This is a genomic window from Alcanivorax sp. (genome assembly GCF_002726155.1).
Taxonomy (GTDB): Bacteria; Pseudomonadota; Gammaproteobacteria; order Pseudomonadales; family Alcanivoracaceae; genus Alcanivorax.
This window is the reverse complement of sequence record NZ_PBSH01000001.1, coordinates 1-53,966: the sequence shown is the minus strand read 5'-3', so window position 1 is coordinate 53,966 and position 53,966 is coordinate 1. Positions and strand designations below refer to the sequence as shown.

Below are 53,966 nucleotides of genomic sequence, written 5' to 3'. Positions count from 1 at the left end.
CCGGCGATGCTCGTAGTCTTGGCCAGAATAATGATCCTTGCCACACAGAAACGCCCGGCGGACGCAGCGGCAAATGCAGTGATAGTACGGGGTATCACCTAGGGAGATTTGTTGGTAACGCGCTCGAGTCATGGTCGCCTCCTTGCTTATCCATGACTCCAAAATACTGTCCTTATGAACAGACAAATATCAGTGAAGGCCGATGCACCCCGTAGGAAATCCGCCAAGTGATGGGTGTCCTTTATTATTGCGCTTTACTTCTTCAGCGCAACTTCCACCAAGTAATCATAAAATGATTCATATTTCAGTTTAGGCTCAACTCCTTCGCTTGAATGCCAGTAATACACAGCACCGCTACACATATTCTCCTTAACTAAAAAGCCAAAATAGCCACCTGTTTCATCATCAGAGACAGGAATAAAATTTTCAGGAAAGGAAAACTGCTTCAGTACATCCAGAAAGTACCATTCACTACTAGAACTAACCGAGAACACATTAGTGAAACCGAAATATCCAGCCCCAAAACTTTGAACAAATTCAACGAATTGACTTGGAAATTTGACCCCTAACTTTGATTCAACATCTGAAATTGCTTCATCCGACGCTTTTGGATCCATCTCACCTTCTAACCACAAAGGTTTGGCAGATTTGACCTTATCAAAAACACTGTTAAATTCATCGATGTTCATTGAATGCCCCTAGTCATAAATCCAATCTGGAAACAGCTCATCTGCACCCTGTTCTCGGGCTCGATACCACCAATGCAGTTCTTTATCGGCCTTCCTCATATCAGGCGTTACGCCTTGATTAGGCTGTCCATGCAATGCTGTGTTTCCTCGATGCTCTGAAGGTATTACTTCATGAATCCCAGAACCAGGCATTTGATCAGCATGATGCAAATCCGGCTTCCCGAGCCCTTTCGGTGTTCTTCCATTCAAGGCATTAAAGTAATCTTGACGACTCCATTCGCCTTCGATGCGTACTGGTGGGTTGTTTACACCATACCCCTCACCCGTCAGTGGATTTGGGCCATCTACATGCTCAGCCAGTGTATTAGGTTTGTTTGTAACAGAACCCTTACTGACCCCCACCCCAATCAACGTACCCAACAAATACTTCACCGTCTCCTTGGCACCATGTTGGGTATTTTCTACATAATCCGCTGTCGCCAGCTTATGCTCGGTTTCCTGTGTCCATTCGTCCGTGAGATTGCCTTCTACAGCATAATCCACCAGCTCATCGACCCTTTGCGGGCTGGTGTGATGGGCCATGCCCGTCAGCAAGTTAGCAGTGGCATTTGTAGCGGACTCAATCTGCTCTCCAGCTACACTGTAAAGTAATTGTTCTCCACCCACCTCCATAGCTAGCCGTGCAGGACCAGCAATCAGCACACCCAGAGCCAGTGAGGCGTTGTTCAACCATTCACCGCCGTATTCCTGTTCAATCTTCTTCAGTTCAGTGCTTAAGTCTCCCACAGCATGGAACATCTCGATACCAGCGTTGGTGCCTTCTACCGTAGGCACATCCCCGTCACTCAGGGAAATGGTACTTCTGGATCCCGTAGAACCGGGCAACGCCTCTTCCAAGGCTGTAAAAATCTGCTCTTCGGTCAGCCCCTGCGCCATTAACTTGTCGATTTCTCCGCGCACCGTCGATAGGGTTGCCGCCGCGTCCCTGAAGGATTCGCTTTCCAAAAACGTCTTGTAGGCTTGTGGGTCACCACCTACACGCAGATAGTCATCAAAGGCAACCTCCATGCCCTGACCAAGCTCACGATATTCCTTCGGCAAATTGTGGACTTTGGTTTTAAGTTCTTTCGCCAGCTTATCGTAAGTTTCTTTGGTTATCTCATAAGCCTGTGCGCCCACATCAACGGCTTTTTTTACATCCGAGGCCGCACCGGCTACGGTCACCTTTACGTTGTCCTTCAAATTGACATGCTGCTCGGCGATTTCCTCGCGCCCCTCCTTCGTAAACACCCGATTATCCACCGTCACACTGGCATTCATCCCACCAGTCTGCTGGTCAAGAGTGACCACTTGAGATTCACCGACGTTACGATTAAGACTCGCGAAATCAGCCTGCTCATCCAGACTCTGACCACCCACAGTGACATTGCCGCCACCAATCGTGGCCCGGGTCTCACCCTCCATCCGGTGCCCGGTATCCTGAATACTGATCGTCGTCGTGGCCTTACTCACCTGCAGCCCACCGCCCTGTTGATCACTCTTGCTGTAATCGCGCAGGTCTTCAACGGAAAGCGTTTCTGTACTGAAGTTCAGATTGCCGTGATCCATCAGCACGAATTCACCGGTTTCGGCGTCTTCCTCGTAGCTGGCATTCGCGATCATGCCACCGATCAAGGCGGTGTCTTTGGCTGTGATTTGGCTATTCTCACCATCGGCAATAAGAATGGCACTTTGCTGATTTGTTTTGGCGCCTTCACTGCTACCATTCGCCATATTGAAACCCGCACTACCACCCTGCGGTTTTCCTACACTGTCGGTACCACCGCCAACACCTATATTCGCACCAACACTACTGTTACTACTGCTATGCGTATCTTGCAGGCTTTCAATATGCAGGGTGCCGGTGTCGATATTCGCCGTATTGGCGGTAACAACGCCCCCTTTGACGGTGAGGCTGTCGCTGGTGCTGTTCAGATGGCCCACATTGAGCTGGCTGTTGACGTACTGGGTCGCCTGGCTTTCTGACTCGGCTTCGTTAAAGCCGGCATTGGCATTCCAACTACCCGCGCCGCTGGTGCTAACGCTAAAGCCGCCGTTTTTGCTCTCTTGTTCAAAGCGGCTGCTTTGTTCGTTAGTGCCCGCGCCAATAAGGATATCCGCTGCATTCAAATCCAGAACTCCGGCATTAACCTCACTACCGATGATGCTGGCTGTCTTGTCCGCATTGATACTCATGGCGGCGGCATTCAGACTGCTGCCTTGCCAGGTTTTTTCTGTCGTCGTGCTAGTGGAGGTGGTTTCGCTATGCTGGGCACTGCCGCTGACGTAAAAGCCGGTGCCCCCCGCTGCAGCCCCTGCGGCGGTGGCCGCCAGAGCTTGAGTCGATGCCAGTTCCGCCTGGACCAGGTTGGCAGAGGCTGCGGCCAGCATGATGCGGTAGTCCTCCAGAGCCTCTTTGGCCAGTTCGCCCCGTTCAACGCGCCTTTCCGCGTCTTTCAGGGCATCTTTAGCGTCACCAACGGCGTCGCCAGCTTTCTTCAAGCCTTCAATGGCATACGCGGCATCCACGTAGGCATTACGAATACCCACCGACGTTTCCGTGGTTTTTTCCTTCAGCGTTTCCGTAACCGTCTTTTCATCCTGCACCCCGGTAATGCTGACGCTGTCACCAGCCAAGGACAAAATACCGTCTTCCCCTGTGGCCTCAATATCAGCATTGATCAGGCTTAACGCACTGTCTGCCTCAAGGACAATCTGATTCCCGGAAATACTGCTACCGCTATGCGTTAGCGTCTTGGTGACCGTTGCCTGCTCCAGCTCGGTCAACCGAAGCCCGCCCAGGCTGATTTCGTCCTTTTTCAGTGAGGGATCGATACTGGAGGCGGTCTCGGTTTCATCTTTTTCAGTGGTTGTGGTTTCGGTGACCGCCGTATCCAGCAGGATATTGTCGGCCAGCATTACAACCTTGCCGCTCTCTTCATCGGCTTTCAGGCTGGAGCCCGTCAAGGTCATATCGTTTTGGGCAGAGAGCTGGATATTCTCTGCTTGCAGCGCCGAACCAATCTCGCGACGCTCATGGACTCGGCTTTCCGTACTTTCGGAAAGCGTTACCTCCAAGTCTTTGGCCCCCAGTGCCAGGCCTGGCAAATACATACCGCCGACCCCCATAATGACAGAAGAGGCTTTTGCCAATTCCTTAACAGGGCCACGCAAAGAACGGGTTTTTATATCCCAGTTTTCGTTTTCCAGAGCGACGGTGCCGATGTAAAGGTTATCGATACTGCCCCTCTCAATAATGGGGTTACCGTTTTCATCGAGCGCCATAGCCCCGCTTTCATCGGTTGCCAGTGCTGCATCACCGATTCGAAGATCGCCTGTCGCTGCCAGATCGGCAGCCCCCAATACGACATCGCCCTGGGCATCCAGTGATATATCGCCCCCTGAGGACAGGCCTGCTTGCGCCAGTGTTTGATTCATACTGCCGGTGTCACGGGTTTTGATTCTAGCGGCATTTTTATCGGTAGTTTGTACTCGTGTGTATGCGCTGTTGACACCGGACTCGATGTGCAGATTCCTGCCAGCTTCAACCTCGACACCCTCTTCACCATGGCCGGTAGAAGCGATCAACTCCACATCACCCGCTTCTGCCGCAAGGGAGAGAGTGCCACCTGCCGTTAAGAGGCTGCCAATAGCGTTTTTTGTTTCGTTTTCTATCGTTGCAGTCTTGCTGCGTCCAAAACTGCCATCGTCCTCTTCGTAGCTATAGCTGTAATTCGAGTCCAGCGCAGCTAGAATACTAATATCTCCCTTACCCATCAGCGACAGATCTTCCCCTGCTTCCAGCCGACTGGCAATCGCGGTCAGATCATTCCCGGACTCCATAACCACATCGCCACCAGCGGTAACTGAGGAACCCTGCTGGCGCACGCTGCGCTGGATGTTATGGCTGGTTTCGCCGTCGTGGCGCACTTTGAAGTCGTAGCTGTCGCTGTTGGCTACAGAAGCGACCAGCAGGTCATTCCCCGCGCTCAGTTGTACGCCACCATCACTGGCCAGGTCGGAACCGATGATGCTGAAATCGTTGCTGGCACTGGCCAACAGATTCATTGTGGCGGTGATTTCACTGCCGATATGACGGATACGGGACTCACTGAGCCTGCCGCCGTGGTAGCTGCCTTTTCTCCCCGATTGATCTGTCACAGTATCAACGACGATATCGCCTTAGGCATTGATCGCGACACTGCCCCCCTGGATGCGACTACCTGTGATACGGATATCTTCGCCGGCATCAAGCGCTACAGATTCCAGGCCGTTGATGGTTGCCGCTTTGCCCATCTGGGTGTGCCATTCTCTCCAGCCTGTTCCATCGCTTATCTCGCTCTGGTAGGCAAGCCGCCGGTTAATAATATCCTGGGCACTATTAATCGCCATTTCCCGACCACTAATCGTACCGCTGACATTACGTACAGCACCCTCAGATTGAATATCCACCAACCCTTCGCCGATAATATCGCCGCCCAGATTTTGCAGGCCCTCTTCATTGAGATTGAAATGGGTATCGCCCCCGATGTGTATGGTCCCGCTGTTAACGATGCTGCCGCCGTCATTCACCATATCGCCACCAGAGGCGATCAATGCACCGTTCTCGTCAATCACCGCGCTTTGTGGTGACAAGTAGAGCTGCGGAACCAATACAGTCTCACCGGCGACTTCCTGCTCCACCATCCAGACGATGTCGCTGGTCAGCTTATTCACCTGCTCAGGGTTGAGGGCGACCCCAACGGTTAATTCCAAAGGTTCAGCAGCGAATAGTCCATTATCGAGTAAGGCACGGTACTGGGCGTTGGCATCTACATATTCCTGGTCCAATAGGGCGCGGCCGGTCAGGTCTACCACCTGCTGACGGATCAACTGCTGTTCGTAGAAGCCATCGCCCAGTAACCGCAGGGTGCCATTTGGGTCCCAGCCCAACCGGTTGAGTAGATATTCGGAGCCCAGGAAACCGTCGCGAGTGGCAAAGAAAGGGTTGGTTTCAATCAGGTAGGGATGGTTCGGGTCGGCAATGGAGAACAGGCCGCCGTTGACGCCAGTCAGGTAGTTGTCCACATCATTGCCACCACGGCCTGCACCTTCGCCAACGGCGATCAAATCTTCTTCTGATACATCACCCTTCTCGCGATGCCCGAAATCTCCATTGGTGACCGTCGCATCCCCCATATCCAGATCACCGCCAGCGATAATGTTTGCGCCGAGGATTTCGGTGGAGTCCAGCACCCGTGTCTCCTCACCCACATGCGGAGTGTTCTTTACAACCCAGTTATCTTCACGCTTTAAAAAATTGTCGGGATCGTAGCCTGGGTTATTCCAACCTGGATAAAGGCGCATGTACTCCAAGGCTTTATTCCCACCATCGCCCCAATACTCGGCTCTACCAAAATAATTACGATTGTTGTATCGCTCGATGCCATATCTGACATTAGCCACATGCGCATCATCGGAAAGATATTTCTTATAGTGATTGATCAGGATATATTCACCACTATGTAGTCCAAGATTGTCAATGCGGTCTAGATCAAGGTTCATATTCCCGTAGGCGAGGATGTCGCTGGTCTCATTGATCAGCCCTTCTCCGGCGAGTGACATATCGCCACCCGCCACCAAAAGGCTGCGCCCGGTGGTTGCCTCATCCAGCTCACGCACAAACTCTTCGGTGAAGGTATAGCGCATGGTGAAGTTGGTATGTGCGCATTCTATGCAGAAATACTGCGCCTTGGCGTCCACCAAAACGTCTTCCCAATCGAGAACATCCCGCACATTCAGAATCTGCTCCGCCTGAACCTCAATATCGTCTTCCGCCTCAATTCGCCCGGACCGGTTTTCCAGCTTTTTCGCACTCTCGCCATCACTGCCGTTTATGGTGAGATTCCCGGAGGTATAGATATCCGCCAGCCGGTTGGTCACCTGATCCGCTGACAAGTTGAGATCGTTTTCGGAGAGCAGGGCGCCACCTTGATCATTGAGGATGGAATCTGCCTCGACGGTCAGTGCTTCCCGCCCCGCCAAGGTGCCTGTGTTGGTAACAGTGGTGGCCTGAATATCCGCCATGCCATCAGCAACCACATACCCACTATTGGTGTAATCGGCGGCATTCACACTCAAGTCCGCCTTTGCCAACACGGTACCTGAGGACATGACATCGTTCTGGTTGGCATCAATGGCGATATTGCCAGTTGCAGCCAGATCGGAATGCTGGATATTGCCATTGGCCGACAACACCATATCCCCATTCTGCGCCGCCACCGGCGCATCCAGCTTGACCCCCACGCCCTCTTCATTGGCGATCAACCGAATGCGGTTGGCGTACATGCCGCCCAGTGCACTGGAATCGATGGCAAAGCCCGGCTTGTTGGTACCGGTGGTTTCATTCGAGGAGGCCAGGGTGTCGCGGTCTACCCGTTGTTGGCCGGTGACGATGTTCAGTGAGTCTGCGTGCAGCTCGCCGGCCACCTTGACGGAGCGGGCGATAAGGTCGAAGCGGTCGGTATTCGAACCGTTCAATCCGTTCTCGCCAATACCAATACGGCCACCCTGCACATCAAACCCCTGCAGCTCGCCCCCTTCCATGATGGATTCACCGGTGGTCAGGGTGGCGTGGTTGGTATTGATAAAGCCACAACCGTTACAGCTGATGCCATTGGGGTTGGCCACCACCACATCGGCGCGGGCGCCGCCGACTTCGATGTAGCCGCCCAGGTTGGACGGGTTCTGGCCGATGACTTCATTGAGAATCAGGCTGGCGGAGCCATTGTGCAGGTTCGGATTGCCCTCGATGTAGCCACCCAGCTGGGTTTGCGTTACCTGCTGGCTGTTATTGAGCACAACACCCTTGCTGCCTACGTTGAAATCGTTATAGAAATTCTGCGACACCCCTTTGCTGTTGGGGTTTTGAATATTGACCACGGGCACGCCATTGGCGGCTTTATCCATTGTCGGTCGCCCATTCGTGCCATGGGTGGGCGTGATGGGTTGTGCGGACAGCAACATGGGCTGCCAAATCAGCAACAACGACAGCGTGTACACCAGACCACGAGGGACCGGCTTGGCGGATGTCTCAGAATTCGGCATAAAGTGAGGCATGGAGAGTGTACTCGCTGTCTGTCAGTTCCGTTGAATGCTGATCCATGGGCCAGGAAATTTCGGTGGTCAGTTGCACCGAGCGGTAGCCCAACCGCACTCCGGCGGTGGTTGAATCTATGCGTGAAAAACCAAACTCGTTCTGGTTGCCCGGCACCACTCCGGAGTCATACGCGGCAAAAGGGACCACCGATACAGGCCCAGTGATTGGTGGGTAGCCATCGAACTGCACGCTGCCTGCCACGGCGGAATTGCCATTCAGGGTAATATCCCGGTACCCCCGAACCACTGAGCTGGATGCCACCGAGAGCCGTTCCGAGGGAAACAACACGTCGTTGGCATACTGTGCATTCAACCGTAATGACAGGGCGCCATATAACGGCTTTATAAAGCGATTGGCTGTAAGATATGTCTGATAGCGAGTGTGCGTTTTCTCTGCAATCGAGACGTCACCCGGAAGGTTCGTCGCCGGCCCCGTGCCCCAGCCTTCTTCCACGGTGACGGTGCCCGCCAGCTGAGTGCGCCCCCAAAGGTGTTTGGCATTGATGCGCCCCCCCAAGGCTTTTAGCTGGTAGGAACTCACCCGGATAACCGCATCGTCCAACAGGTTCTCGGTATCGGAGTAGGCGCCTAACAGCGAGAACGACAACCGGGAACGGTTGCTGCGATACAAAGTACGAGTGAGCTCAATGCGGGAGGTATCGGTGGCACCAGTGGTTTCAAAACGCTGGAAGATACCCTGGATTTCGTTTTCATACTGTTGGCGGTTATAGCTCAACGCCAGGTTCCAGTAGCCCAGGCTAATGTCATAACTGAGCCCGGCCCCCCAGGCACGATCCGAAAATTCCGTATCCAGATCGCTATTCAGGGATAGAGAGATCCTGTCGGTGAGTCCGAAGGGGCTGCCCCAGTCCAGCCCCGCCTGGGCGGTACCATGGGTCACATCCCCATAGTGCTCTTCATCCAGCACCAGGGTGCCCCGGTAGCGCCGTGGCCATTCCGCTTGGCCCAGCACCACCGTGCCACCCTGCTCCTCCCCGGGCGCCAGATCCATCTTCGCGTCCAAATGGGGTAGCCGCGCCAGGGTTTCCACCGCGTGCTCCAGATCACGCAGGTTGACCAGATCACCGGGCGACGCAGGCACCGCCCACTCCAGCACTCGTACGGGCATGCCCACGGCCTCGAAGGACTCCACACGACCGGCCACCACCAGAAGCACCAGGGTGCCGGAAGCGATATCCTGTTCGGGAATCAATACACGGCTAGTGACATAACCTTTGTCGATCAACGCATTGGAAAGCACCGCCTGTAAGGCGCGAATGTCTTTCATTCCAATGCAGGTGCCTTCTACCGCATCGGCGGGCCGCCGAAACCAGCGACCAAAAGGAAGCGGAGCATCCCCCAACGTTTTGAGTTGAACCGATTCAATCTCAAAACAGCGGTCGGATGCACCAGAGCCTTCCGGCACGGGCATACGCAGATCCGGCCCTTCGCCGGGCACCTTCATGTCTTCCAGCTGCTGCTGCTGACGCTGGCGCTCCTGCTCTTGCAGGCGGTCGAACATACGTTGCTGGGAATTCGGGGCAGGAGCGGCCGTTACCACCCCAACGCCTCCAATACCCACACAGAGACAGGCGGCGATAACGCCGTAACGAAACAACGGGTTTTCCCCCAACATGGCTATCCTTGCCGATTATCATCACACTGCCGCAGCGGGAAGGTTCATTGCCTTCTCGTAGTTGTGTATTGTGCTGCGGCGAATAAACAGGCGGCGAGTCTACACTCTCCCCTGAAAAAACGGACTTGAGAGACAACACGGACGTGAACTTCATCACACTGATACCGGCACAAACTGCCCAACGGTTTTTTCTGGCCCTTTTTCTGGCTTTTTTTAGTACGGCAGTGCATTGCGACGTGCGCCAAGCCATGGCCCCGCTGACGGATCCATCCGCCAATTCAGACCATGCTGTTGAAGAGGCGCTCAAGGCCAGCAAGGCTCTGAAGCCAGCAGAACAACTGGTTTTACAGAACCGCCTGCGACTGCGGCAAGCCGCCATGATGATGATTAACAACCAGTTTAGTCAGGCCCGGGAAATCTTGAGCACAATAGAAACCGCCAGCCCCTCCGGCGCTCAGGCAGGCCTGTTGATGGCCGAAACTTTTCGCCTGGAAAATAACACCGAGCAGGCAAAAAACTGGTTTCTACGCACGGCCCGGCACTTCCCTTACCGCCCGCAAACCCTTTCCGGCTTGATGAGCGCCGCCCACGACCAACGGACCACAAACCCCGGCCTCTCCCTTGCCCTTTACCAGGAAGTGGAAACACAAAGTCAATTTGCCGAAGACCAGCTGAGCATCCTGAGGGCCAGCGGTCACATCGATCCGTTGGCCGTTATTTTTCCTTCCGAAATAAATGATGATGTGCGCAAGACGCTATTAAAAAACTGCCTTCATCACCCTAGCCTGAACCTGCTGTACGCGTCGTCCCAACTCCAGGAGGCAGTGGCAACCCTTCTGCAGCTGCAGGCACAAAACAGACAATTAACCGAACAGCTCAACGCACTAACGCAAAGACTGACCACGTATCAAAAGCAACGCAGTGATATAGAAGCCACCCTCAGCAGCAATACCCACCGACTCAATTCGCTTAAAGAACAGCTGGTCCCCAATGACTTCAGCCCTGACCAGACACGTATCCGCCAACAACTGACCCAGCTGACCAACCAGCAAACCCGACTGCGCGCCCAAATCACCTTTATCGATCAGGCAAGTGAGTCCCTACCCGGTATTATTGACAAGATCGATCGCCAGACCCGCCAGCTTCACAGTGCAGCCATGGCTCAACTCAAGGGAAGCCAGGTCGACGTGGAGACGGTGCTGAATAAAAGCTATCAGGCGTATTTAAGTGACCTGCGCAACCTGACCGCAGAAGCAAATCTGCAACGTGCAGAAATACAAATATCGGCTTCGCCATAATATGAGGGCGGCTTGCCCTTTCTCTCTTCTTCCACCGCTCAGCGTGCTTTCGCCTTCCCTGCCTTCTGCCCTACCTTTTCCCAGCATCCTGTGGTTCACTGCCGGCATTACGCCCCGGAACACGGTATGCCATGCCCACACTCAAATGCCCCAGTTGCGAACAGGTCCTGCGCCTTGCCGGCAGTAGCTGGCACTGCGATAACGGCCATCAGTTCGACCGTGCCAAGCGCGGTTACACCAATCTGTTGCTGGCGCAGCAGCGTCGCTCCCGGTCACCGGGAGACGACAAGGCCATGGTGCAGGCGCGCACGGCCTTTCTTGAACTGGGTCGTTATCAGCCGTTGGCAGATGCCCTGCTCGCCTACCTGCCGGATGAAGAGCCCGCCTGGCTGGATATCGGCTGTGGCGAAGGCTGGTACACCGAGCAGTTTGCCCAGCGGCTGGGCGGCGTGAATGGTATTGGCGTGGATATTTCCAAGTTTGCAGTGGATGCCGCCGCCAAGCGCAACAAACGCATCACTTGGCTAGTCGCCAGCGGCACCCGTTTGCCGTTATTTGATGCCAGCCAGCAAACGGTGTTTGTGCTGTTCACCCGCTTGTTCGTGGATGATATCGCCCGGGTACTACAACCCGGTGGGGAATTGATTGTTGTCGGTACCGGGGAAACACACCTGCTGCCGTTGCGCGAAGCGCTGTACGACGATGTGCGCCAGAGTGGTTTCGATGCGGGCAAGTTTCTGGATGATCGCTTCGAGCTGATCTCCAACGAGACCCTGCATTGCGAATGGGTCCCGGAGTCAGAAGAAGAACTCCGTAACCTGCTGGCCATGACCCCCCACCACTGGCGGGCACGGCCGGATGCCAAGGCCGGCATTGGCACCCTGGCGGGCAAGCCCATGAACGGGCATTTTGTGATTCAGCGCTGGCGTCGGGTGGCGTAGATTTCGTTTATCAAACGTGATGACGGGTTCGTGCGGATTACGGCTACGCCTAATTCGACCTACCTGGAAAGTGTTTTGTAGGTCGAATTAGCCTGAAAGGCGTAATCCGACAACATGTCGCACAGCCCTCCCATCAACTCGCTCTTTTCCCAAGCACTCGCTCCAGATACCCCAGCAAATCATCCGCATTACTCACCGGCGCCCGGTAAGCCAGATGCCCATCCGGTCGCATCAACCAGAGCCGGCCCTGATCACCGAATGCGCTGGCGAACTCACCCTCATGGTCACGCCAGATACGGGTGGTACCTTCACGGGGCACGTCTTCATCTGCGGTGGTCCGCGCCGCAATCACTGTCAGGTGCACACGCTCACGGTATTCCTGGCCCAAACGATCACTCAAGGCATACATCACCAACCGCTCGTTATGTTCGGGGGATTCGCTCAACTGCAGCAACAAATGATGTACCGGTTTGCGCAACAAACCGTGCAACTGATGCAGATGCCCGGTGCGCACGGATTTCAGCGCCGCATCCGGCAGCCGATCGCCCGGCAACGGCCCCTGATGTCGCCAACCCACGTCGGCCTCTGGCCCACAGGTGACCAGCGGCGAATTGCGATAATGCACATCCAGCTGGCTGGCCGTGCGCAGCAGTCGGCTGGAAATATTGCGACGGCTACCTGCCAGTTTCAGCAATGAATCCCGGCTGCGCCGCAGCAAGGGCAACTTCACCAGTGAGGCCCGCGACAGCATATCCACGCCGTACAACATTTTCTCCGCCACCGGCCGCCGTTCCTGCTCGTAGCTATCCAGCAAGGCACCCTGCCCAAACCCCTTGAGGTAAAACGCCAGCTTCCAGCTCAGATTGAAGGCATCCGCCAGCCCGGTGTTCATGCCTTGGGCACCCAATGGACTTTGCACGTGAGCCGCATCGCCAGCCAGGAAAACCCGATTGCGCCGAAAATGCTGCGCCAACCGGCGCTGCACGGAGAATTGGCTCAGCCAACGGGGCTCACCCAAATCAGGCACCTCCCCAAGAATCGACGTTAGCCGTTCGCTAAAGGGCGCCAGACTTAAGGGTGTTTCCGGTGGCTCACGGCGGGCCATAATCAGCCGCCAACCCTGCGGCAGAGGCAAGGCCAGCAACAGCCCTTCTTCCTGCAAAAAACCGTGGGAACGGTCGCTGCTCCAGGGGGCCGCGTCCCAAGACACATCTGCCAACAGGAAATGCTCGCTGTAATCCACCCCGTTGAAACCAATGCCAAGCTGCTCTCGTACCGTGGAGCCCACGCCATCGGCTCCCACCAGCAGCTCGGCATTCAATGTCTGCACCTCCGCACCCTGGCGAATGCGTGCCTGTACACCGCTGCCGTCCTGACGGAAATCCAGCAACTCGGCACTGCGAATCAATTCCCCGCCCAGCATCCGGTATCGGTCGATCAATACCGCTTCCACATCGGATTGCGGGCAACTGAGCACCCACGGGTACGGTGCTTTCAGGGAGGTAAGGTCCAGTTCGAAGAGAAACCCTTTATCGCCGTACACTGATACGGCCTTGAGGCGCCGCGACGCCTTGCGGATCGGCGCCAGCACATCCAGCGCCTCAAAAATTTCCAGCGAACGGGCATGCAGGCCCAGAGCCCGGGAATACGGCGATGGCGCCTCAAGACGATCGATGATGCAACAGTTGATACCGTGACGGCGCAAGCCGATACCCAGTGCCAGCCCGGTGGGGCCCGCACCGACAATCAGCACTTGCGGTGTGCGGTTCTCGGTAATGGCGATGGTACACTCTCCTTAATGGCACCCTTTTGGCGCCCCTGCTGGCACTACTCAGCCCACGGGGTAGCCCGGTTCTGTCTTGCAGCCCACCGGCCACGTCTGTGTGCCTGTGGGCTGCAACAGCCGCGCCAACACGTGAACGCTTACCCGAGCCCATCATGGCACATTCCATTACGCCCTCCATGGCGCCTGCATCGCGCAAAATTATCCACGTGGACTGCGACTGCTTTTACGCCGCCGTGGAAATGCGAGACGACCCCAGCCTGCGCGGCCGCCCGGTGGCCGTGGGCGGCGACCCGCACCGGCGTGGAGTGATTGCCACCTGCAATTACCCGGCGCGCCAATTTGGTGTGCATTCGGCCATGGCATCCTCCCAGGCCCTGCGGCGCTGCCCGGAACTGGTTATTGTGCCTCCGAACTTTGACAAATACCGCAAAGTTTCCGCCCAGATCCATGACATTTTTCGTCGTTATACAAGCCTGATCGAACCGCTGTCACTAGACGAGGCCTTTCTGGACGTGAGCGCCAGCGAACAATTCAACAATAGCGCCACCCGCATTGCCCAGGCATTGCGCCAGGACGTTCGCCAGGAGGTGGGTATTACGGTCTCAGCAGGCGTCGCCCCCAACAAATTTCTGGCCAAGGTGGCCAGCGACTGGCGCAAGCCCGACGGGCTGTTTGTGGTTCCCCCGGCCCAGGTCGAGGAGTTTGTGGCCGCCCTGCCGGTGAACAAGATTTCCGGAGTAGGACGAGTCACTGGCGAACGCATGGCCGGCCTGAACCTGAAAACCTGTGGGGATCTGCAACAGCTCAGCCGACTGGAGCTGGGCCAGCACTTCGGCAGTTTTGGCGAGCGGCTTTATCACCTGTGCCGCGGTGAAGACAGCCGCCCAATCCAGACCGGCCGACGTCGTAAGTCCGTATCGGTGGAACGCACCTACGACAAGGACCAGCTCACCCTGACGGACTGGCTCCGGGAGCTGGAGGGGCTGATTGAAAAGCTGAAGGAACGGTTTGCCAAGCTGGATCAGCACTACTTGATCAGTGGGCTAACCGCCAAGGTGAAGTATCAGGATTTTGTCAGCATGAGCTGCGACAAGGCCGGCAACGACCTGGATGCCGCTCACTTCGAGGCCCTGTTTCGCCAGCTTTGGGAGCGGCGCGAAGGCCCTGCCCGCCTGCTGGGCATCGGCGCCCGGCTACGCGACCTGAAAGCCCCCCAACAACCGGACCTGTTCCCGGAAGAACGGGACAAGGCTCTGCATAGCCAGCGAAACAGGATGTGACAGGAGGCGCGGAACGCTGCACGCTTCACGCAACAACACGGGGCAAGACCGGAGACAAGTTGGCGTACCTTCATCCCGCGCCGAACCTCTGAAGGCGGGCAGACACATAGTAAGACGTAGGTCAGATTAGCCTGAAAGGCGTAATCCGACATTTCACTGGTGACCCGCGGCGCTTCGCGTTCCTAGTGCAGCCGCTGACAAACCCGGTCGTGCAGATGCGCCGGAATCAGCCCATCCATCAATTCCCGACCACGGCGTTGCACCGGCTCCATTTGTGCATCCAGGTAGGCATCCAGCGTCGCCACACAATCGGCGCAACGGGTAACGGTAGCCGAATCCGGATGTTCGGATGCCGCTTTCACGGCCTGTTCCAGTTGATTCAAATACTTGAGCAACATGGTTTGCTCCTGAGTCTCACTCTCTGCTGAGGCCTGTTCAGCGGCCCCGAAACTGATCAAGTCTGGCCGATAATGGCGACAACTTCATGACAAGGCGTTGCCCCATATCAACATAACAGGCTACTTGGCCCGTATCGGTAAGTCCCTGCATAAAGAATGCCAGTGAACATTCCCGCCTTGATGTTAAATCGGACGCACGTGCCGGCCCGTCGTTCCCCGGCAAAATGTAAAAACACTTGTCCGCCGACGGGCGGGCTTCCGGCTTGAAAGCAGCGCCTTCCCCCCCAACACTCCTTTCTCGCCCGGACTACGGTACTCTCTTTCATTCTTGCTCTGGTACTTTCTCTGAAAGCGATGACAGAACAAGCTCAACACCGGTATTAAACCGACCTGATTATTTGCGACGGACCGATCTTATGACCGAAACGGTATCGACCATTGTGGCGCCAGAAGGCAGCCTGGAAGTACTCAGCCAACATGAAGTGGAGCGCCTGCGCGATACCTCTGGCAGTGGCTTGCATGACCTGCTGCGCCGCTGCGCCCTAGCGGTGCTGAACTGCGGCACCCCCACCGATGACAGCCGCGAGGTACTGGAAACCTACCACGACTTCGAAATCGAAGTGATCCAGGAAGACCGCGGGCTGCGCCTGAAGCTGGACAACGCCCCAGCTGGCGCCTTCGTGGACGGACGCATGATTCGCGGTATTCGCGAGCACCTGTCTGCGGTATTGCGCGATATCGTCTACGTGGCCAACGAGATCCAGAACAACGACCGTTTCGACCTGAATAACAGCGAAGGCATTACCAACGCGGTATTCCATATTCTGCGCAACGCCGGGGTCCTGAAAGCCGGAGCGTCACCAAACATGGTGGTTTGCTGGGGCGGGCACAGCATCTCCCGCCACGAATACGACTACAGCAAAAGCGTGGGCTACCAGCTAGGCCTGCGCCACAAGGATATCTGCACCGGCTGCGGCCCCGGGGCCATGAAAGGCCCCATGAAAGGCGCCCATGTGGCCCATGCCAAACAACGGGAAAAAGAAGGTCGCTATCTGGGGATTTCCGAGCCGGGCATTATTGCTGCGGAAGCGCCCAACCCCATCGTCAACGAACTGGTGATCATGCCAGATATCGAAAAACGCCTGGAAGCGTTCCTGCGCCTGGCCCACGGCATCATCGTGTTCCCAGGCGGGGTCGGCACTACCGAGGAAATTCTCTATTTGCTCGGCGTTTTGTTGCACCCGGACAATGCTGACATTCCTCTGCCCATGGTACTCACCGGCCCCGCCAGCAGCGCCGATTACTTCCGTCAGGTGGATGCATTTATTCGCTACACACTGGGTGACAAGGCAGCCGAACGCTACCAGATCATTATCGACGACCCGGAAGCCGTCGCCCTGGCCATGTGCCACGGCATTGACCGCCTGACCCTGTTCCGTCGGGATAATGATGATGCCTTTTACTTCAACTGGCGCCTCAATGTACCGCTGGAATTTCAACACCCTTTCCTACCCACCCACGAGGCCATGGCCGCACTGAATCTGGATACGAATCAACCTGTCCACGAACTGGCCGCCAACCTGCGCCGGGCCTTCTCGGGCATTGTCGCCGGTAACGTGAAAGAGCACGGCATTCACGCCATCGAACAACACGGCCCCTACAAGCTGCACGCGCCCAACGCCCTGATGAAGCATCTGGACGAGCTGCTCAAAGCATTTGTGGAACAGCAACGTATGAAACTGCCGGGCAGCCATTACGAGCCGTGTTATGAGTTGGTGGGGTAACAGATAACGGCTAATAACGAGCCACACTGTAGGAGCTCCCCTCCAGGGGACGAACCGGCCCGTAAACATGGAAAGATCGAAATCACGGGTTACTCAACCGTCGATTGCAGCAGGCGGTTATCTCTGTCGCCTCGCTGCGCTCGGTTCGTCCCTTGGAAGGGAACTCCTACAGCGGCTTCGTAGACAGCAAAAAGCCCCGGAAAACCGGGGCTTTTTCGTGCTGCGTGTAGCGTGACGCGTGCTGCGTCTCTTTTTGCTACCGCGGTTGCATGCGGATACCGCCATCGATACGGATGGTTTCGCCGTTGAGGAATTTGTTCTCGATCATGTGGCATACCAGCTGACCGTATTCCTGTGGGTGACCCAGGCGCTTCGGGAACTGGGTCATTTCGATCAACGGCTGCTTCACCTTGTCCGGGGCCGCATTCATCAGCGGGGTGTTGAAAATCCCCGGGGCGATGGTGTTGCAACGAATCCCCAGCGGCGCCAAGTCACGGGCGATGGGAAGGGTCATGCCGACCACACCGCCTTTGGTTGCCGCGTAAGCAACCTGACCCACCTGGCCATCAAAAGCGGCCACAGAAGCGGTGTTCACAATCAGGCCGCGTTCGTTATCTTCGCCCGGCTCATTCTCGGCCATGGCGGCGGCGGCCAGGCGCGCCACATTGAAGGTACCGATCAGGTTGATCTGCACCACCATGTTGAATACGCCCAGATCGTGAGGCTTGTTCTCACGGCCTACGGTTTTCATGGCGGAGCCCACACCCGCGCAGTTAACACACACATGAATGGCACCAAACTTGGCCACAGTGGCATCCACCGCTGCTTTCACGGACGCTTCGTCAGTCACGTCGGTCTGGGTGAAAGCCGCATTATCACCCAGCTGGGCAGCCACTTCCGGGCCTTTCTTGTCGTCACGATCAAAAATCATGACCTTGCCGCCTTTGGCAATAATCGCTTCTGCAGTCGCCTGGCCCAGGCCTGAGGCACCACCAGTAATCACGGCCACTTTATCGGTAATATTCATATGCTCTCCTTCTTGTGAAAGGTAGAAAGGTAACGGGCTATTAAGGAGCCTCTGAAAAACGTTACCCGGAGTATACCCAGCCCGCGCAAGCGTCTCATTGTTGCTTTCGCTCAAACCGGGACTGCTTTAAGGTGAGATTGCGTCATTGCAGTCATCAGGACCGCACCTTGACCCATGGCATGGGAGGGAAAGCCTTGCCCGACACCGTCAGACAGGACGATACCACCTGGCTCGCCGATCAGTACCGGCAAACCCGGCAATTCAGCGAGCAATTATGTGCGCCCCTGCTCGCCGAAGACATGGGCCTGCAAGCCTGCCCGGACACCAGCCCACCCCGCTGGCACTTGGCGCATACCACCTGGTTCTTCGAAACGTTTCTGCTCAAGCCTCACCTGCCCAGTTATCAGCCCGCCAATCCCGCATTCGAATACCTGTTCAACAGCTATTACAACGGCATCGGCGAGCAATATCCTCGCCCTCAACGCCATCTGCTATCGCGCCCCACTAACGATGAAGTGATGGCCTGGCGCCACCAGGTGGATGCCGCCATGGCCGATTTGCTGGCGCGGACCGATAGCCTCACGCCGCTGGTACAGCTGGGCCTCAACCACGAACAACAACATCAGGAGCTGTTGCTCACCGACCTGAAATACAGCCTTTCTTTCAACCCCCTGTCTCCGGCCATCACCCAGCCCGTGAACATCCCAGGGGGCACGCCACCGCTGACGTTTCAGGACTTCGAGGGCGGATTGGTGGAGATTGGCGCTTGCGGTGGCTTCGCGTTTGACAATGAAACGCCTCGCCACAAGGTCTGGCTGGAACCGTTCCAGCTGGCCAACCGTCCCGTGACTCAGGGGGAGTTTCGCGCCTTTATTCTGGATGGCGGTTACCGCAAACCGGACCTGTGGCTTTCCGATGGCTGGAGCTGGGTGCAACAACAGCAGGCCGAACGCCCGCTGTACTGGAATCCCGCCCTGACGCACCACTTTACTCTGGCCGGCCAGCAACCCCTCCACGACAGCCAGATCCTGGCTCATGTGAATTACTACGAAGCTGACGCCTACGCACGCTGGGCGGGCAAACGCCTGCCCACAGAACAGGAATGGGAACACGCGGCCCACAGCCAGGCAATCGCCGGCACCTTCGCGGATTCCCCGTCCGATAATTGCTCGTTTCAACCCGGCGCTGCCCGCGACGCCAGCCTTGCCCATCTGTTCGGAGATGTCTGGGAATGGACCGCCAGCGCCTACCTGCCCTATCCGGGTTTCCAGGCCGCCCATGGGGCCGTGGGCGAATACAACGGCAAGTTCATGTGCAACCAGATGGTACTGCGCGGCGGCTCCTGTGCCAGCAGCGCCGGCCACCTGCGCGCCAGTTACCGCAACTTTTTCTACCCCCATCATCGCTGGCAGTTCAGTGGCATTCGGCTCGCCTGCGACAAGAAGGCCAATGATGGCTGACAGGCGCACCACTCCGACTTCTTGCAGAGGCTAAGATGAAGCATCAACAGACTCCGTTGAACCACCAGCAGCTTTGCCCGAACCTGACGTTTTACGACCTGTACCCACCAGCCACCGATATGCTTGCGGAGGTCAGCCAGTCCCTTTCAGCTCCCGGCCCGTCCCTGCACCCCAAGTATTTTTACGATGAAGCCGGCTCCGCCCTGTTTGACCGCATCACCCGCACCCCGGAGTACTACCCCACCCGTACCGAAACCTCACTGCTGACCGGCTATGCTGAAGAAATCCAGGCACGGCTCAACCAACCGCAAACCATTGCCGAACCCGGTGCCGGTAGCTGTGAAAAAGTGCGCCTGCTGCTGGATGCCTGGCAGCCCCGTCACTACATGCCACTGGAAATTTCCCGTGAGTGCCTGCTTGGCGCCTCTCGCCAACTAGCCCAGGATTTTCCCGACGTGCACATCAGCGCCGTGTGCGCCGATTACTGCCAGGCGATGGCCATGCCACAAGGCCTGGCACAACCGGGGCGGGTCGTGTTTTTTCCCGGCTCCACCATTGGCAATTTTGAACCGGCCGCCCGCAGCGAATTTCTCAAGGGGCTGCGCACGCTGGCTGGCCCCAGTGGCGCCCTGCTGATCGGCGCCGACCTGCAAAAACCCGATACACGCCTCAATGCCGCCTATAACGATGCTGAAGGCCTTACGGCCGCCTTCAACATGAACGCCCTGCACCACCTGAACCGGGAACTGGGTTGCCAGTTCGATACCGATAATATGCAGCATGTGGCGTTCTACAATACCGCCCGACAGCGCATCGAAATGCACTTGGAGTGCCTGAGCGACCAGCACATTCACCTGGGGGAACGCACCCTCACCCTGAAAAGCGGCACCCGCATCCACACCGAGAATTCCTATAAATTCACCGTGGAAAGCTTCAGTGCCGAACTGGTCACGGCAGGCTTCACCCCGCTAAGCTGCTGGACCGACCCGGACAACCTGTTCAGTCTTCATCTGGCTCAGGTGTAGCCGAGAACGTAAAAGCTGTAACCCCGATCCCGCAAATAGTGTGAACCGGTTCCAGTGCCGTTATACTGAACGGCGTTTTTCTGTACACGTTACCAACGATAATAAATGGGGCTGCGGTGATAACCGTGGCATAGGGAGATCGGATGCTTGAACTGATCAGCGCAGCGCGACGTCGTAAACGGCCGCCTACGCACCAGCTGTTTGATGTGGTCACCATGGAATTCCGGGTGGGCCTGCTGGATATCGACCTGAACATGCATCTGAACAATGCCAAATACCTGAAGTTCATGGACCGCAGCCGGCTGGAACATGCCGTGGTCACCGGCCTGCTCAACCGCATGCTCGAAGCCCGCTGCAACGGTGTCGTGGCCAATACCGAAATTGCCTATATCCGTGAACTGCGCCCCTATCAGCAATTCCAGGTACACACCCGGATCCTCGGTTGGGACGACAAATACGTGTACTACGACCAGCGCTTCGAGTCCCAGCGCAAGCTGCACACCCACGCCCTGTTGCGTGTGGCTAACGTCTACGGCGGAAAATCCGTCAGCCCCCAGACCGTGCAGGAAATGACCGGCATGAACCTGACCTCCCCCGCCTTGCCCGAATATGTAGAGCAGTGGAAGCGGTTGCTACAGACCAAGCGACGGTTGACGGAGAGCGACTAGCCAAGAAGTTGCTAGCTGCAAAAATGAAAATGGGGAACCCGAAAGGGTTCCCCATTTTTTTTGATTCATCAACATGCACAAAGCGCGGCCAAGACAACCGTTCGTTTGGCACCAGCTCCGCCCGTGTTGCAGCTTGAAGCTTGTCGCTTGTAGCGGGTCTTTATTCCGTCGAATAGGTATAAAACGGCGCCCAGCGCTTCTCTTTCACGTCATCACCGCCGTAATACACTCCCGGCTCATCCAGCCGCAGATCGGCAATTTCCCGCAGCGCCAGCGCACGGGGCACCTGCTGCAGTGGCCCAGCCTGTTGATAATCTTCCGGGTTAGCAACCAGCTCTTCCATGTCCAGTGGGCGGGTTTCCGAATAGCGGAAGAAGTATTCCTGGCCACCATCCACCTTCAACGGCATCTCAAACACCATCTTCAGGTACAGCACACTGAGCGGGCGGCGAGCGTAGAAATCGTGGGTGCCAGCTGGCAACTCCAGCCATTCGTAGGCCCCGGCCTTCAGGCCGAACAGCTGGGAAGAGTCCATAAAGAAAACCGGCGCCTGGACTTCTTCATAACCCCAGCGGGTAATCGGACGGTAGATATAGACCATGGCATTACGCGGATCGAGCGTATCCATGGGGGCAAAGGTTTTTCCCTTCGGCGCATCCAGAAAAGCACCCGGCGTGGAAGGAATCCCCATCCCGACTCCGGAACAACCCGAAAGTGCCCAAAGGCAAGCCGCCAGCAGCACAGCCAATCGCATTATTATTCTCCAGCGTTGCCGTATCCGGTGCGTCCAGATCGGCCCTGTTTATTATTGGGTGCAACGTAAAGCAATGTTGAACGCCCAACTATGGCCGATTTGCCCGCATTGCTCAAGCCGCAGGCGCCGCCCCCACAGGCCCTGAAGCCCGCCGCCTGCGGCGTAACAGGCAAGCGCTCAAATTACCGGCAACCGACCGGCGCGACCCTCCCAGGCCCGGGGTTTTCTGTTAGGATTTCGCCATGGCAGTAAATCGAATCCACACCCCCTGTATTGGCGTCTGTTCCACCGTGTTCGGTGACACAGTCTGCCGTGGCTGTCGTCGTTTCAGCCACGAGGTCGTGCACTGGAATGGCTACACCAACGAGGAAAAAACCATCGTCTGGCGGCGCCTGAACCTGTTGCTATGCCAGGTCGTGGATAACTATTTTGTAGTGGCAGACGCCGACCGACTGGCTACGGAGCTGGATTTTCAGAATCTTCGCTACCAGCCCCAACTGTCTCCCCAGGGCTGGGTGCCGGAGCTGCTCAAGGCCGCCGGCTCCAAGATGATCCCCTATGACTATTTCGGCCTGCGGGCACTGCCCCCCAGCGACGGACTGACTCCACGGCAGCTGTACGATCAGATCAGCGCCGAATGCCACGCCCTGTCCCAGGCTCACTACGACCGCTCCTACGCTCGCCCGGTTACCCTCGTGGCGGAACTCACCGAGCACGCCGCCCGGGAGAAAGGGCTTATCTAGCCCCTATCCGTAGGAGCAGCGCTAGCGGCGCGATGCCGGGTCCTGACTAAACTGTTTTTCCGTAACGCAACAGCGTCTCTCCTTTTCCCCCAGCCGGCTCAGTGGTTCTAGAGTAAATCGAGCTTTCCACCCTTGGGCGAACGCGCTGCCAGCGACGCGTCTACGATGCACTATCGTCATTTGGCCCCATTTGACCGAAAACCCTCTTCACCAAGACATCATTCAGTGGCACATTAACGGAATGAACATTCATTCTGAAGTGAGAAGCCTCTTATGAGCCTGGCCACCAGCCCCTCTCCCAATGCACGTGAAGGCAAACGAGACCTGATTATCCAGGCTGCCCTCAAGGTATTTGCCAAACATGGTCTGCACGGCACACCGGTTCCCCCGATTGCCACAGAAGCCGGGGTCGGTGTCGGCACGCTATACCGCTACTTCGACAGCAAGGAAGCCCTGATCAATGCAGTATTCCAGGACACCAAGCAGCAGCTACAAGAACGGCTGCTCACCGACCTGGACCTGATGCACCCGTCGCGCAGCCTGTTCGACAGCCTGTGGGCCCGGCTCACCGCCTTTGCCCGTGAAGAGCCTGAAGCCTTCCAGTTTCTGGAAATGCAGGATCATCACAGCTACCTCACCGAACACAGCCGACACAGTGAGCGGGCCCTGCTGATTCCACTGGGGATAATGGTAGTCATCGGCCAACGCACCGGCCTGCTCGGTAACCACATGAAACCAGACCTGGCCATCGCCCTGTTCTGGGGCGCCTTTGTCGGCATCTTCAAGGCAGAGCGCCTGGGCTACCTGACACTCAGCGATAGCGACCTTAAACAGGCACGGGACGCCTGTTGGCTTGCCATTGCCAACCACAACCACTAGGGAACAACAGCCATGACCCCAACCCATATCCTGATTACCGGCGGTGCCGGCGCCATTGGCGGCCAGCTTGCCGGCCAGTTTCGACAGCACCACCCCGAGGCCCGTATCACCCTGGTCGATTTAAATGCCGAGGCACTGGCTGTTGCCGCCGAGCAACACGGAGCCCAGGCAGAAACCTGTGATCTGACGGATATCGACGCCCTGCCCGCCTGGTGGCAATCACTGGAAGACCGCCGCGGCCCGGTGGACGTGCTGGTCAACTGTGCCGGCATCATGGACATCATCAGCATCACCGGCACCGGCTGGGAAAAAGGCAAACGTCTGCTGGACATCAACTTCACCGCCCCCATGCGGCTGATGGACCTGGCCCTGCCCGCCATGGTGGAAGCCCGTCACGGTTGTGTAATCAATGTGGCCAGCATGGCCGGGCGCGTGCCGATTCGCGGCTGCAGCTATTACGGCGGCGCCAAGGCGGGAATCGGCCTGGCCTCGGAAATCGCCCGGCTGGACCTGAAGAAGCAAGGCGTCAATGTGATTACGGTCTATCCCGGCCCGATCTATTCCGGCCTGGAAAACCATGCCCGCAGCCAGGTGAAAAAAGGGCCCGCTTCACGCTTTATTCCCACCGGCAAGCCGGATGTTCTGGCTGAGCGAATTTACAAAACGTTCCGTAAGGGCGGCGCCCGGGTGATTTACCCGGATATCTACAGCCTCGCCAAGCAAGTCGCCAACCTGAACCTGACCAACCGGGCGATGGATTTCTTCAGCCCGCAACCGAACCAGTAACCACGGACCGACCATGACACAGCAAGCCAACACTCCGATTTATGACACCCTGATTGTCGGTGCCGGCATCAGTGGCATCGGCCTGGGCATTCGCCTCAAAGAAGCCGGGTTCGATAACTTTGTGATCCTGGAAAAAGCGGCCGACCTGGGCGGCACCTGGCGGGACAATACCTACCCGGGCTGCGCCTGCGATGTACCCTCTGCGCTGTATTCCTATTCCTTCGCCCAGAAACCGGACTGGACCCGGGCCTTTGCCGGGCAGGCGGAAATTCTCGATTACGTCCGCGATACCGCTGAGCGTTACGACATCCCTGCATCGATTCGTTTCAACCAGGCAGTAGAACGGGCGCAATGGCGCGAGAGCCAGAACCTGTGGGAAGTGCAAACCGCTGACCAGCTCTATCTGGCACGCACCGTGGTGGCCTGCTCCGGCTACCTGCACGAACCGATTATTCCGGCCATTCCCGGCTTGGAAAACTTCGCGGGCAAGTTGTTCCATTCCTCGCGCTGGGATCACGATCACGACCTGACCGGCGAGCGCGTGGCGGTGGTCGGCACCGGGGCCTCAGCCATTCAGTTCGTCCCGGAAATACAGCCCAAAACCCAACACCTGACCTTGTTCCAGCGCACCCCGCAATGGGTGCTGCCCAAGCCAGATCACAGCATCCCCAAGATCGAGGAAAACTTCTTCCGCCTGCCGTTCACCCTGAGCGCCTGGCGCAAGATGCTCTACGGCGGTTTTGAAACGTTCGGCATCGGCTTCCGCCGCCCGACCCTCCTGCGGCAAATCCAGAAGCTGGGTCTGGCGCATCTAAAAGTGGCCATCAAGGACGCGACACTGCGCGCCAAACTCACCCCGGATTACACCCTTGGCTGCAAGCGCGTATTGATGAGCAACAACTATTACCCGACCCTGAACCAACCGAATGTGGATGTGTTCCACACCGGCCTGAAAGAAGTTCGCGGCAAGACGCTGGTGGGCCAGGATGGCAGTGAATGTGAAGTCGACACGGTGATTCTCGGCACCGGTTTTTTTGTCACCGAACCACCCATCGCCAACCATATTTTCAATGATGCCGGCCAGTCGCTCAGCCAGATGTGGGAAGACGGCATGCAGGCCTACCGGGGCACCACCATCAATGGCCTGCCCAATGCCTTCATGGTACTCGGCCCCAACCTGGGCATCGGCCACAATTCCGCGTTTATCGTTATCGAAGCGCAGATCAACTACATCGTCAGCACCCTGAAAACCATGCGCGAACAGCAACTGGACCGCATTGAAGTGAAGGCCGAGGTGCAGCAACAGTACAACCGCAAGGTCCAGAAAGACCTGCAGGGCACGGTCTGGAACACCGGCGGCTGCTCCAGTTACTACCTGGACAAGAACGGCTTGAACAGCGTCGGCTTCCCCTGGAGCACCCTGGAAATGCAACGGCTGTTGAAAACGTTCGACGCTGACAATTACACCCTCACCCCTGCCTCCCAGGAGGTATTCTGATCATGGCTGACACCACGTCTTCACCCTTACCTCGCCGGGCGCTGGTCATCGGCTGTGGTGGCGTCGCCGGCGGCGCCTGGTCCATTGCAGCCCTGCACCATCTGGAACAGCAACTGGACTGGGACGCCCGTGATGCGGATATTCTGGTCGGTACCTCCGCCGGTGCTGTGCTCGCCACCCTGCTGGGTAGCGGCGTGTCCGTGGCCCAATTGCGCGACTGCCAACAAGGCACCAGCGACCACTGCCAATGGGACCACGACACCGATACCGGCGGCGCACTACCGCCCTTGCCCGGGGCCCGGTTTACCGGCGCCAAACTGGCCCTGAAAGGATTGCGCGGAGAGATTTCGCCGCTAACCGCCATCTGCGGACTGCTACCACGCGGGCAGTTCGACATGGCCCCCTTCCGTCAGCTGGTCAATACCGCCACCGCCGGCAAGGGCTGGGTCAGCCACCCGGCTACCTGGATCATGGCGGTGGACACAGACAGCGGCAAACGGATTCCTTTCGGCAAGGGCGGCGCACCCAGCGCCACCATTGCCGATGCGGTGTGCGCATCTTATGGGGTGCCATTCTGGTGTCCGCCGGTCACCGTGGCTGATCGCACCTACATTGATGGCGGCGTCGCCTCGCCCACCTCCGCAGACCTGCTGGCCGACAGTGCAGTGGATGAAGTAATCGTGCTGGCCCCCATGGCCTCACGCCAGCCGGACCAGCCCCGCTCTCCGTTGATGAAGATAGAACGGCGGGTGCGCCGCTACATGACCACAATCGTGGACCGGGAAGTCGCCTTGTTGGAAAAAAGCGGCAAACGCGTCATCCGCATCGAGCCCAATGCGCAGGATCTGACCGCTTTCGGTTACAACATGATGGACCCGAAACGACGCCGGCAGGTCTACGATACGGCACAAATAACCACTGCCGAAACAGTGCGCATGGCCATAGGCTGACGGACTAACGGAAGCAGGCCGGAGACACCTCCGGCCTTGTTGCCCCTGATCAAGGGCCGTATTGCTGAACACAACAGCCTGCTACAGGGAATTGGCTGCCTGAGTCAGGGTTACGTGGATATCCTTCAGGGCCGTGCGCGCCTCAATCCCTTCCGAATGGGCGAAGAACCCGAGCATTAACGCGCCCGCTACCAGCATCACCAACGCCAGAAACATCAATTTTTCCTTTTCCAGCACGCGCTGTATTGGCGAGCGCGGCCTCTCTTCGCGACGATTGCGGTTGTTGTTGTCATCATGGCTGTCTTGCGTCGTATCTCGCACCGTGCCTCCCATCAAGACTTTCTATGGTTGTACCCACCCAACCGGGCAAGCACAAGGCAAGGGCTGACCGCTGGTCTGACAAGCGCCAAGCCCTGCCGGCTACGGGGTGATACGGCGAACCCGGATAACCAGCTCCCGGCCAACGACTTCATAGCCGTGGGCCTCGGCAATTTTCTCCTGCCGCGCCTCGATGACCGGATCACGGAATTCAATCACCCGCTCCGTTTCCACGCATACCATGTGGTCATGGTGTTCACCGAATGACAACTCGTAGACACAGCGACTCACGGCCCCCTGGGAAAACTGATGACGGGTAACCAACCCCACCTGCTCCAGGTTCAGCAACACGCGGTAAATGGTAGAAATACCAATCCTTTCCCCCGCCTGATACAAGCGGGCGTAGATGTCTTCAGCGCCCAGATGACGCTGCTCATCGTGGGCGGCTTTCAGGTGCTGCAGGATCCGCACCCGCGGCAACGTGGCTTTCAGCCCCGCCCCGGCCAACCATTGCTCATCACTCTTGGCCGCCCCGCCACGCTCTTCTCCCTTACTCACTTCAACGGTCAGCCCCGGGGCCTCATTCATGCCCTTACCTTCCATCTTCAGCTCCTTCTGCATCGCGCATTTTTTCCCTGTCTCTATAGAAGACGAATGACGCCCACCGATGGTGACATTTTTCTCGAATAAAAGCGGAAACCGGGGCAGGCGTCACACCATGCATTTCATTCTCATTATTGTAATGATACCCATTCTCAAATAGTATTCGGCATTCATTCTTTACAGAACAACGCTGGGGGGCGGGATCATGTCCGGGGTGGCGCAGAAATCCCTGTCAGTGGAAACGCTATATACCGACTACCACCGTTGGTTGCATGGCATATTGCAACGGCGGCTCGGTAACCGCGATGATGCCGCTGATTTGGCTCACGACGCCTTTATTCGCCTGCTCACCAAGCCCCGCCACCTGAGCCACCACACCGCCCGCGCCTACTTGAGCCGCATGGCCCGCGGCCTGTGTGTTGACCTGTGGCGTCGCCGGGAAATCGAGCAGGCCTGGCTGGATACCCTGCTCCACCTGCCCGAACAGGAAAGTCCGTCCGCTGAACAGCAGACCGCCGCCCTGGAAGCCCTGGTGGAAATCGACACCATGCTGCGCCGCTTACCCGACGCGGTGGCCCATGCCTTTATCCAGTCCATGGTGCATGGCCTCACCGGCAAGGAAATCGCCACGCAGCTAGGTGTGTCCGAACGGACCGTGCGCAACCATCTCTCCAAAGCCATGCTTGCCTGTCTGCGTCTGCAAGCGCGACTGGAAGGCGCTGGCACAACCGCGCCATCATGAACGTTACAGCCCCCATCGATCACCAGATTCTCAGTGACGCCGCCGACTGGTTTGCCCTGCTGCGCTCTGGGCAGGCCGGTGAAAGCGACACGTTGCGCTGGCAGCAATGGCTCCGACAGCACCCGGACCACCTGCGCGGCTGGCAAATGGTGGAGCGCATTGAACACCAGTTCAGCACCGCCAGCGCCACCCACCCGGTGCACGCCGAAGCCACCCTGAAACAGGCTCGCCACAACCGCATACAACGCCGCAGCGTCATCACCGGCCTGGCACTCGCTATAGGTACCGGCGGCCTGGGCTGGGTGAGTTGGCGGCAAACACCACTGCCCACCCTGCTGGCGGGCTGGGGCGCCCAGTACCGAACCGGCACAGGTGAAATTCGCGCCGTGACGCTGGCCGACGGCAGCCGCCTGTGGTTAAACACCAACAGCGCCATCGACACCGTGCTGGATGGCCCGCAACGGCAAATCCATGTGAGACAGGGCGAAGTGCTGATTGAAACCGGCAAGGCGGACTCACGCCCTTTGCTGGTGTTTACCCCCCAAGGCCAGCTTCAGCCTCTCGGCACCCGTTTCACAGTGCGCCGGGAAACCGACACCACCTTCCTCGCGGTCTACGACGGCGCGGTGGAAATTACCAACCAGGCACGGCAGAAAAGCGTACTGCACCCTCGGCAACAAACCCGTTTTTCCGCCAACGCCCTGCAACCGATTCACCCCGCCGACCCCGCACGGGAAACCTGGCACAAGGGAATTCTGGTGGCAGACGATATCCGTCTGGCCGCGCTGGTTGATGAACTCGGTCGCTACCAGCATGGCTACATCAACCTGTCCCCGGCAGTGGCCGACCTGCGCGTATTCGGGGGCTTCCCGCTGACCAACCCACAACAGGCACTGGACATGCTGGCTTCCGTGCTGCCCATTCGGGTCACCCGCCCTCTGCCCGGCTGGACCAATATCCACCCCGCCACCCCCTGATCAAAAAAACGAAAAAATTTTTCCGCTTTGCAGCGCGCTATTCGATATATCAGTAAGTCCCGACAGAAAGGGGCACCACAATCCTGATAATACTGGAGTGACCGTGAGCCGTTACCAACCTGCCCGCCCCGCATTGCGAGCAATGACACTGCGCCTTGCCATGGGCCTGACATTCCCTCTCGCCCTGACCTTGCCTCTCTCTGCCCAGGCAGAAACCGGCCAGCAGCAATACAACATCGCGGCCGGGCCGCTCAACGCGGTGCTGGCTCATTTTGCCACCGCCTCCGGCACCCTGATTGCCGGTGATATGCAGCTTGCCGCGGGCAAACAGAGCCAGGGCCTGCAAGGCAGCTACACCCCGGCACAGGGCCTGAGCCAGATCCTCGCCGGCACCGGCCTGGTGGCAAACGCACAGGCAGATGGTTCTTTTTCCCTGGCCAAGGCCAGCTCCAGCGTATCCACCCTGGAGCCCGTCAAAGTCAACGCCGCCCGCGGCGACAATCTGCAAAACATCGTCAGCTATGACCACAGCGATATTGCGCGGGTGCAACCCCAGGACACCAAGGACCTGTTCAAGAACGAAGCTTCCGTGTCTGTAGGCGGCTCCATACCGGTCAACGAAAAAGTCTATGTGCGCGGCGTGGAAGAAACCGCCATGTTGGTCACCGTGGATGGTGCCCGGCAGAACAACAAGGTGTTCCACCACAACGCCACCAACCTGATCGATCCTTCTCTTCTGAAGTCCGCCAGTGCCGCCGCCGGCGTGGCCTCTGCCGATGACGGCCCCGGTGCACTGGGCGGTGCGCTAAAATACGAAACCGTGGATGTGGCAGATATGCTCGCCCCCGGTGATAACCTGGGCGGCTTCCTGAACGGCCGCTATGCCTCCAATGGCGATGCTGTCACCACTGCCGGTTCCCTGTTCGGTCGCAGTAACGGCTTCGAAGCGCTGGGCTATGTAAAGCAGGTAGAAGGCAATCACTACGAAGACGCCAATGGCGATAACGTTCCCTACACCGAGCCCGGGCTGCTTAGTGGCCTGGCCAAGCTGGCCTACGACAATGCTGATATCGGTCGAATCGAGCTGAGCCACGAAGTGGTCAACGACGATGCAGAACGCCCTTATCGAGCCAACTTTTCCGGCCTTAACGCAGGACGCCCTGTACCGGCTTCCCGTAACTATGACCTGACCCGCCAGAACACCGTGCTTGGTTACAGCCGATTAAAAGGCAGCGGGCTATGGAACCCGGAAGTGACCCTCGCCCACAACGAGACCGAGCTGGTCACCAGCGAAAATCCGCTGACCGCCCCCAACACCACCGTGGAATACACCGGCATCACCGAAAGCGTCTCGGCCACCGCCAAAAACACCTTCCACACCGGTTTCGTTGATATCACTGCCGGCATGGACTACTACGATGACAGCGCCGTATTCCAGTTCGCAGGAGACCCGGACCTGGAAGAACAGGCGGAAAATACCGGTGTTTTCGTGCAGTTTCGCCAGACCTTGTTCCAGCGCCTGGACCTGTCCTACGGCCTGCGCCATGACCAGCAGGATTTCACCGGCACCGATGATTCCAGCCATGAAGACGAAGGCACCAGCAGCAACGTCTTCGCCGAATTTCATTTCAACGAACACTTTGCCATCAATGCCGGTTACGCCGATGTCTGGGGCGGCACTGCGCTGGCCGAAAACTTTATTCTCAACGGCGCCTGGGTCTATAACGACATGAAACCGGTGCAGTCTCACAACCACACCGTAGGGTTCAAGGCTAACTGGAACGGTTTCTTCGTCGAGGCGAATCAGTTTGAAACCGGCCTGCGCGATGCCCGCGTTCCTACCTATGGTGGTGGCCCGGACCTGTTCTCGGACTTTGATATCAACGGCTTCGACACCACTGTTGGTTACCGTGCCGACCTGGGCCGACTGGCAGTCACCTATGCCGATATCGAATCCAAAATGGATGACGAATTCGCCACTTCTTACGACGGCAACTATTTCACCGTGCCGCTGGGTGAACAGGTGGCCATTAGCGGCGAACTCTACTGGCCGAACACACAATGGGCCCTTGGCCTGACCACGGAAATCGCCCTGGAAAATGACGATCTGGAGTCCCGTGGCCTTGGGGAAAAGCAGGACAGTTACACCGTGGTCGATGTATACGTGAACTACACCCCCATCGATGCCCTGTCTCTGCGCCTGTCCGTGGACAACCTGAACAACGAGGAATACACCGAGCGCGCCAGCTATGGCCAGGAATTCGCCACCGTGGAACCCCTGCTGGAACCGGGCCGCTCCATCAACATGGATGTTCGCTACAACTTCTAGTGCTTGTGCACCGAACACCCAGCGGCTGGCCACACCGGTGGTGGGGCCGCTGCAGTGCTACTGAAAGGCGCTCGTGACTTTTCAGGAGGAGAAAACGCAAAAGGCCGCAACAGGAAACTGTTGCGGCCTTTCTTTGTGATGGTGCGCCAGGAAGGACTTGAACCTTCACACCTCTCGGCACCAGAACCTAAATCTGGCGTGTCTACCAATTCCACCACTGGCGCAGTGGGCGGCTATTCTAGCAGGCTATCGGCTAATTACCAGCCCCGCCAGCCGGTTAACCGCCCTGCAGAATACGGTAAAGCGCCTGCAGGTCCTGATCGATTTTGCTGACCCGGTTTTGCAGCGCACTCAACCGGGAATCATCCTGCTGTGACACTGGCTGCGCGACCGGTTGCACCGGTGGCCGCGTATTCGCCAGCGCACTCACTCGCGACGACAACGCCTTGACGCTGGCGCCCAACCCATCCAGACGCTTCTCCAGTGCCACGGTCGCCTCGCCGTTATCAGCGCTGTTCAATTTGGCCACCGCCACGGTGAGCCCACGAACCTTGGCACTCAACTGGCGCAGGTCATCGCGCACCGATGCTGCCACATCAGCGGATGCTCCGGCAGAGGCTCGCGGCGCCGTTGAGGAACGGGAAGGCTGTTCCGCCAGCTCCGCAGCCAGCTGATAGTACTGTTGCCGCACTTCGCTCAGTTCACGGTTGGCGGCTCGCTGGCCCAGCCACAGCGCCACCGCCAGGACCACCGCGACCATACCCAGCGCCAGGGACAACCAGAGCAGCCCGGAGCGCCCTCCTTCGGACATGTTGACCGGCCTCTGCCGGGGCGGGGAAATAAACGGAGTGGACTCGGTATCGGGCGATGGCGCCGGCGGCGCAACCGCCAACACATCCTGGTTCAAGCCCTGCAACCGGTTTGCCTTACTTTCCGATAACGGGCTATGCGGCATCTTGGCCATGGCAAAACGCTCTTTTTGATTATTGTTTATTCAGATTGAAGTCAGCAGCGGGCCCGCCTCTCCCCCCGGAGAATCCAGCCCACTGCCGGTTAGCCAATCAACGCCCTTCCAGTGAATCCAGACGGCTGTTGACCTGCAGGCGATAGGCATCAAACGCCGCCACCGCCGCTTCCACATCATCCACACGGGAATCCAGTGTCGAGATCTTGCTCTGGGCTTTTTCCACCTTGTCCAGACCGTTTTTCAGGTTGGCTTGCTGACGCTCAAGCTGCTTGATGCTGTCTACCAGCACTTCCACCCGGGTCTGCATTTGCCCGATCTGGCTCTGCCACTGATCGCTACTTTTGTTCACAGCCGCCACCGCACTTTCCACCTGCTTTTTCAGCGCAGCGGCATCAGTGCTGATGTTTTTTAATTTACCGTCCACACCGGCCTGCCCTTTTTTCACTTCTTTCACCGAAGACGACAGCGTGTTCAGTGCTTTTTTCTGTTCTGCAATGGCGGCTTTATTTCGCTTGTTGCTCAGATCCCACAACTTGCGAATTTCATCCTCATTGGCTTCCAGCTTCTTGCCGTGGGACTGAACCGTATCCAGCAGCTTGCCGGAGGACTGGTTGAGGCTTTCATCGGTCGCTGACAAACGGGATTGAAGATTGCCCATTTTTTCACTGGATTCCGTTAGCCGATTATCCAGCTGCGCCTGCAGGCCCGTCACCTGCTTATTGAACCAGACGCCCAGCACGGCAATCAGCACCACCAGTACCAGGCAGGCAGCCATCCAGCCACCATTGCCGCCACCGGATGACGCCGGTTTCTGCGGTTTCGGCGCCGGCTTGCCGCCACCCGGGGGCGCTTTTTTGCCATTACCACCCGGCGCCGCACGGGACGTGTTGGCTCGGGGTTCATCAACAGCAACCTCATTCAGGTCACCAAGATTGACTTCACGATCTCGCGTCATTCCAAAATCCTAATCCAGAGCCTCGGTTCATATGTTGCCAAGGTTCACACCAAAATACCGTTTACGGTCTCTACTTTTCGTTCAACCGATGTGCTGTCACCCGCCATATCACTTGTCCACTACGGCCTTGTCGAATAGCGGCTGCTCAGTGGCGAAATAAATCATTTCACCCAGTTCATGTTTGCCTTCTTCATTTTTTACCAAGGGCAAGAAAATCACCCACGGGCGAACGTTACGGTGGTCCACTTCTGCCCACACACCCACGATTTTTTCGTCATTATCGTTGGTGATTTCATGGAGCCGAAAAAGGGCCATCAGGTCCACATCCGGTTGCTCATTGCCAATGGCGCGCAACTTGCCAAACAAGGCCCGCGCCCATTCATCAGCCGGTGGCGCATCCTCTTTTTCGCCGGAATAGCCCACCGCTTGCACCGTTTCGCCAGACTGGATCAAGCCAAACGGATACATCCCCCCGGAACGCTGGATTGCCTGCAAGGCTTGGCGGATACCCGCTTCGGCCAAAGTATCCATGGCTTGCTGTTCTGGGCTTTTTGCTGCTTCGTCAGCGCGCTTTGCTTGCGCTGCTTTTGTGTCACTGGCCTGCTCGGCGGCCATGGCCGGGTTCGCCCACAGCCCGGCAAGTAACATCACCAATCCAATAAAACGCATACAACACCTTGTTATTGTCATCATTATCCCGGAATTTGACCGTCATCCGGCCAACAAGATCCCGAGCTTGTCGGACGCTACCAAACTTACCCTTCTGCCGCCATAAAGACACAAAAAAGGCCGCAAAAGCGGCCTTTTTCATTGCCCGAACGGTCCCAGCGATGGGCCGTCAAGCTTATGCAGCCCGGTTTAGACAGCAAAGTTGCTGGCTGCAAAATCCCAGTTGATCAGGTTCCAGATGGATTCCAGATACTTGGGACGAGCGTTGCGGTAGTCCACATAGTAGGCGTGCTCCCACACGTCCACGGTGAACAACGGGGCCTGGCCCTTGCCGTGAGCAATCGGGGTATCCGCATCGTCAGTGTTGACGATTTCCAGGCTGCCATCGCTGTTCTTCACCAGCCAGGTCCAGCCGGAACCGAAGTTACCGGTTGCCTTGGCGTTGAACTGGTTCTTGAACTCGTCGAAAGAACCGAAGGCCTTGTCGATGGCTGCGCCCAGATCACCACTGGGAGCGCCGCCGCCGTTGGGGCTCAGGCTGTTCCAGTAGAAGGTGTGGTTCCATACCTGGGCTGCCTGGTTGAACAGACCGCCGTCGGCGCTCTTGATGATTTCTTCCAGGGATTTGCCTTCGTTGTCGGTGCCGGCAACCATGTCGTTCAGCTTGGTCACGTAGGCGTTATGGTGCTTGCCGTGGTGGTACTCAAGCGTCTCGGCAGAAATATGCGGTTCCAGTGCATTTTTCTCGAACGGAAGCGGCGGTAATTCAAAAGCCATAATTTGTCCCCTGACATCATGTTGTCCCATTGCTCACTGCAACGGGCCGAAATTCCCCGCAGACAACCTGCCGGTGGCCTGCGGCCAAACGATAATAACAAGCTACCGGTCGTGATCTCTACTGCGAGCACTGGCTGGCAAGGCATTACCTTTCACAATCATAGACAAAACCTATCAAATGCCAGCGGCCCGTGACCGGCAGGTCCTTGTCAGATGGGGCGCAATGCCCTTGTTTCAAGTACAATGCGCCCCAATTTTTACGTTCCGCGGCGTTTCTTTTTCGTTTTGTGCGTTTCAAGAGCGCCTTCAACTGTTTGGCAGGAGAAAAGCATGTCTGATGATGCAGTCGTCATTGTAAACGGTGCCCGTACCGCCATGGGCGGTTTCCAGGGGTCCCTGTCCGCTGTCAGCGCCCCGGAACTGGGTGCCGCGTCCATTCGTGAAGCCGTCGCTCGCGCCGGCCTCAAAGCCGAGGACGTACAGGAAGTCATCATGGGCTGTGTACTGCCCGCCGGCCTGAAACAGGGCCCGGCCCGTCAGGCCATGCGTCTGGCCGGCCTGCCGGACAGCACCGGTGCCACCACCATTAACAAGCTGTGTGGCTCCGGCATGAAGGCCACCATGTTTGCCTACGATTCCATCAAGGCCGGCACCAACGACATCGTTGTGTCTGGCGGCATGGAGTCCATGACTAACGCGCCCTACATACTGGAGAAAGCCCGTGCCGGCATGCGCATGGGCCATGGTCAGGTAATGGATCACATGTTCCTTGATGGCCTGGAAGATGCGGAAACCGGCCGTCTGATGGGCTCCTTCGCCCAGGAAGTGGCCGACAAGCGCAACATCACCCGCGAAGACATGGACAACTACGCCATCGAATCCCTTAACCGTGCCAATGCCGCCGTCGACAACGGCTGGTTCAAGGACGAAATCGTACCGGTGACCGTGAAGACCCGTAAGGGCGAAACCGTGGTCGACACCGACGAGCAGCCGGGCAATGCCAAGATCGACAAGATCCCCACCCTGCGCCCGGCCTTTGCCAAAGACGGCACCGTCACCGCCGCCAATGCCAGCTCCATCTCCGATGGCGGCTCTGCACTGGTTCTGGCCCGCGAATCCGTTGCCAATGAGCGCGGCCTGCAGCCGCTGGCCCGCATCCTCGCCCACGCCACCAACAGCAAGCACCCCAGCGAATTCACCATCGCCCCCATCGGTGCCACCGAAGCGGTGATGAAGAAGGTCGGCTGGAGCGTGGACGATGTGGACCTGTTTGAGATCAACGAAGCCTTCGCCATGGTGGCGATGATGCCGATGATCGATCTGGGCATCCCACACGAAAAAGTGAACATCCACGGCGGCGCCTGTGCCTTGGGTCACCCGGTGGGCTCCACCGGCTCACGGATCATCCTGACCCTGATCCACGCGCTCAAGCGCACCGGCGGCAAACGCGGTGTGGCCAGCCTGTGTATCGGCGGCGGTGAAGCTACCGCAGTGGCCATCGAACTGGTGTGAGGCGCCTGACGCTGGACGCTTGATGCCAGACGAAACGGGGCCTAAAGGCCCCGTTTTTTGTTGGGGGCGCCCTCTGTATTCCACCTCTACCACCCCTCCGTAGGAGCGGCGCTTGAGCCGCGAACCGCGCTTGCGCGAAAATCGCCCGTAGGGCGATCAGGTATTCCAGCGTCTAGCAGATCTTTCTAAATGATCACGCTTCTCTGCCTTGCTTCCGCTCGGTTCGCGGCTCGAGCGCCGCTCCTACAGCGGCGTCGTAGAATGGCAAAGCCACACCTCAAACAGCCCACCCCGAAACATCCGCTTTCACTTTCAAATTCTGTTGCACTTTCCTGACCGGATTTGCCCTCAGTCGTATACGCAAAACCGGATTTCACCTGTACCCTGACCGGCTAGTCACCGTTTTGGGTTGGGCACAAGCCCGGGAGCACCATGTCAGCATTACCCGTTATTACCGCCATGGGCGGCATCAATGCGGCCGGCCGCAGTGCCCAGCATTTTGCGTTTCAGCGTCTGATTTTCGATGCACTGGACAGCACACAACAACGCGACACCCTGAGCGCCTTGTCCCGCCTTACCGACAATAACAGTGAGGCCGTACTGGCCCACACCCTGATTCGCGCCCTCCCCGACAGCCATCAGCTACACGGCGCCCTCGCCGGCACCAGCGATGCCCCCATTACCCTGGAAATGCGCAACATGGACCTGCCGGACAGCCTGCCTGCGGGCTGGCAGGTCACCGCCGTGGACAAGCGTCGCAGCCGCGTCACCCTGCCCCCAGGCTTGAGCCTGCGGGTGCCCCACGATACCCCGCGCCGGGTTAGCGCCGCCGGACAGCTACCGGATGGCTTCGATCCTGGTGCGCTGTATGCCTCCCGGAACCACCCCCGTGCCCTGCAAATGGCTATTTTCGGGATCAGTGATGCGCTGGGCGATCTGGGCATGGACTGGGCGCAGGTGGCCGATCGGGTACGCCCAGATCAAGTCGCCGTATACGCCAGCAATGCCATGTCGCAGATGGATGACAACGGCCTGGGCGGGGTGATGCGCTTCCCCCCCAACGGCCAACGCATCACCTCCAAGCAGGTGCCATTGGGTCTGGGGGAAATGACCGCGGACTTCCTTAATGCCTATGTGTTGCACTCCGTGGGCACCACCGGTGGCATGCTGGGCGCCTGTGCCACCTTCCTGTACAACCTGGAAAAAGGCGTCCACGCCATTCGCAGTGGCAGAGTGCGGGTCGCCATTATCGGCACCAGTGAGGCACCGCTGGTGCCAGAAATCATGGAAGGTTACCGGGCCATGGGCGCCCTGGCAGAAGACCAGGCATTGGCCGCACTGGACGGAGCGGCCCATGCCGACCTGCAGCGGGCCTGCCGCCCGTTCTCGGAGAACTGCGGTTTCACCATGGCCGAATCCGCCCAGTTTACCGTGCTGATGGACGATACCCTGGCGCTGGAGCTGGGCGCGGACATCCTCGGCGCGGTCCCCGATGTGTTCATCCATGCCGACGGCGGCAAAAAATCCATCTCCGCCCCCGGCGTGGGCAACTACCTGACCATGGGCAAGGCCGCCGCCCTGACCCGCCAGCTGATCGGCGAACAAGGGCTACGCCAGCACAGTTTTGTACACGCCCACGGCACCGGCACGCCGCAGAATCGCACCACCGAATCGGTAATCCTGGATCGTACCGCCAAGGCCTTTGGCATCGAGCACTGGCCCGTGGTTGCCATCAAGGCTTACCTGGGTCACTCCCTGGGCAGCGCCGGCGGCGATCAGTTGTCTGCCGCCCTGGGCAGCTTTGCCCATGGCTGGCTGCCAGGCATTCGCACCGTGGACCATATTGCCGACGACGTGCACCGCGACCACCTGAACTTTTGCCTGACCCATCAGCCCCGTGATGACCTGCAAGCAACGCTGATCAACTCCAAGGGCTTTGGCGGCAACAACGCCACCGCAGTGGCACTGTCCCACACGATGACGGAAAGCATGTTGACGCAACGGCATGGCCAGCAGGCCCTCGCTGGCTGGCAACAACGCCGCGAGGCAGTGCGTGAAGCAAAAGCGAATTTCCGTGAACACTGCCTGACGCACGCACCAGCACCAATCTACCGCTTCAATGAAGGCGTTATGGCGGATGAGCACGTCAGCCTCAGTCAGGACGCTGTGCAACTACAGGGAAGAGCGGCCATACAATTTGATGATGATGCGGGCCTGAAAGATTACCAGTTCAAACAGTAGCAGCAGGCTGGCGAAGATTGTTTGCTGCAATGCCCTCCCTGCGGCGTCATGCCGCTCGCTGACGCCAGCCTCTGCCGCTTGTAAAAACAAGCTCGGCATTTACTGAATGCCCACGCCAAAGGCCGGAGATGCCCAGCCCTGACGCGACGCCGGGGCCTCACCCGGCAACGCCTCTCCGCCATAAATAACGTTCTGCGCATCGCCGTATTGCAGCCAGGTTTCGGTGGGCGCCACCCCCACCCCCGGCTTGCTGTAGTCACACACGCCCTGCGGGAAAATCTCTGCGACCTGCGCTGCAAACCCTTCCGGGTCCAGCACGGTGGGGTAATCCGCCGGGTCCACGGGTTTCAACTGGCACTTGTTGGTGAGGGTTTCTATGCTGTCGCCGGCCACGGTGCGCGGGGTGCCAAAGCGTGTCTGTACCACGGTCTGCTGCAGGCCCACCAGGGGATCGGTAATCGGCGATAACAAATCTGCCACGGTGCCCAGCAGATCGCCCACCACGGGGATATCGGACACCACCGGCAATTCACTCAGATCCAGCCCACACACCTGCCCGGTCAGCGCATCCACCACCACCCCCGCCTCTGCCGGCGCCACCGGCAACAACGACAGGTCCAGCCCCGGCAGAATCGGGGTCGGGTATAGCAGGTTGCCACTGAGCGGCACGATCGGGCCTTCCGGGCCCACCAGCGAAGATACCGACAAACAACGGTCACGGGCGTAGACCGGTTTGTGCTCACGGACTTTTTCTTCAATGCTCAATGCCGAGGCGTCCGCTTCAATTTGCGACAGCCACAAATCCATCACCAGTAACGCCTCGGTGGTATAAACCGTATCGCCAAACAGGGGCGCCGGGCCGTACCAGATCACCTGGTTATCCGCGTGGCCCTGTGCTTTTTCCAGCCGCGCTCGCATCTGCCAGGAATGGTAGGCATCGTGGGCAATACCCGGATCCGGCCCACGCAAGTCAATGATCGGCACGCCAGACAGGTGCTCTGCGGAGTTGATGGCACCGGTGCGGTAGGCATTGTGCAGCGCCTGGCTATCAGCCACGGTGCGCTCCGGCTGGTAGTCGATATCCACATTCAAGCCACCAATTTCACGATTCACTTTCAGGAACTGGTCACCGGTGATAACACCGCTTTGCAGCGCCCGCAGACCATATTGAACTCCGACATTATCCAGCGGGATACCGCCGAAGCCCCGTGATAACAACTGCTCATTCGCTGTCCAGACCTCTGGCGAGCGCAGCCCAAACTGGGATTTCATGTAATCCAGCAAGCCACAACGCAATCCACCCGGAGCGTCCTGAGCGTCATAGACGGTCACCCCGTCTTCCAGACCCGGGCAGCTTTGCTGGTCAGGGTAGGCTGCCGGGAAAAAGGCCAGATCCGAGACCAGCGGATTCAACGGCAGATGGCCGTAGAACGCGGACCATTGCGCAGCGGGAATCACCCCGGAACTCAACAACCGGGTAACCACATCCTGAAAGCCTTGCGGGTCCGTGGGCAGCTGATTGCCGAAGTACTGGCTGAGCAGGTTGTAATCCGCGAACTGGGTGGCGGTGGTCCACACATCCGGGTAAGAGCACTGTACAATCAACCCCTGATAAATCCCCGGATAGGCATTGGCCACATGCTGCTGGGTGATTGAACCACCGGAACAGCCGGTACCGATGGTGTAACGAATTTCGCCGTACTGCTCGACAATGCGCTCCTTGCCCATCATCAGTGATTCCGCGGCGGTCACCAGGTTGGCGTTATGCCCCAGGTTGCCCTGGGCGGTGGAGAGGGTCATGAAACCGCGCCCCAGGGCCGTGGTAATGCTGTCACCCAGTAGCAACTCAGCCCCTTCCGGGGCCGTCCCCGCAATATCCCCCCGGGGTGCTTCGCCCATGCCATAGCTCACCCCGACGTTACCGCCGTGGTGAATCAGCAATTTGCCGTTCCACTGGGGCTGAGGGTTCAGCGCGGTCCAGGGTTGATCCGGTTGGTACAGCGTCATGATCAGGTAGCGATCCCGATTCTGCACCCCCTCTTCCGTACGCACGATAAAAGGCACCGCCACACCGGCATCCGTGGTGATCCGGGCAATCACATCCTCGGCTGGCGGATTGGCAGGATCGTAAGGTTGGAAAGCCCCGGGGATCCCCGGGTTCTCTGGATCAAAATTGGTCAGCAAATTTTGTAGCTTGTCGGCGGGCACATACTTGAAGCTGTACTCCGCTGGCTGGTTGCACTGGGCATCCACCGCCGCCGCATTGGTGCATTGCCAGGGCTGTATTTGCGGCCCGGAAATCACCGGCCCGCCATTAGGATGGTTAATAAGGGTCCGCTCCAGCACGCTGTCATCCGCCAGCACCACGGTCAGCCGGTTGCTGCCCAGCGCCAGGCCATTGATCAGGCCTTTCAGGGTACCGGCGTCAGTAGCCGTCAGTTGGTCGGTGACGGCCCTGTCCCCCAGTGTCACCACGGCGCCTTCAAGCTGGGCCGCATCGGGTGTGATCACCTCCACCAATGCATCACCGCCGCTGATCAGGTCTGCCCGATTCGAAAGCACCCGGATTTCACCTTCCCCGGCAATCTGCTCATCGGGCTCATTCGGGGTGGGCTCAGCAGGGGGGTTACTGGTCACTGGCACCGACGATGACCCGCCCCCGCCACAAGCAGTGAGCAAAAGGGTCAGGGTGACAGGCATGACAAACGCAGGCATTTTCATCGCAGGCTCCTCCCCGGGCAGCAACCGTTGGCGCGCCGGGATCAGCGTGGACCGCTGATTGTTCTTGGGAGTCTCTGAATAACCCCTTGCATGCTCAGTCTTTCAGGCTGGCTCGCAATCTAGGCGCGATTTTGAAGGTGTATGTCCATCCATCGAAAAAACGCAACAACGAGTGCGGGCCGGCCTGGAAGACCCGGAGGGCGCGGCCAGAAGGCCACATCTGCTGCGCTTTATCGCTAGGAAAGGGAGCCACCCTGTCCGTCGCGACACAACACAACAGCTGCACCCTTCTGGCCACGCTGAGTACGCAAGGGGTTATTCAGAGACTCCCTTGTTAAGATCCGCGCAATACGCACGGGTAGACCTTGATTGTCAGAGAGTTATCGGCGCCACACTGTTGTGGCACCGTAGTACCATAGTTACCGTGGAGCCGGCATTCTTTTCAGAATGTTGCACGTGTGTACCACTTAATAAGAAAGGAATGACAGAGCCGAATGGCGCTCTGCCGATTAGCTGATAAGGTAGCCCCATCAACTGCACAGGACTGCCTATGATCCGCCTGAAACTCGCCCTGCTGATGCTGCTTGCCCTGACCGCCAGCACCGCCCTCTGGCACCGCTACAAGCCGCTGCCTCCGGGGTTGAATACCCAAGGGGAAACCCATGCGGTGTACGGGCTCAAATTGCTGGTAGACGATACCTGGGAAAGCGACAACGGCGGCGAAACCACGCGGCTTAGCCGGCAACATATCTTCGACGAATTCTTCCGCTTAATTGGCCAGGCGGAAAAGCTCATCGTGGTCGACATGTTCCTCTTCAACGATTTTCAGGGCACCGCCACCGAGAGCGACCGGGCCTTGTCCAGCGAGCTCACCGACGCCTTGCTGGCCCGACGGGCCAGCCATCCAGCCATGCCAATCGTGGTGATCACCGACCCCATCAATACGCTTTATGGCGGGCTCCACAGCAAGCACCTTACGCGCCTGAAGAAAGCCAACATCACCGTCGTCACCACGCCTTTACCGGCACTGCGTGACTCCAACCCCAGCTGGTCCGGCCTGTGGCGGGTATGCTGTCAGTGGCTGGGCAACAACCCGGACAAGGGCTGGCTGCCCAATCCCATGGGGCCGGGACAGGTCCCCCTGCGCAGCTACCTGACACTGCTGAACTTCAAGGCCAATCACCGCAAGACCCTGGTGGTAGACGAAGGCGAACGCTGGACCGGCCTGGTCACCTCCGCCAATGCCCACGATGGCAGCAGTGCCCACAGCAATATCGGGTTACGCTTTCAAGGCAATGCGGTCAACGACCTGCTGGCCAGTGAGTTAGCCGTAGCAACGCTCACCGATACCTCACTGCCAAATTTGCCGGCCTTGCCAACACAACCGGCAGACCCGAGCGCCGATGCTCGCCTGCAACTGCTTACCGAAGGCGCGATTCGCGATGCGCTACTCGCCACCCTCAACCACAGCCAGGCCGGCGATCAGGTGGATGTGTCCGTGTTCTATCTGTCCCATCGCCCCCTGATGGAGGCATTGCTGGCAGCACAGCAACGGGGCGTGCAACTGCGCGTCCTGCTGGATCCCAACAAGGATGCCTTCGGTCGAGAGAAGAACGGGATTCCCAACCGTCAGGTGGGGCATGAATTACACAACGCCGGCATTCCGGTGCGCTGGTGCAATACCCAGGGTGAGCAATGCCACACCAAGATGCTGTTACGTCGCAGCGCCAACAGCGCCGAACTGATCCTCGGCTCCGCCAACTACACCCGGCGGAATCTGGACAACCTGAATCTGGAAAGTAGCGTGCGCCTGATCGCCGCCCCCGACCACGCCATCATGCAACAGGCCAGCGATACCTTCGAACGGCGCTGGGAAAACCGTTACGACGAAAAGCACAGCACCGACTATGCCGTGTATGCGGATGATTCGGTGTGGAAGTATTGGTTGTATCGGGGAATGGAATTCAGCGGCTGGAGTAGTTTTTGAGCGAGTTGAAAGTTCAAAGTTGAAAGTTCAAAAGCACGAAGCAGGGCTTGCGCGAAGCGATGGCCGCTATTGCCGCGCCGAAACGATAAAAAAATAGAATAACTCCTGCCAAGATCTTCACGACACGGCTCAGAAGCAGGTCAGGAGGCACCAGAACCTGCCCGCGCCTTTCAACTTTCAACTTTCAACGTTGAACTCACTTGCCGGTTGCGATGCCAATCCAATCCACTGACCGCGCCGTTAATCAGCCAGGCCGCTGCCACCAGGCCACCGGCCATGGGCCAGCCCCAGCTTTCTGGCAGCAACTCGGTGCCGGGAACGAACAACAGAAACAGCACGGTTTCCAGTAACGCCAACAATACCGGCGCCGCTAACCGGGCCGGGTAGTGCAGCGCTACACCCAACCAGCGCAAGCCCGCCGCGCCCATGGTGAGGCCCAGCCAAATAATAATAACGCCACCGATGACTACTGCCATTGCCGTCTCCCTGCCTGTTCAGTTCTGGCCGCCGTAGAGTGATTCTCGGCCGTGGCGCACGGCCATGCCCTCACGCACTTTTTTCGACAACCCTGCTACCACCAAAGCATAGGAATGGTCGATCATTCGCTGGAGTTCACCCTCGGGAATAGACCCGTCCAGTTTGATCGTATTCCAGTGCTTTTTGTTCATGTGGTAACCAGGCAACACCGCCGCAAAAATATCCCGCAGCGCCAATGCCTGATCCGGGTCACACTTCAGATTCATGCGCCCTTCACCACTTTCCTCGCCCAACGTGGCAAACATCTTGTCGCGCACTTTCATCACCGCCACATCCGGGCCAAAAGGGTAATCCTCCATCGCTTCGGGCTTGCCGAGAAGATATTGGCGAGCGATATCGACATCCATGTCCACCTCGTTTCAAATGCGGGTTCCATTGTCCGACCCGTAGTAAAGCGGCCATGTTTAGCATGGATGGGTCAGGTTCTTCGATTTTCGCTGTTAACTATTCACTGTTAACTATTAATTGCCTTCTCATATTTCCCGGGTTTCGCGGAAACGAATGTCCGGGTGGCGCTCCTGGGCCAGTTGCAGGTTTACCCGTGTCGGCGCCAGGTACGTCAGGTGCCCGGCACCGTCACGGGACAGGTTATCGTAGGCCTTGCGCTCAAAAGCAGACATGTCTTTGTCGCTATCCGCTTCCACCCAACGGGCCGTGGCCACGCTGACCGGTTCATAACGACAATCGACGCCGTATTCCCCTTTCAACCGTGCCGCCACCACATCGAACTGCAGGGTACCCACCGCACCCAGAATCACATCGTTGTTGCGCAGCGGGAAGAACACCTGAGTAGCGCCTTCTTCTGCCAGCTGGGTCAGGCCCTTGTGCAGCTGCTTGCTCTTGAGCGGATCGTTCAGGACAACGCGCTGGAACAGTTCCGGGGCGAAGTGCGGAATGCCGGTAAAGGCCAGCTCTTCGCCTTCGGTGAAAGTGTCACCGATCTGGATGGTGCCGTGGTTATGCAGGCCGATAATGTCGCCTGAGAACGCCTCTTCCACATTGTCACGCTCGCCCGCCAGGAAGGTCAGCGCATCGGGAATACGCACGTCCTTACCGGTGCGCACCTGCTTGAGCTTGATGCCCTTCTGATACTTGCCTGAGCAAATGCGCATAAAGGCAATACGGTCACGGTGACGGGGGTCCATGTTCGCCTGAATCTTGAAAACGAAACCGGTCATTTTGCCTTCGTCAGCCTGCACCGTACGAGCGGTGGCATCACGGGGCTGGGGCGGTGGCGCCCACTGCACCAGGCCATCGAGCATATGGTCAACGCCGAAGTTGCCCAGTGCGGTGCCGAAGAAAACCGGAGTCAGTTTACCGGCCAGGAAACGCTCCAGATCAAACTCGTGGCTGGCGCCCTGCACCAGCTCCAGAGTGTCGCGCAGCTCTTCGGCGTAGTCGGCACCCACGGCCTCATCCAGCTCAGGATTATTGAGCCCTTTGACCTCGCGCACATCCTGCACGGTGTGGCCCTGGCCCGTCTTGTACAGCACGGTGGTGTCAGTGAGCAGGTTGTAGACACCCTTGAAGCTCTTGCCCATACCAATGGGCCAGGTGATCGGCGCACACTCGATATTGAGCACGTCCTCGATTTCATCCAGCACATCGATGCCGTCGCGCACATCCCGGTCCAGCTTGTTGATGAAGGTGAGAATCGGGGTATCACGCAGCCGACACACTTCCATCAGCTTGACTGTCCGCTGCTCTACACCCTTGGCGGCATCGATCACCATCAACGCCGAGTCCACCGCGGTCAGGGTGCGGTAGGTATCTTCAGAGAAGTCCGCGTGGCCCGGGGTGTCCAGCAGGTTGACGGTGGCATCCTTGTAGGGGAATTGCATCACCGAGGTGGTCACGGAAATGCCCCGCTCCTTCTCCATCTCCATCCAGTCGGAGGTGGCGTGCTTNCCGGACTTCTTGCCTTTCACGGTNCCTGCGCTCTGNATCAGGTTTCCGTACAGCAACAGCTTCTCGGTAATGGTGGTTTTACCGGCGTCCGGGTGCGAAATAATCGCGAAGGTGCGGCGCTTGGCCACCTGGTCTTGCAGGCTCATGGGGCTCTATCTCTGACTGGGTATTTCGAGGGCGCGAGTATAACAGCCTTCGCGGCCTCATTTCCCGTCAGACCAGACCCGATCCTTTCAGTTGCCGCTGGCGCATCAGCAAGTACAGGGCGAAGCCTACTGCCACCCCGGGCACCACACCCAGAACCAGAGCCAGCCAGCCGCCGCGCACCTGGTAACGCTGGCGCTCAAACAGCACCCAGATAGCCAGAATCACCCAGCACAGAATGACATCGGTGGAATAGCCTGCGGCATAGGGATTGACGAAACCGCCAGCAGCAGCGGCCAGCACGTCCGGGTTAGCCATCAGCGGCGGAATCACCAGCACCGCAAAGGCTCCACAGAAGATCAGCGCCACCATGATCAGCAAACGGCGAAACAGGCTTTCAGACATGAACAATCCCTCCTTGGTGAGTTTTCCTGTTACTCCTATCGTTGGCATTCATGGGCCTTCTGTCCAGCTTTTACATGGGCAACCCAGTGGCCATTGGGTCAACGGCTAAAGCGATGCTAGAGTGAGCCTTCCTCTTTTCAATCAGGACACAGCCATGTCTGCCACTGTTCGTTGCCTTCACATTGTGACAGCCCTGCTCGCCCTTACCCTGTTGAGCGCCTGCAGCCGCAGCCCCGATGCCGGCGATGCCCAGAAAGCCCTGGAAGCGGAAATGCGTAATGCCCATCTGGACGAACTGCTGGAAGTCACCGATGTGGAAAAGCACAACGGCTATGAAGACGGTGATGGTCGCTACACCGTGGAAGTCAGCTACAGCCTGAAAGCACGGGAAGATCTGCAGGGGTACACCAATAAAGTGAAAGGCAACGACGAACTCTCAGGACTGGACCGGTTCGCCATGATCATGGCACTGAGCGCGTTGCGAGTGGAACACGGCAATTTCAAGAAAGGTGATACCTTCCAGCGCCAGCAGGTAATCCATTTCCGGGATACGGAAAAGGGCTGGATGCCGTTGGAATAGGAAGCCGCTGCAGGCTGCACGCTACATGCGGCAACGCGGTTTGCGGATGGTGCCACCTGGCAACCGCCCTACCCGCGAAATCAAAGATGGGTTTTACTGTAGGAGTTCCCTTCTAGGGGACGAACAGAGCGAAGCGACAGGAGTTCGAGTCTACCCGCAATATCTTTTGCAACCCATCCCTCCTGACCGCCCCAGGCCGCTGGCCTCGCTGCGCTCGGTTCGCACCCTAAACGGTGCTCCTACAGCGGCTTCGTAGAAAGACCGATGCTTGGGGGATTTTCCGCGTCTCTCTATCTGTCCTATCTGTTTTCTCGCAACTCGTAGCTATTTATGCCCCGAGGCCAGCAGGCACTGCATCAGTACCGCATCTTCGTGGCCATCACCCCGGCGGTAATAGTTTTTACGGATGCCGGATACCGTGAAACCCAGTGACTCATACAGCACCCGGGCGCTGTGGTTGCTTTCCCGCACTTCCAGGTAGATCACACTCATGGCATCGCGCCGGGCCGCGTCTATGGCCTGTTCCAGTAATCCACGGGCCAGCCCCTGACGCTGCCTGGCAGGGGCCACGGCGATATTGAGCACATGGGTTTCATCAAGAATCCGCGACATAATCAGAAACGCCGCCGGCTGCCCCTCAACCTCCACGACCTGACACAGATAGTGGGCGTTGCCGAGGCAATCGAGAAAATGATTACGGCTCCAGGGAGTCAATTGCGCGGCCGTTTCAATGGCCAGCACCGCCTCCAGGTCTGCCTCCTGCATGGCCCGAACCGGGCCGGCGACATCAAACGCCATCGTAACCATGAGCCTGCATGGCTTGCCAGCTGGCTTTCTTGTGCTGCACCGGGTCTGCCAGCATTTCTGCCAGGCTGCTGATCACCAGTGCCGGCAAGCGGCCCAACTCGAAAGGCTGATAACGGGGTTGTTCAAACAGGGCCTGCGCCACGGTTTCCGGCAGGCATAACAGTACCCGCTCGCCGCCGCTCTGCTCGCTGAGCCCGGCCACAAAGGCCGACAACGCCTGGGCGGCTTCGTCCGCCGGCATGGGCTGCTCGGTGAGAGGACAGAAGAAACGACGCGGGCGTTGCGGACGCCCCTGAAACAGGGCGAGCAAGTTGGCCATCAACGGGGCTTCGAAACGCCCCAGCCCGGGTGCCTGGCTGTCTTCCTGGGCGCACAGCAGCCAGGTGGTGCCGCCCAAGTGGGCTTCCAGCGTAAATGTGAGCCCTTTCACTTTCGCCTTGGCTGGTGCAGGGGCCTCGCCCTTAGCCTGCTCTTGAGCAGGTGTCACGGAACGGGCCGATGGCGCTTTCGCCAATGCGTCAGCTGCCGATGCCTCAGGCGCATGCTCGGTACCCGCATGAGCCGGGCTGGATTCAGCGGCGGCCAAGGGAGCATCGACAGGAGCACTTTCAGGCTCCCGGGACGGCATCGCCACATCAACAACAGGCCCTGCCGATGCAGGAGCATTAGCCTGCTCTTCCTCCGGCCAGTCCAATGCCGGTGACGGCGCCGCCCCGGGCAAAGCCACACGGGCCACCCAGGGCGTCAGCCCCATGGCTTTCAGGTAACTCTGGCGCTGCGCTTCGTTCATGAGGCGCTCCGCGCCGGCTGGCACGCAAACACGCCCGCACACTCACACGCCATGTCTGCGTGTTGCGTGCCAGCGTGATGCATATGTGCGTTCTTCATACGCCCTCTACCGCCTGGGGGTGGGCTTTTTCCACCCCGGCTGCAAAGTGGTTAAGGGCGTTCAGGTAGGCCTTGGCCGAGGCGGTAATGATATCCACATCCGCACCGTGGCCGTTCACAATACGGCCGCCCTTCTCCAGGCGCACGGTCACTTCTCCCTGGCTGTCGGTGCCTGCGGTAATCGCGTTAACCGAATACAGTTGCAGGGTGCTATGGCTATCGGCCAGTTGCTCAATGGCCTTGAAGGCGGCATCGACTGGACCAGCCCCCGTGGCGGTAGCGTCTTGTTCCGTACCATCAATGGACATCACAATTCGGGCCTGCGGGGTTTCGCCCGTGCGCGCGCTGGCTTCCAGCAGCACCAGCTTGAAGCGCTCCTGTTCCACCGCTCGCTTGGTGTCGCTCACCAGCGCCTGCAGATCCTCGTCGAACACTTCATGCTTCTTGTCCGCCAGGTCCTTGAAGCGCAAAAAGGCCTCGTTCATAGCTGCTTCCGACGCAAACACGATGCCCAGCTCATCCAGACGAGCCCGGAAAGCGGCACGGCCGGAGTGCTTGCCCAGCACCATGCGGTTGGTGTGCCAACCCACATCTTCGGCGGACATGATCTCGTATGTTTCGCGATGCTTGAGCACGCCGTCCTGATGAATGCCGGATTCATGGGCGAAAGCGTTGGCACCGACAATGGCCTTGTTCGGCTGCACCGGAAAGCCGGTAATCTGCGACACCATTTTCGAGGTGGGCACGATTTCCCGGGCGTTAATGCCGGTGTCCACCTGAAACAGGTCCTGGCGGGTTTTGACCGCCATGACGATTTCTTCCAGCGAGGCATTACCGGCCCGCTCGCCCAGCCCGTTGATGGTACATTCCACCTGCCGCGCGCCGGCCTGCACCGCCGCCAGGGAGTTGGCCACAGCCAAGCCGAGATCGTTGTGGCAATGCACCGAAAAGACCGCCTTGTCCGCATTGGGAATACGCGTGAGCAGCTGGCCGATGGTGTCGCCGAATTGCTCGGGAATGGCATAGCCCACGGTATCGGGAATATTGATGGTACGCGCACCGGCGTCAATCACCGCTTCGATAATGCGGCACAGAAAATCGGTTTCGGAACGGCCCGCGTCTTCACAGGAAAACTCCACGTCGCCCATATGATTGCGCGCATGCTTGACCGCTGCCACCGCGTGTTCGATGACCTGATCCGGTTCAAGGCGCAGCTTGTGCTGCATGTGAATCGGGCTGGTGGCGATAAAAGTATGAATACGCCCGGACTCAGCACCGGCCAACGCTTCCGCCGCCCGGTCGATATCCGCCGCCTTGGCACGGGCCAGTGAGCAAATGGTGGATTCGCGCACGGTATCCGCGATGGCTTTCACGGACCGGAAATCGCCCTGGCTGGCAATCGCAAACCCGGCTTCAATCACGTCCACCTGCATGCGTTCCAACGCCCGGGCGATACGCAGTTTCTCATCCTGGTCCATGGTGGCACCGGGGCTCTGCTCACCGTCGCGCAGGGTGGTATCAAAAATAATCAGGCGGTCTTTGCTCATCGGATATCTCGCAAATTGTCGGGGCCACTGGCTCGCCTCTTTCGCTACCAAAATCGCTACAGGAGTCGATACAGGACACGCTTGCGCGTTCCTGCGTCACCAGTTCAGCTTTGCGAACAGTTTACACCAGTCGCAAGGTGCGCAGCACGGCCTCACGCAGCGCTTCGCCCGCTTCCCGCCCTTCAATGCCCTCCGCCAGGCGCAGTTTCTTGTCGTCCACCTTGGCATACAGGGTCATGTACTCGGTTTTACGGCCATTACTGGTGCTGCTCATACCACTTTCCAGCACCAACTGGTCGGCGTTCAACAGCCGCCCCTCACGGCGAAACAGCGGAATTCCCAGCCAGCGACGCAGGTTACGCACTTCGCCACCGCGTACCCAGGCATCCAGCCGCCGCGCCAGGGTATACAGGGTCGAGAAAACAATCAGGTAACCGATCAAACCGAAAATGCTACCCATGACATAGAGCATAAAGCCCTCTTCGGCCGCGAGCACAAACAGGAAGGTGCCCACTCCAGCAAAAATGCTGCCGAACACCAGCAACCCCAGCTTCATGCCCAGGTTGCGCCCGGCCCGACTGATCAGATGCAAGCCTTCCCCGGTCTGCACCACTTCGATTTGTTGATTGGCCGATTCCAGAGCATCCAGCGCACGCTCGCGACGATCTGCAGTGCGATGGGATTCTGGCAGGGTAAAGCAGCTGGTACCGGTTCCAGGCTGCACGGGAATGTCCCAGCTGCGTTTCAGCTCACGCCCCTCCACCTGGCCTTCCAGCTCCACCCGCCAGCAAATATAGTTGCGGCCGCTACCGCTGCTGGGCAATTGCTCTGCCGGCACATCGAAGCAAAAGAGGATATCCGTGCCCGTTTGCGCCGGCTGACAATACGCACGCTGCTCCGATTGCCAGAGCACACTCTCCACGGTTTTGCGGTCTTTACCGCTGCCACTTTCACGGCCACGAATACAGGTCAACCACACCTCCAGATCCGCCTCGCGGGGCAGCGACCGGCCCAGGTGAATCTGACCGCCAACCTGGCCACCGGCGTGACCAGGCTCCGGGTGCAGCACCAGCGGCGTGGGGCCAAAAAACTGGTACGCCCGGCGCATCTTCCAGCCGCCCAGAGCAACACCCAGCCCCACGGCCGGGAACAGCAATACCAGCAGGATGGCATAATCCCCCCGGCCGACCCGCTCCCACACGTCCATATAGGCCGGCGACGGCAGCAGCACAAAAATGGCACCAAATCCGATCATGAACCAATGCCCGGATTTCTGCTGGCTGGTGTAGCTCCCCGTTTCCGACACCGCAGACTTTTCCTTGCTGCCACGGGAAAACAGCACCATCAACCCGCCACCCACCAACGCAAACACGCCACCAAACGCAAAGCCAAACACCAGGGAGCCCCAGCGCAATGTGCGATCCAGATACGCCTGACCGGGGTTATCCGGGTTTACCCAGGCGCTCACCGTGCGATTTTGCTGGCGCGCGGCGTTCAGGCGGCTGCCAAGTCGTTGCCAGTAATCATCAAAATTATCACTGCCGCCATACTGACTCACCACGTCGCTGGTGAAGGTTTTCCCGCGATAGGTATATCGATAGCGTGCATCCACGCTGTAGGTAGTCGATCCATCGGAACGATGGCTGTTCAGGGTGCTGCTCAGCACCGTGGCAGGTACCCGGTCCCAGCTACCCGACTGCCAGTAATGAAATAACGGCTTGATGGCCACAAACACCATAACCGCCAAGCCGGCGATCAGAAAAACACCGGCGAAACCGTACATCAGGCAACCGCTCTTGCCGTCCTTGTTATTGTTTTGCGCGCCATCGGCGCTGGCCGTATTCGACAATTCTGATTCCCCCGTACAACACCGCGCCCGACAGAGCGCCATAAAAATGGGCGTTGACATACACCCGCCCGTCAATCCAGCTGCGCAGATAATCCACGTCGTAACCGGCTTGCTGCTCCATGACGATCCGCCCGGCAATCACCAGCAGAACCAGTGAATGCAGCCAGGGATTCCCCCGCCAACCCAGCAGCAAGCACAGCACCAACAGCCCGTGAAGAATACCGGACAGCCCCACATAATGTTGCAGTTGCGGGTCCAGTATCAGTAGCGCCACACCGGTGGTGACACCACAAAACCCTAGCCATGCCCAAAACCGGGTGCGGTCCAGCAGGTCTTCAAAAAAATACCCGCACAGCAACAAGCCAGTCAGATTCAGCAGCATATGCCAGTGATTCAGATGCACCAGATGACAGGTAAAAATCCGCCACCACTGCCCCTGCTCGATCGCCCCCCGATCAAACCCCAACCAGGGGTTCACCCAGGCATGCGCCAGTCCCAGCACCACCATCATGGCCAGCACCAGGGCGAAGTGCGGGCGGAGTTTTCTGTCTCTGGGTTGCATGCGGCTGCCTGTCAGGGATGAAAGGAGATTATGGGAAGGGTGAGTTGAAAGTTCAAAGTGTAAAGTTCAAACGCGGTTAGAACTCGTGCCAATCGGCAAGCGCTTGAGCCGCGACGAGAGCGCCTTGGTATGGCGCTGCTTTGGCACAGGAATCGCGGCGGCCATCGGTTTGCGGGTGGCACTTCCCGACCCCGCGCTTCAACTTTACACTTTGAACTTTCAACTCGCTTCTGCCCAAAAAAAGAAAACCCCGCACAAGGCGGGGTTTTCTTTAAGGCTTTCAATGGTCGAATGACCGGCTGATTTACATCATGCCGCCCATGCCGCCCATACCACCCATGCCGCCCATATCCGGGGCACCACCAGCGGCATTTTCTTCCGGCTTGTCCGCCACCATGGCTTCGGTGGTGATCATCAGGCCGGCGATGGAGGCCGCTGCCTGCAGCGCGGAACGGGTCACTTTGGCCGGGTCCAGAATACCCATTTCCAGCATGTCGCCGTACTCGCCAGTGGCCGCGTTGTAGCCGTAGTTGCCTTTGCCATTGCGCACTTCCTGCACGATCACAGACGCTTCTGCACCGGCGTTGTAGGCGATCTGGCGCAGGGGCATTTCCAGCGCACGGAAGGTCAGCGCGATACCGGCGTTCTGCTCGTCGTTGTCACCCTTGATGGTGCCAACGTTAGCCAGAGCGCGCACCAGGGCAACACCGCCGCCCGGTACCACACCTTCTTCTACCGCAGCACGGGTGGCATGCAGGGCATCGTCCACACGGGCTTTCTTCTCTTTCATTTCAATTTCGGTGGCAGCACCGATCTTGATGACTGCAACACCGCCGGCCAGCTTGGCCACGCGCTCTTGCAGTTTTTCCTTGTCGTAATCAGAGGAAGAGTTTTCGATTTCCTTGCGGATCTGCTCCACACGGGCGTCGATATCTGCCTGCTGGCCAGCGCCATCAACAATGGTGGTGTTGTCCTTGTCGATGTTCACTTTTTTGGCGGTACCCAGATCTTCCAGGGACGCGTTTTCCAGGCTCAGGCCCACTTCTTCGCTGATCACGGTACCACCGGTGAGGATGGCGATGTCCTGCAGCATGGCCTTGCGACGGTCACCGAAGCCCGGCGCTTTCACGGCGGCGCACTTGATGATGCCGCGCATGTTGTTC

General features: G+C 58.3%; 44 protein-coding genes, 1 tRNA gene and 1 pseudogene. 19 read left to right on the top strand and 27 right to left on the bottom strand.

Annotated features, from left to right (window positions below):
* The 5 genes and pseudogenes from CL546_RS00230 to CL546_RS00210 form a co-directional block, all read right to left on the bottom strand.
* Positions 1-132, bottom strand: a pseudogene (locus tag CL546_RS00230) (transposase); the annotation flags it as partial.
* A gap of 122 nt (positions 133-254) precedes the next feature.
* Positions 255-689 carry an SMI1/KNR4 family protein gene (locus tag CL546_RS00225; RefSeq protein WP_290492289.1) on the bottom strand — a complete coding sequence of 145 codons (435 nt, stop codon included), beginning with the start codon at positions 687-689 and terminating at the stop codon, positions 255-257.
* A 9-nt stretch (positions 690-698) separates the two neighbouring features.
* A complete protein-coding gene (locus CL546_RS00220) occupies positions 699-4,796 on the bottom strand; it encodes a hemagglutinin repeat-containing protein (RefSeq protein ID WP_290492288.1) in 4,098 nt (1,365 codons plus the stop codon).
* A gap of 114 nt (positions 4,797-4,910) precedes the next feature.
* On the bottom strand, positions 4,911-7,814 hold the full coding sequence (locus CL546_RS00215; RefSeq protein ID WP_290492287.1) for a filamentous hemagglutinin N-terminal domain-containing protein: 2,904 nt from the start codon (positions 7,812-7,814) through the stop codon (positions 4,911-4,913).
* Positions 7,801-9,501 carry a ShlB/FhaC/HecB family hemolysin secretion/activation protein gene (locus CL546_RS00210; RefSeq protein ID WP_290492286.1) on the bottom strand — a complete coding sequence of 567 codons (1,701 nt, stop codon included), beginning with the start codon at positions 9,499-9,501 and terminating at the stop codon, positions 7,801-7,803. The genes CL546_RS00215 and CL546_RS00210 overlap by 14 nt, the downstream gene beginning before the upstream one ends.
* Positions 9,502-9,644: 143 nt before the next feature.
* On the opposite strand from CL546_RS00210, the gene CL546_RS00205 reads away from it, so the two are divergent.
* Both CL546_RS00205 and CL546_RS00200 read left to right on the top strand, forming a co-directional pair.
* A complete protein-coding gene (locus CL546_RS00205; RefSeq protein WP_290492285.1) occupies positions 9,645-10,799 on the top strand; it encodes a hypothetical protein in 1,155 nt (384 codons plus the stop codon).
* A gap of 131 nt (positions 10,800-10,930) precedes the next feature.
* The gene (locus tag CL546_RS00200) at positions 10,931-11,740 is read left to right on the top strand and encodes a putative RNA methyltransferase (protein WP_290492284.1); all 810 of its coding nucleotides are present in this window, start codon (positions 10,931-10,933) and stop codon (positions 11,738-11,740) included.
* Positions 11,741-11,873: 133 nt separating this feature from the next.
* On the opposite strand, the gene CL546_RS00195 is transcribed toward CL546_RS00200, so the two are convergent.
* Positions 11,874-13,493: an FAD-dependent monooxygenase gene (locus CL546_RS00195; RefSeq protein ID WP_290492283.1), complete on the bottom strand. Its 1,620-nt coding sequence runs from the start codon at positions 13,491-13,493 to the stop codon at positions 11,874-11,876.
* Between the two features lie 185 nt (positions 13,494-13,678).
* On the opposite strand from CL546_RS00195, the gene dinB reads away from it, so the two are divergent.
* Positions 13,679-14,806 (top strand): DNA polymerase IV, encoded by a 1,128-nt coding sequence (gene dinB / locus CL546_RS00190; protein ID WP_290492282.1) that lies wholly within the window; start codon positions 13,679-13,681, stop codon positions 14,804-14,806.
* Between the two features lie 182 nt (positions 14,807-14,988).
* Here dinB and CL546_RS00185 read toward each other — a convergent pair whose 3' ends face one another.
* Positions 14,989-15,204 carry a hypothetical protein gene (locus CL546_RS00185; RefSeq protein ID WP_007151335.1) on the bottom strand — a complete coding sequence of 72 codons (216 nt, stop codon included), beginning with the start codon at positions 15,202-15,204 and terminating at the stop codon, positions 14,989-14,991.
* 416 nt (positions 15,205-15,620) lie between these two features.
* Here CL546_RS00185 and ppnN point away from each other — a divergent pair, with 416 nt between their 5' ends.
* A complete protein-coding gene (gene ppnN / locus CL546_RS00180; protein ID WP_290492281.1) occupies positions 15,621-16,988 on the top strand; it encodes a nucleotide 5'-monophosphate nucleosidase PpnN in 1,368 nt (455 codons plus the stop codon).
* Between the two features lie 256 nt (positions 16,989-17,244).
* Here the strand turns inward: ppnN and CL546_RS00175 are convergent, their stop codons facing one another.
* Positions 17,245-18,015, bottom strand: coding sequence for a 3-hydroxyacyl-CoA dehydrogenase (locus tag CL546_RS00175; RefSeq protein WP_007150543.1), 771 nt, complete (start codon positions 18,013-18,015; stop codon positions 17,245-17,247).
* A 179-nt stretch (positions 18,016-18,194) separates the two neighbouring features.
* Between CL546_RS00175 and egtB the strand changes: the two genes are divergently transcribed.
* From egtB to CL546_RS00160, 3 genes are all read left to right on the top strand, one after another.
* On the top strand, positions 18,195-19,475 hold the full coding sequence (gene egtB, locus CL546_RS00170) for an ergothioneine biosynthesis protein EgtB (RefSeq protein WP_290492290.1): 1,281 nt from the start codon (positions 18,195-18,197) through the stop codon (positions 19,473-19,475).
* 35 nt (positions 19,476-19,510) lie between these two features.
* Positions 19,511-20,500 (top strand): L-histidine N(alpha)-methyltransferase, encoded by a 990-nt coding sequence (egtD, locus tag CL546_RS00165; protein WP_290492280.1) that lies wholly within the window; start codon positions 19,511-19,513, stop codon positions 20,498-20,500.
* A 143-nt stretch (positions 20,501-20,643) separates the two neighbouring features.
* On the top strand, positions 20,644-21,168 hold the full coding sequence (locus CL546_RS00160; RefSeq protein ID WP_063520971.1) for an acyl-CoA thioesterase: 525 nt from the start codon (positions 20,644-20,646) through the stop codon (positions 21,166-21,168).
* Positions 21,169-21,328: 160 nt separating this feature from the next.
* On the opposite strand, the gene CL546_RS00155 is transcribed toward CL546_RS00160, so the two are convergent.
* The gene (locus CL546_RS00155) at positions 21,329-21,859 is read right to left on the bottom strand and encodes a DUF2846 domain-containing protein (protein ID WP_290492279.1); all 531 of its coding nucleotides are present in this window, start codon (positions 21,857-21,859) and stop codon (positions 21,329-21,331) included.
* Between the two features lie 305 nt (positions 21,860-22,164).
* Here CL546_RS00155 and CL546_RS00150 point away from each other — a divergent pair, with 305 nt between their 5' ends.
* From CL546_RS00150 to CL546_RS00130, 5 genes are all read left to right on the top strand, one after another.
* On the top strand, positions 22,165-22,665 hold the full coding sequence (locus tag CL546_RS00150; RefSeq protein WP_290492278.1) for a DUF1289 domain-containing protein: 501 nt from the start codon (positions 22,165-22,167) through the stop codon (positions 22,663-22,665).
* 273 nt (positions 22,666-22,938) lie between these two features.
* A complete protein-coding gene (locus CL546_RS00145) occupies positions 22,939-23,544 on the top strand; it encodes a TetR/AcrR family transcriptional regulator (protein ID WP_290492277.1) in 606 nt (201 codons plus the stop codon).
* Positions 23,545-23,556: 12 nt separating this feature from the next.
* Positions 23,557-24,330 (top strand): SDR family NAD(P)-dependent oxidoreductase, encoded by a 774-nt coding sequence (locus CL546_RS00140; RefSeq protein ID WP_290492276.1) that lies wholly within the window; start codon positions 23,557-23,559, stop codon positions 24,328-24,330.
* Between the two features lie 13 nt (positions 24,331-24,343).
* Positions 24,344-25,828 carry a flavin-containing monooxygenase gene (locus CL546_RS00135; protein WP_290492275.1) on the top strand — a complete coding sequence of 495 codons (1,485 nt, stop codon included), beginning with the start codon at positions 24,344-24,346 and terminating at the stop codon, positions 25,826-25,828.
* 2 nt (positions 25,829-25,830) lie between these two features.
* Positions 25,831-26,778 (top strand): patatin-like phospholipase family protein, encoded by a 948-nt coding sequence (locus CL546_RS00130; RefSeq protein WP_290492274.1) that lies wholly within the window; start codon positions 25,831-25,833, stop codon positions 26,776-26,778.
* Positions 26,779-26,859: 81 nt separating this feature from the next.
* Here CL546_RS00130 and CL546_RS00125 read toward each other — a convergent pair whose 3' ends face one another.
* Entirely contained in the window at positions 26,860-27,099 is a 240-nt protein-coding gene (locus CL546_RS00125) for a hypothetical protein (RefSeq protein ID WP_290492273.1), read from the bottom strand.
* Between the two features lie 99 nt (positions 27,100-27,198).
* The gene (locus tag CL546_RS00120; protein WP_290492272.1) at positions 27,199-27,717 is read right to left on the bottom strand and encodes a transcriptional repressor; all 519 of its coding nucleotides are present in this window, start codon (positions 27,715-27,717) and stop codon (positions 27,199-27,201) included.
* 187 nt (positions 27,718-27,904) lie between these two features.
* Here CL546_RS00120 and CL546_RS00115 point away from each other — a divergent pair, with 187 nt between their 5' ends.
* From CL546_RS00115 to CL546_RS00105, 3 genes are all read left to right on the top strand, one after another.
* Positions 27,905-28,441: a sigma-70 family RNA polymerase sigma factor gene (locus CL546_RS00115; RefSeq protein WP_290492271.1), complete on the top strand. Its 537-nt coding sequence runs from the start codon at positions 27,905-27,907 to the stop codon at positions 28,439-28,441.
* Positions 28,438-29,418, top strand: a complete 981-nt coding sequence (locus CL546_RS00110; RefSeq protein WP_290492270.1) for a FecR domain-containing protein — start codon at positions 28,438-28,440, stop codon at positions 29,416-29,418. The genes CL546_RS00115 and CL546_RS00110 overlap by 4 nt, the downstream gene beginning before the upstream one ends.
* A gap of 103 nt (positions 29,419-29,521) precedes the next feature.
* A complete protein-coding gene (locus CL546_RS00105; RefSeq protein WP_290492269.1) occupies positions 29,522-31,747 on the top strand; it encodes a TonB-dependent receptor in 2,226 nt (741 codons plus the stop codon).
* Between the two features lie 139 nt (positions 31,748-31,886).
* On the opposite strand, the gene CL546_RS00100 is transcribed toward CL546_RS00105, so the two are convergent.
* The 5 genes from CL546_RS00100 to CL546_RS00080 all read right to left on the bottom strand — a co-directional run bounded on the left by CL546_RS00100 (position 31,887) and on the right by CL546_RS00080 (position 35,115).
* Positions 31,887-31,971, bottom strand: a tRNA-Leu gene (locus tag CL546_RS00100).
* 53 nt (positions 31,972-32,024) lie between these two features.
* Positions 32,025-32,711 (bottom strand): hypothetical protein, encoded by a 687-nt coding sequence (locus CL546_RS00095; protein WP_290492268.1) that lies wholly within the window; start codon positions 32,709-32,711, stop codon positions 32,025-32,027.
* Positions 32,712-32,808: 97 nt separating this feature from the next.
* Complete coding sequence (locus CL546_RS00090; protein WP_290492267.1) at positions 32,809-33,669, bottom strand: hypothetical protein; 861 nt, start codon at positions 33,667-33,669, stop codon at positions 32,809-32,811.
* Between the two features lie 108 nt (positions 33,670-33,777).
* Positions 33,778-34,338, bottom strand: a complete 561-nt coding sequence (locus tag CL546_RS00085) for a hypothetical protein (RefSeq protein ID WP_290492266.1) — start codon at positions 34,336-34,338, stop codon at positions 33,778-33,780.
* 189 nt (positions 34,339-34,527) lie between these two features.
* Positions 34,528-35,115 (bottom strand): superoxide dismutase, encoded by a 588-nt coding sequence (locus tag CL546_RS00080; protein WP_290492265.1) that lies wholly within the window; start codon positions 35,113-35,115, stop codon positions 34,528-34,530.
* 330 nt (positions 35,116-35,445) lie between these two features.
* Here CL546_RS00080 and CL546_RS00075 point away from each other — a divergent pair, with 330 nt between their 5' ends.
* Entirely contained in the window at positions 35,446-36,627 is a 1,182-nt protein-coding gene (locus CL546_RS00075) for an acetyl-CoA C-acyltransferase (RefSeq protein ID WP_290492264.1), read from the top strand.
* A gap of 432 nt (positions 36,628-37,059) precedes the next feature.
* A complete protein-coding gene (locus tag CL546_RS00070) occupies positions 37,060-38,868 on the top strand; it encodes a beta-ketoacyl synthase (RefSeq protein WP_290492263.1) in 1,809 nt (602 codons plus the stop codon).
* A 99-nt stretch (positions 38,869-38,967) separates the two neighbouring features.
* Here CL546_RS00070 and CL546_RS00065 read toward each other — a convergent pair whose 3' ends face one another.
* A complete protein-coding gene (locus tag CL546_RS00065) occupies positions 38,968-41,589 on the bottom strand; it encodes a DUF6351 family protein (RefSeq protein WP_290492262.1) in 2,622 nt (873 codons plus the stop codon).
* 550 nt (positions 41,590-42,139) lie between these two features.
* Between CL546_RS00065 and CL546_RS00060 the strand changes: the two genes are divergently transcribed.
* Entirely contained in the window at positions 42,140-43,576 is a 1,437-nt protein-coding gene (locus tag CL546_RS00060; protein WP_290492261.1) for a phospholipase D family protein, read from the top strand.
* Positions 43,577-43,746: 170 nt separating this feature from the next.
* Here CL546_RS00060 and CL546_RS00055 read toward each other — a convergent pair whose 3' ends face one another.
* The 4 genes from CL546_RS00055 to CL546_RS00040 form a co-directional block, all read right to left on the bottom strand.
* Positions 43,747-44,052, bottom strand: a complete 306-nt coding sequence (locus CL546_RS00055) for a hypothetical protein (RefSeq protein WP_290492260.1) — start codon at positions 44,050-44,052, stop codon at positions 43,747-43,749.
* 18 nt (positions 44,053-44,070) lie between these two features.
* Positions 44,071-44,460, bottom strand: a complete 390-nt coding sequence (locus CL546_RS00050; protein WP_290492259.1) for an MmcQ/YjbR family DNA-binding protein — start codon at positions 44,458-44,460, stop codon at positions 44,071-44,073.
* Between the two features lie 126 nt (positions 44,461-44,586).
* Complete coding sequence (gene prfC, locus CL546_RS00045) at positions 44,587-46,167, bottom strand: peptide chain release factor 3 (RefSeq protein WP_290492258.1); 1,581 nt, start codon at positions 46,165-46,167, stop codon at positions 44,587-44,589.
* Between the two features lie 67 nt (positions 46,168-46,234).
* Positions 46,235-46,570 (bottom strand): DUF2834 domain-containing protein, encoded by a 336-nt coding sequence (locus tag CL546_RS00040; RefSeq protein WP_290492257.1) that lies wholly within the window; start codon positions 46,568-46,570, stop codon positions 46,235-46,237.
* A gap of 154 nt (positions 46,571-46,724) precedes the next feature.
* On the opposite strand from CL546_RS00040, the gene CL546_RS00035 reads away from it, so the two are divergent.
* A complete protein-coding gene (locus CL546_RS00035) occupies positions 46,725-47,150 on the top strand; it encodes a hypothetical protein (RefSeq protein WP_290492256.1) in 426 nt (141 codons plus the stop codon).
* A 324-nt stretch (positions 47,151-47,474) separates the two neighbouring features.
* Here the strand turns inward: CL546_RS00035 and rimI are convergent, their stop codons facing one another.
* From rimI to groEL, 6 genes are all read right to left on the bottom strand, one after another.
* Positions 47,475-47,948 (bottom strand): ribosomal protein S18-alanine N-acetyltransferase, encoded by a 474-nt coding sequence (gene rimI, locus CL546_RS00030; RefSeq protein ID WP_290492255.1) that lies wholly within the window; start codon positions 47,946-47,948, stop codon positions 47,475-47,477.
* Positions 47,938-48,747 carry a hypothetical protein gene (locus CL546_RS00025; RefSeq protein ID WP_290492254.1) on the bottom strand — a complete coding sequence of 270 codons (810 nt, stop codon included), beginning with the start codon at positions 48,745-48,747 and terminating at the stop codon, positions 47,938-47,940. The genes rimI and CL546_RS00025 overlap by 11 nt, the downstream gene beginning before the upstream one ends.
* Positions 48,748-48,841: 94 nt before the next feature.
* Positions 48,842-50,392, bottom strand: coding sequence for a 2-isopropylmalate synthase (locus tag CL546_RS00020; protein WP_290492253.1), 1,551 nt, complete (start codon positions 50,390-50,392; stop codon positions 48,842-48,844).
* Between the two features lie 121 nt (positions 50,393-50,513).
* Positions 50,514-52,241 carry a DUF3592 domain-containing protein gene (locus CL546_RS00015; protein WP_290492252.1) on the bottom strand — a complete coding sequence of 576 codons (1,728 nt, stop codon included), beginning with the start codon at positions 52,239-52,241 and terminating at the stop codon, positions 50,514-50,516.
* Positions 52,201-52,803, bottom strand: a complete 603-nt coding sequence (rrtA, locus tag CL546_RS00010; protein ID WP_290492251.1) for a rhombosortase — start codon at positions 52,801-52,803, stop codon at positions 52,201-52,203. Before rrtA ends, CL546_RS00015 begins: the two co-directional genes overlap by 41 nt.
* A 304-nt stretch (positions 52,804-53,107) precedes the next feature.
* A partial coding sequence (gene groEL, locus CL546_RS00005; RefSeq protein WP_290492250.1) for a chaperonin GroEL occupies positions 53,108-53,966 on the bottom strand: 859 nt, incomplete at its 5' end.

Coding starts and splice junctions, on each gene's coding strand:
- CL546_RS00215 (WP_290492287.1), bottom strand. CDS start 7,814: ATGCCGAATTCTGAGACATCCGCCAAGCCGGTCCCTCGTGGTCTGGTG.
- rimI (WP_290492255.1), bottom strand. CDS start 47,948: ATGGCGTTTGATGTCGCCGGCCCGGTTCGGGCCATGCAGGAGGCAGAC.
- CL546_RS00120 (WP_290492272.1), bottom strand. CDS start 27,717: ATGCAGAAGGAGCTGAAGATGGAAGGTAAGGGCATGAATGAGGCCCCG.
- egtD (WP_290492280.1), top strand. CDS start 19,511: ATGAAGCATCAACAGACTCCGTTGAACCACCAGCAGCTTTGCCCGAAC.
- CL546_RS00055 (WP_290492260.1), bottom strand. CDS start 44,052: ATGGCAGTAGTCATCGGTGGCGTTATTATTATTTGGCTGGGCCTCACC.
- CL546_RS00020 (WP_290492253.1), bottom strand. CDS start 50,392: ATGAGCAAAGACCGCCTGATTATTTTTGATACCACCCTGCGCGACGGT.
- CL546_RS00135 (WP_290492275.1), top strand. CDS start 24,344: ATGACACAGCAAGCCAACACTCCGATTTATGACACCCTGATTGTCGGT.
- CL546_RS00115 (WP_290492271.1), top strand. CDS start 27,905: ATGTCCGGGGTGGCGCAGAAATCCCTGTCAGTGGAAACGCTATATACC.
- CL546_RS00050 (WP_290492259.1), bottom strand. CDS start 44,460: ATGGATGTCGATATCGCTCGCCAATATCTTCTCGGCAAGCCCGAAGCG.
- CL546_RS00175 (WP_007150543.1), bottom strand. CDS start 18,015: ATGAATATTACCGATAAAGTGGCCGTGATTACTGGTGGTGCCTCAGGC.
- CL546_RS00140 (WP_290492276.1), top strand. CDS start 23,557: ATGACCCCAACCCATATCCTGATTACCGGCGGTGCCGGCGCCATTGGC.
- CL546_RS00210 (WP_290492286.1), bottom strand. CDS start 9,501: ATGTTGGGGGAAAACCCGTTGTTTCGTTACGGCGTTATCGCCGCCTGT.
- CL546_RS00035 (WP_290492256.1), top strand. CDS start 46,725: ATGTCTGCCACTGTTCGTTGCCTTCACATTGTGACAGCCCTGCTCGCC.
- CL546_RS00185 (WP_007151335.1), bottom strand. CDS start 15,204: ATGTTGCTCAAGTATTTGAATCAACTGGAACAGGCCGTGAAAGCGGCA.
- CL546_RS00065 (WP_290492262.1), bottom strand. CDS start 41,589: ATGAAAATGCCTGCGTTTGTCATGCCTGTCACCCTGACCCTTTTGCTC.
- CL546_RS00080 (WP_290492265.1), bottom strand. CDS start 35,115: ATGGCTTTTGAATTACCGCCGCTTCCGTTCGAGAAAAATGCACTGGAA.
- CL546_RS00130 (WP_290492274.1), top strand. CDS start 25,831: ATGGCTGACACCACGTCTTCACCCTTACCTCGCCGGGCGCTGGTCATC.
- dinB (WP_290492282.1), top strand. CDS start 13,679: ATGGCACATTCCATTACGCCCTCCATGGCGCCTGCATCGCGCAAAATT.
- rrtA (WP_290492251.1), bottom strand. CDS start 52,803: ATGCAACCCAGAGACAGAAAACTCCGCCCGCACTTCGCCCTGGTGCTG.
- CL546_RS00155 (WP_290492279.1), bottom strand. CDS start 21,859: ATGGGGATTCCTTCCACGCCGGGTGCTTTTCTGGATGCGCCGAAGGGA.
- CL546_RS00145 (WP_290492277.1), top strand. CDS start 22,939: ATGAGCCTGGCCACCAGCCCCTCTCCCAATGCACGTGAAGGCAAACGA.
- CL546_RS00040 (WP_290492257.1), bottom strand. CDS start 46,570: ATGTCTGAAAGCCTGTTTCGCCGTTTGCTGATCATGGTGGCGCTGATC.
- CL546_RS00070 (WP_290492263.1), top strand. CDS start 37,060: ATGTCAGCATTACCCGTTATTACCGCCATGGGCGGCATCAATGCGGCC.
- CL546_RS00110 (WP_290492270.1), top strand. CDS start 28,438: ATGAACGTTACAGCCCCCATCGATCACCAGATTCTCAGTGACGCCGCC.
- CL546_RS00025 (WP_290492254.1), bottom strand. CDS start 48,747: ATGAACGAAGCGCAGCGCCAGAGTTACCTGAAAGCCATGGGGCTGACG.
- CL546_RS00150 (WP_290492278.1), top strand. CDS start 22,165: ATGGCAGTAAATCGAATCCACACCCCCTGTATTGGCGTCTGTTCCACC.
- CL546_RS00095 (WP_290492268.1), bottom strand. CDS start 32,711: ATGGCCAAGATGCCGCATAGCCCGTTATCGGAAAGTAAGGCAAACCGG.
- CL546_RS00220 (WP_290492288.1), bottom strand. CDS start 4,796: ATGAATCTGTTGGCCAGTGCCAGCAACGATTTCAGCATCATCGGTTCC.
- CL546_RS00090 (WP_290492267.1), bottom strand. CDS start 33,669: ATGACGCGAGATCGTGAAGTCAATCTTGGTGACCTGAATGAGGTTGCT.
- CL546_RS00085 (WP_290492266.1), bottom strand. CDS start 34,338: ATGCGTTTTATTGGATTGGTGATGTTACTTGCCGGGCTGTGGGCGAAC.
- CL546_RS00200 (WP_290492284.1), top strand. CDS start 10,931: ATGCCCACACTCAAATGCCCCAGTTGCGAACAGGTCCTGCGCCTTGCC.
- CL546_RS00225 (WP_290492289.1), bottom strand. CDS start 689: ATGAACATCGATGAATTTAACAGTGTTTTTGATAAGGTCAAATCTGCC.
- CL546_RS00060 (WP_290492261.1), top strand. CDS start 42,140: ATGATCCGCCTGAAACTCGCCCTGCTGATGCTGCTTGCCCTGACCGCC.
- egtB (WP_290492290.1), top strand. CDS start 18,195: ATGGGAGGGAAAGCCTTGCCCGACACCGTCAGACAGGACGATACCACC.
- CL546_RS00160 (WP_063520971.1), top strand. CDS start 20,644: ATGCTTGAACTGATCAGCGCAGCGCGACGTCGTAAACGGCCGCCTACG.
- CL546_RS00075 (WP_290492264.1), top strand. CDS start 35,446: ATGTCTGATGATGCAGTCGTCATTGTAAACGGTGCCCGTACCGCCATG.
- ppnN (WP_290492281.1), top strand. CDS start 15,621: ATGACCGAAACGGTATCGACCATTGTGGCGCCAGAAGGCAGCCTGGAA.